The sequence below is a fragment of the Streptomyces barringtoniae genome, assembly GCF_020819595.1.
In the GTDB taxonomy this organism is placed as follows: Bacteria; Actinomycetota; Actinomycetes; order Streptomycetales; family Streptomycetaceae; genus Streptomyces; species Streptomyces barringtoniae.
Genome location: NZ_JAJHNP010000029.1, coordinates 57,385 through 112,394, shown reverse-complemented (window position 1 = coordinate 112,394; position 55,010 = coordinate 57,385). Strand labels below are relative to the sequence as shown.

36 protein-coding genes and 1 pseudogene (1 of these 37 running past the window's edge) are annotated in these 55,010 nt (G+C 71.0%); 29 read left to right on the top strand and 8 right to left on the bottom strand.

Annotated features, from left to right (window positions below; translation table 11 throughout):
• Positions 1 to 1,077 (top strand): putative Ig domain-containing protein (locus LMU33_RS37225; RefSeq protein WP_228625826.1); only part of this gene is annotated, 1,077 nt, incomplete at its 5' end.
• 93 nt (positions 1,078 to 1,170) lie between these two features.
• Here LMU33_RS37225 and rpsN read toward each other — a convergent pair.
• Positions 1,171 to 1,476: a 30S ribosomal protein S14 gene (gene rpsN, locus LMU33_RS37220; RefSeq protein ID WP_228625824.1), complete on the bottom strand. Its 306-nt coding sequence runs from the start codon at positions 1,474 to 1,476 to the stop codon at positions 1,171 to 1,173.
• A 480-nt stretch (positions 1,477 to 1,956) separates the two neighbouring features.
• Between rpsN and LMU33_RS37215 the strand changes: the two genes are divergently transcribed.
• The 3 genes from LMU33_RS37215 to LMU33_RS37205 all read left to right on the top strand — a co-directional run bounded on the left by LMU33_RS37215 (position 1,957) and on the right by LMU33_RS37205 (position 3,757).
• Positions 1,957 to 2,619 (top strand): hypothetical protein, encoded by a 663-nt coding sequence (locus tag LMU33_RS37215; protein WP_228625822.1) that lies wholly within the window; start codon positions 1,957 to 1,959, stop codon positions 2,617 to 2,619.
• A 179-nt stretch (positions 2,620 to 2,798) separates the two neighbouring features.
• Positions 2,799 to 3,416, top strand: coding sequence for a sigma-70 family RNA polymerase sigma factor (locus LMU33_RS37210; protein ID WP_228625820.1), 618 nt, complete (start codon positions 2,799 to 2,801; stop codon positions 3,414 to 3,416).
• Positions 3,417 to 3,610: 194 nt separating this feature from the next.
• A complete protein-coding gene (locus LMU33_RS37205) occupies positions 3,611 to 3,757 on the top strand; it encodes a hypothetical protein (protein ID WP_228625819.1) in 147 nt (48 codons plus the stop codon).
• On the opposite strand, the gene LMU33_RS37200 is transcribed toward LMU33_RS37205, so the two are convergent.
• Together LMU33_RS37200 and LMU33_RS37195 are read right to left on the bottom strand one after the other, a co-directional pair.
• Positions 3,744 to 4,646 carry an RNA repair domain-containing protein gene (locus tag LMU33_RS37200; protein ID WP_228625817.1) on the bottom strand — a complete coding sequence of 301 codons (903 nt, stop codon included), beginning with the start codon at positions 4,644 to 4,646 and terminating at the stop codon, positions 3,744 to 3,746. The genes LMU33_RS37205 and LMU33_RS37200 overlap by 14 nt on opposite strands.
• A 129-nt stretch (positions 4,647 to 4,775) precedes the next feature.
• Positions 4,776 to 5,663 (bottom strand): squalene/phytoene synthase family protein, encoded by an 888-nt coding sequence (locus tag LMU33_RS37195; RefSeq protein WP_228625815.1) that lies wholly within the window; start codon positions 5,661 to 5,663, stop codon positions 4,776 to 4,778.
• 960 nt (positions 5,664 to 6,623) lie between these two features.
• Between LMU33_RS37195 and LMU33_RS37190 the strand changes: the two genes are divergently transcribed.
• Together LMU33_RS37190 and LMU33_RS37185 are read left to right on the top strand one after the other, a co-directional pair.
• A complete protein-coding gene (locus LMU33_RS37190) occupies positions 6,624 to 7,280 on the top strand; it encodes a pyridoxamine 5'-phosphate oxidase family protein (RefSeq protein WP_372478130.1) in 657 nt (218 codons plus the stop codon).
• Positions 7,281 to 7,505: 225 nt separating this feature from the next.
• Positions 7,506 to 8,114 carry an SMI1/KNR4 family protein gene (locus tag LMU33_RS37185; protein ID WP_228625811.1) on the top strand — a complete coding sequence of 203 codons (609 nt, stop codon included), beginning with the start codon at positions 7,506 to 7,508 and terminating at the stop codon, positions 8,112 to 8,114.
• A gap of 74 nt (positions 8,115 to 8,188) precedes the next feature.
• Here the strand turns inward: LMU33_RS37185 and LMU33_RS37180 are convergent, their stop codons facing one another.
• Both LMU33_RS37180 and LMU33_RS42125 read right to left on the bottom strand, forming a co-directional pair.
• Positions 8,189 to 12,481 carry a golvesin C-terminal-like domain-containing protein gene (locus LMU33_RS37180; protein ID WP_228625809.1) on the bottom strand — a complete coding sequence of 1,431 codons (4,293 nt, stop codon included), beginning with the start codon at positions 12,479 to 12,481 and terminating at the stop codon, positions 8,189 to 8,191.
• 271 nt (positions 12,482 to 12,752) lie between these two features.
• Positions 12,753 to 12,995 (bottom strand): annotated as a pseudogene (locus LMU33_RS42125) (ABC transporter permease); the annotation flags it as partial.
• Positions 12,996 to 13,842: 847 nt separating this feature from the next.
• Between LMU33_RS42125 and LMU33_RS37170 the strand changes: the two are divergent.
• A complete protein-coding gene (locus LMU33_RS37170) occupies positions 13,843 to 14,652 on the top strand; it encodes a DUF427 domain-containing protein (RefSeq protein WP_228625807.1) in 810 nt (269 codons plus the stop codon).
• Between the two features lie 54 nt (positions 14,653 to 14,706).
• On the opposite strand, the gene LMU33_RS37165 is transcribed toward LMU33_RS37170, so the two are convergent.
• Positions 14,707 to 15,840, bottom strand: coding sequence for an FAD-dependent oxidoreductase (locus LMU33_RS37165; RefSeq protein WP_228625805.1), 1,134 nt, complete (start codon positions 15,838 to 15,840; stop codon positions 14,707 to 14,709).
• A 469-nt stretch (positions 15,841 to 16,309) separates the two neighbouring features.
• On the opposite strand from LMU33_RS37165, the gene LMU33_RS37160 reads away from it, so the two are divergent.
• From LMU33_RS37160 to LMU33_RS37145, 4 genes are all read left to right on the top strand, one after another.
• Complete coding sequence (locus tag LMU33_RS37160; RefSeq protein ID WP_228625803.1) at positions 16,310 to 18,610, top strand: YncE family protein; 2,301 nt, start codon at positions 16,310 to 16,312, stop codon at positions 18,608 to 18,610.
• An 893-nt stretch (positions 18,611 to 19,503) separates the two neighbouring features.
• On the top strand, positions 19,504 to 21,159 hold the full coding sequence (locus tag LMU33_RS41785) for a helix-turn-helix domain-containing protein (RefSeq protein ID WP_228625801.1): 1,656 nt from the start codon (positions 19,504 to 19,506) through the stop codon (positions 21,157 to 21,159).
• A 291-nt stretch (positions 21,160 to 21,450) separates the two neighbouring features.
• Positions 21,451 to 22,803: a type III PLP-dependent enzyme domain-containing protein gene (locus LMU33_RS37150; RefSeq protein ID WP_228625799.1), complete on the top strand. Its 1,353-nt coding sequence runs from the start codon at positions 21,451 to 21,453 to the stop codon at positions 22,801 to 22,803.
• 9 nt (positions 22,804 to 22,812) lie between these two features.
• The gene (locus LMU33_RS37145) at positions 22,813 to 23,019 is read left to right on the top strand and encodes a hypothetical protein (protein WP_228625797.1); all 207 of its coding nucleotides are present in this window, start codon (positions 22,813 to 22,815) and stop codon (positions 23,017 to 23,019) included.
• A gap of 31 nt (positions 23,020 to 23,050) precedes the next feature.
• On the opposite strand, the gene LMU33_RS37140 is transcribed toward LMU33_RS37145, so the two are convergent.
• Positions 23,051 to 25,366: a SpoIIE family protein phosphatase gene (locus tag LMU33_RS37140; protein WP_372478128.1), complete on the bottom strand. Its 2,316-nt coding sequence runs from the start codon at positions 25,364 to 25,366 to the stop codon at positions 23,051 to 23,053.
• A gap of 343 nt (positions 25,367 to 25,709) precedes the next feature.
• On the opposite strand from LMU33_RS37140, the gene LMU33_RS37135 reads away from it, so the two are divergent.
• The 7 genes from LMU33_RS37135 (at position 25,710) to LMU33_RS37105 (ending at position 36,570) form a co-directional block, all read left to right on the top strand.
• The gene (locus LMU33_RS37135) at positions 25,710 to 27,296 is read left to right on the top strand and encodes a Na+/H+ antiporter (protein ID WP_228625794.1); all 1,587 of its coding nucleotides are present in this window, start codon (positions 25,710 to 25,712) and stop codon (positions 27,294 to 27,296) included.
• A gap of 200 nt (positions 27,297 to 27,496) precedes the next feature.
• A complete protein-coding gene (locus LMU33_RS37130) occupies positions 27,497 to 28,483 on the top strand; it encodes a hypothetical protein (protein WP_228625792.1) in 987 nt (328 codons plus the stop codon).
• 50 nt (positions 28,484 to 28,533) lie between these two features.
• Positions 28,534 to 30,381: an HSP90 family protein gene (locus tag LMU33_RS37125; protein WP_228625790.1), complete on the top strand. Its 1,848-nt coding sequence runs from the start codon at positions 28,534 to 28,536 to the stop codon at positions 30,379 to 30,381.
• 2 nt (positions 30,382 to 30,383) lie between these two features.
• A complete protein-coding gene (locus tag LMU33_RS37120) occupies positions 30,384 to 33,317 on the top strand; it encodes a hypothetical protein (protein ID WP_228625788.1) in 2,934 nt (977 codons plus the stop codon).
• A 172-nt stretch (positions 33,318 to 33,489) separates the two neighbouring features.
• Positions 33,490 to 33,822 (top strand): hypothetical protein, encoded by a 333-nt coding sequence (locus tag LMU33_RS37115; protein WP_228625786.1) that lies wholly within the window; start codon positions 33,490 to 33,492, stop codon positions 33,820 to 33,822.
• Between the two features lies 1 nt (position 33,823).
• Positions 33,824 to 34,852 (top strand): caspase family protein, encoded by a 1,029-nt coding sequence (locus LMU33_RS37110; RefSeq protein ID WP_228625784.1) that lies wholly within the window; start codon positions 33,824 to 33,826, stop codon positions 34,850 to 34,852.
• On the top strand, positions 34,849 to 36,570 hold the full coding sequence (locus LMU33_RS37105; RefSeq protein WP_228625782.1) for a hypothetical protein: 1,722 nt from the start codon (positions 34,849 to 34,851) through the stop codon (positions 36,568 to 36,570). Before LMU33_RS37110 ends, LMU33_RS37105 begins: the two co-directional genes overlap by 4 nt.
• Here the strand turns inward: LMU33_RS37105 and LMU33_RS37100 are convergent.
• The gene (locus tag LMU33_RS37100; protein WP_228625780.1) at positions 36,551 to 38,257 is read right to left on the bottom strand and encodes an APC family permease; all 1,707 of its coding nucleotides are present in this window, start codon (positions 38,255 to 38,257) and stop codon (positions 36,551 to 36,553) included. The two genes, LMU33_RS37105 and LMU33_RS37100, sit on opposite strands and share 20 nt — an antisense overlap.
• Positions 38,258 to 38,642: 385 nt before the next feature.
• Between LMU33_RS37100 and LMU33_RS37095 the strand changes: the two genes are divergently transcribed.
• From LMU33_RS37095 to LMU33_RS37045, 11 genes are all read left to right on the top strand, one after another.
• Positions 38,643 to 40,415, top strand: a complete 1,773-nt coding sequence (locus LMU33_RS37095) for a peptidoglycan-binding protein (protein WP_228625778.1) — start codon at positions 38,643 to 38,645, stop codon at positions 40,413 to 40,415.
• A gap of 30 nt (positions 40,416 to 40,445) precedes the next feature.
• Positions 40,446 to 40,739 carry a hypothetical protein gene (locus tag LMU33_RS37090; RefSeq protein ID WP_228625776.1) on the top strand — a complete coding sequence of 98 codons (294 nt, stop codon included), beginning with the start codon at positions 40,446 to 40,448 and terminating at the stop codon, positions 40,737 to 40,739.
• 393 nt (positions 40,740 to 41,132) lie between these two features.
• A complete protein-coding gene (locus LMU33_RS37085; RefSeq protein ID WP_228625774.1) occupies positions 41,133 to 42,980 on the top strand; it encodes a phage tail sheath C-terminal domain-containing protein in 1,848 nt (615 codons plus the stop codon).
• A gap of 25 nt (positions 42,981 to 43,005) precedes the next feature.
• On the top strand, positions 43,006 to 43,530 hold the full coding sequence (locus LMU33_RS37080; protein WP_228625772.1) for a phage tail protein: 525 nt from the start codon (positions 43,006 to 43,008) through the stop codon (positions 43,528 to 43,530).
• Positions 43,531 to 43,590: 60 nt separating this feature from the next.
• A complete protein-coding gene (locus LMU33_RS37075; protein WP_228625771.1) occupies positions 43,591 to 44,295 on the top strand; it encodes a T4 family baseplate hub assembly chaperone in 705 nt (234 codons plus the stop codon).
• Complete coding sequence (locus tag LMU33_RS37070; RefSeq protein ID WP_228625769.1) at positions 44,288 to 45,073, top strand: hypothetical protein; 786 nt, start codon at positions 44,288 to 44,290, stop codon at positions 45,071 to 45,073. The genes LMU33_RS37075 and LMU33_RS37070 overlap by 8 nt, the downstream gene beginning before the upstream one ends.
• Entirely contained in the window at positions 45,070 to 45,687 is a 618-nt protein-coding gene (locus LMU33_RS37065; protein ID WP_228625767.1) for a Pvc16 family protein, read from the top strand. The genes LMU33_RS37070 and LMU33_RS37065 overlap by 4 nt, the downstream gene beginning before the upstream one ends.
• Before the next feature lie 20 nt (positions 45,688 to 45,707).
• Positions 45,708 to 47,726 (top strand): AAA family ATPase, encoded by a 2,019-nt coding sequence (locus tag LMU33_RS37060; protein ID WP_228625765.1) that lies wholly within the window; start codon positions 45,708 to 45,710, stop codon positions 47,724 to 47,726.
• A 41-nt stretch (positions 47,727 to 47,767) separates the two neighbouring features.
• On the top strand, positions 47,768 to 48,112 hold the full coding sequence (locus tag LMU33_RS37055) for a hypothetical protein (protein ID WP_228625763.1): 345 nt from the start codon (positions 47,768 to 47,770) through the stop codon (positions 48,110 to 48,112).
• Positions 48,109 to 54,828, top strand: a complete 6,720-nt coding sequence (locus LMU33_RS37050; RefSeq protein ID WP_228625761.1) for an eCIS core domain-containing protein — start codon at positions 48,109 to 48,111, stop codon at positions 54,826 to 54,828. Before LMU33_RS37055 ends, LMU33_RS37050 begins: the two co-directional genes overlap by 4 nt.
• Positions 54,829 to 54,979: 151 nt before the next feature.
• On the top strand, positions 54,980 to 55,010 hold the 5' portion of the coding sequence (locus tag LMU33_RS37045) for a hypothetical protein (RefSeq protein ID WP_228625760.1). It continues 416 nt past the right edge of the window; 31 of the gene's 447 nt are visible here — the first part of the coding sequence; the start codon lies at positions 54,980 to 54,982; its stop codon lies off the right edge, out of view.

The window sequence follows — 55,010 nt, the reverse complement described above, 5'->3', positions numbered from 1 at the left end:
TCCGGCTGCTCCAAGCGCATGGAGGCCGACGTCTCCGCGGTCGCCGACCCGGCCACCGGCGTGGCGGTCTACGACACCTACGGCGGCACCGGCTGGGCAGTCTACGGCGGCACCAGCGCCAGCTCGCCGATCATCGCCTCCGTCTACGCCCTCGCGGGCACTCCGGGCTCCAGCGACTACCCGGCGAAGTACCCGTACTCCCACACCGGCAACCTGTACGACGTGACCAGCGGCAACAACGGCAGCTGCTCCCCGTCGTACTTCTGCACCGCGGGCACCGGCTACGACGGCCCGACCGGCTGGGGCACCCCGAACGGCACGGCTGCCTTCACCGCCGGCAGTTCCAGCGGCAACACCGTGACCGTCACCAACCCCGGCAGCCAGTCGACCACCACCGGAAGCTCGGTCAGCCTGCAGATCAAGGCCACCGACAGCGCGGGCGCGGCCCTCACCTACAGTGCGAGCGGCCTGCCGACCGGGCTGTCCATCAACAGCTCCACCGGCCTGATCTCGGGTACGGCGTCCACCGCGGGCACCTACCAGGTCACGGTCACGGCGAAGGACTCCACCGGCGCCTCCGGCTCGACCTCCTTCACCTGGACCGTCGGCTCCGGCGGTGGCGGCTGCACCTCCGCCCAGCTGCTGGCCAACCCGGGCTTCGAGTCGGGCAGCACCGGCTGGACCGCGACCAGCGGAGTCATCACCAACGACACCGGTGAGGCGGCCCACGGCGGTTCGTACTACGCCTGGCTGGACGGCTACGGCTCCTCGCACACCGACACGCTGTCCCAGTCGGTGACGATCCCGGCCGGCTGCAAGGCCACGCTCACCTTCTACCTGCACATCGACACCTCGGAGACCACCAGCAGCACCGCGTACGACAAGCTGACGGTGACGGCCGGTTCGACCACCCTGGCGACCTACTCGAACCTCAACCACAACTCGGGGTATGCGCAGAAGACCTTCGACCTGTCCTCGCTGGCGGGCCAGACGGTCACCCTGAAGTTCAACGGCGTGGAGGACTCCTCCCTCCAGACCAGCTTCGTCGTGGACGACACCGCCCTGACGACCAGCTGATCCTCCGCACGGCCCCCGGTCCCGCACGCGGAAACCGTCCGCGTGCGGGACACGCCGTTACCCGTGCCCGTTGTGGGGCCCTCGGCGGGAAGGTCACCAACTGCTCTTGGGCACACCAGGAAGCTCGCCCGCGTGGGCCATCTCGCGCACCCGGATGCGGGACAGACTGAAGGCGCGCAGGTGGCCGCGGGGACGGCCGTCCCCGGAGTCGCGGCTGGGCAGGCGGGCGGCGCTTGCGTCGCGGGGCTGCCGGCGCAATCCCCGCTGGGCGGCGGCGCGCCCATCGCCGGATGCCCGGTGCGACGAGGTGATCGCCTTCAGCGCGTCGCGGCGCGCGGCGTAGCGGGCCACAGCGAGCCGCCGCTGTTCGTTCTTCGCGATCTTGCTCTTCTTTGCCATCAGACCTTCCCTCCCTGTGCGCGGATGCGTGCCACCGTGGCCTCGATGCCGATCGTGTCGACCGTCCAAGCCGGGCTGCCGGCCGGTGAGTCGGCAGCGGGCGGACATGGCTGTGTTCCTGGTGTGTCCATGGCCCGTGACGAACGGCTGACGCTGCGCCAGTACGACCCGCTCGCCGGCCGCCACGTCGACTTCCGTGAAGGGGCAGCGGCCGCCGGTGGCGATCGTCGGCGGGTTGCACGCCGACGCCCGCCGGGCAGCCGTAGAGGACGTCCTGCGTACGGCGCCGTAGGAGACCCCACACCGCTCGGCATGTATACGTCCGCAGACCCGTTCTCCTTCAGGGAGTCGGGTCGGACTACCGGCAGGTTCCCGCCTTTTCGCGTGGCCCGGATCACCATTCACGGGCTGAGTGCGGGCCGTGGTGGATTTCCGTACCCCCGCATGCCGACCGAAGCCCGGATGGGAGGATGAGGCGCCATGACAGCAGGGTGGTGTGCTCGCACGGTACGGGCCGCGGTGTTCGCGGCTTTCTGCGTGCTGCTCGCCGCCCTGGGCCACGTCCTGATGTCCGGGACCGACGTGCCCGCTTGGGCGCTGGCCGCAGGCGGGTCCGCGACCGGTGCCGTGGCCTGGTGTCTGGCCGGTCGTGAGCGCGGGCTGCCGTTGATCGTCACGGTGGTGGTGGCGGCCCAGGCCGTGCTGCACGAGGCGTTCGCCTACGCCCAGTCGGTATCCGGAGGTTCGGCCTCCGCGCACATGGGCGGCACGGACTCGATGGACATGGGCTCGATGCAGATGGGTTCCATGGACATGGGGCACATGGGCATGAGCCACATGGACCACGTGAGCCACTCCATGGGCAGCGGCTTGTCGTCGTTCGGCATGTTCGCCGCCCACCTGCTCGCCGCGGTGCTGTGCGGCCTGTGGCTGGCGTGTGGTGAGAAGGCCGCCTTCCGGATTCTGCGGGCGGTGGCCGGCCGGCTGGCGGCGCCGATACGGCTGCTGCTCGCCCTGCCCGTCACCCCGGACCGCCCGCGCGTCCGCGTCCGGCGCCGCCGCTCGGACCGGGCGCCGCGCCTCCTCCTTCTCGTCCACGCGATCACTTCCCGGGGGCCGCCCGTGGGAACGGCTGTCGTCTGAAGACAGCTGGTTTCCCGAGGCTGCCCGTCGGCGCTTCGGGCCACGGCCGTACGACCGCACAGGTGTTACGGGCTTTGTAGCGCCACGGCGGTGTAGGGCCGTCTCCCCACTTCACCGGACCGCACGCGGTGTCTCGCGTGCCCTGGTCCGGATCACGGTTGACCCGAGAAGGACACCAGGTGATTACCTCTACCCTGCCCACCTCGCGCGCCAAAAGCGACAAAACGGCAGCGCTCGACGACTCGATCACCGCATGGGCGCTGGCCGCCCGAGGCGGTGACGCGGACGCGGTCGAGCGGTTCGTGGGCGCCCTGCACCGGGACGTCCAGCGCTATGTCGCCCATCTCTGCGGCGATCCGCAGGCTGTGGACGATCTGGCGCAGGACACGTTCCTGCGGGCGCTCGGCAGCCTGCACCGGTTCGAGGGCCGGTCCTCGGCTCGCGCCTGGCTGCTGTCCATCGCCCGTCGCGCGGTGATCGACAACTACCGGTACGCCGCCGCCCGGCCGCGACTGTCCGACGTACCGGACTGGCAGCTGGCCGTCGAGCTGGCCCAGCCGTGCGACCTGCCCGGCTTCGACGACGGCATCGCCCTGCTGGACCTGCTGGCCTCGTTGCCCGATGACCGCCGGGAGGCGTTCATCCTCACGCAGCTGCTCGGCCTGCCCTACGCGGAGGCCGCCGAGGTGAGTGACTGCCCGATCGGCACTGTCCGCTCGCGCGTGGCCCGAGCACGCGCGACCTTGATGGACCTGCTGGACGAGGCGGAAAGGCCCGTAGCCCTGGCGGCGGCCTGACGACCGGGGAGGAGGGTGTCGGTGCCGACCGGAGAACCAGGCACCGACACCCTCCCCCCTCGACGCGCGCAGGCCAGGCAGCGGTGCCAGGCGCCGGTCCGGGAACTCGCGGGAACTCACGTGGTGTTCGCTCCGACTTCTGGACCGGGTGACGAAGGCTCGCCCGCGTACCGAGTGGATCCGGGAGTTGTTCGATGCGGTCTCGTGTGTGGGGCGGTACGGCGGCCGTCGTGCTCGGCGGCCTGCTGGCGGCGGGCTGCGGCGGCGAGAAGGACACCGGGGGCGCCGGGAAGAGCGCGGGGAAACCGGGAAGCTCCGTCTCGCGCCTCACCTGTCGGTGATCGTGGAGAGCCATGCCGTGTCCTCCGGGCCGGGCGCTTCGAGGCCGGGTGCGGTCAGTCGGCGGACCTCGCCCGTGCGCAGGGCGACGGTGGCCCGTGGCCGCATCGGCCCGTGACCCCTGCGCGAGAGCAGGACGAGTTCCCAGACCGTCGCCGTCATGGCGTCGAGCCGGGTGGCGCAGTCGGCGCTGACCCGCCGCGGGTCCCGGGTCCGGCCCAGGCACAGATGTGGGGTGAAGTTCTCGGTGAGCCCATGACAGCGTGGGAACCGCTGCTGCAGTTCGTGGTGCAGGTCCGCCCACGGCGCCTTGCCGGCCGCCGTCGGGTCGAGCCACACGGTGAAGTACTCCCTCTGCTGGAAGGTCCGCACCCCGTCCAGCCGGGCGGTGAAGACCGGCGTCTCGGCCGTCGCCGCGGCGAGCAGCGGGGCGGCCCGCTCGAAGTCGGACTCCGGCACGAAGCCGAAGAGGACATTGACGTGCGGCGGCCAGCGGTGGATCTGCGGATCGTAATCCCGGCGGATGTCCTGGATCGGCGGCCACAGCTCCGCCGGCGGGATCCAGGCCACCGCCGTGCGGGCCGTCGGGGACAGGCCGAGGACGCCGACGGGTTCTCCTCTGCCGAAGCCCGGGTCCGCGTGCGGACTCCGCACCCGGCCGGCCCCCGACGCGTCGACGCGGTCCACCCCCGTGGCCCGGTCCCAGACCACCTCGCCGTCCGCCTCGATGAACATCACCCGGTGCCACGGGATGTCGCCCCCGGGCACGAAGGAAGGCAGCGCGATGCGTTTGAAGGCGCCCCCGCGCTGGCTGATCCCCAGCACGAACCGGGCCGGGTCGAACCGCGTGTCCCAGCGGATCCGGTGGTAGATCTCGTCGCTGGTTCGCATCACGCCTCCACTCCCGCCGTCACACCTCCTCCTCCAGGGTGCGCCCACCCTGTCCTTCACGGTTGCTCCTCACTCATCGCGACCTGTCAGGTGCGGTCCGTGAGGGAGCCGGTGTGCGCGCGATACCGGTCAGTATGGGCGCGCGAGAACGCGTAGCGTCCTGCCCAGCGGCGGGTTCGCGGAACCGCGCAGTACCCCGGCGCCCCGTGCGAGCACGGCTTCCGCTGTGAGCAGTTCGATCTCCACCAGCGCACCTGCGAGCCGTCGTCCGTCGGCCAGGGTCACCGCCGGGAGCTCCCTTGCGGCCAGCAAGGCGGCGCGTGCGGTGGTGACCTGCTCGGCTATCAGCTCTTCCAGGGCCGAGCCGCCGGCACCGGCGGCCATGCCGTCCATGGTGACCCCGAACCGTTCCATCGTGTCGACCGGGATGCCCACGCGTCCTTCCCGCGCGTCCTCGGCGAGGTCGTTGACGAAGTCGAGCCGCTGACTGCCCTCGATGAAAGTCCGGCATGCGGCCCGGTAGCGCAGATCGTCGCCTTCCGGCGTGAGCAGTCCCGCGACGAGCATGAAGGCGGGGTACGAGTAGGCGTCCACGTACGCCTGGAAGTCGGCCTCGGTGGCGAAGCCCGCGAAATACAGTTCGGCCGTGGCGGTGTCCAGGTACGTCTCCACGATCTCGTGCAGCTGCGGATGGGCGGCCACGGTGTGCACGAGTGCACGGAGCAGCGGGTTGTCACTCGTCCCCGTCCGCAACGACTCACGCACCTGCCGCTCCCAGGTCGCCCACGCGGTCTCGCGCTGCGGCAGGGGTCCGGTGTCCAGGAGGTTGTCCCCGTGGTGCATCACGGCGGTTGCCGCCACCACGTGCGGCAGCAACGGCCGTGGCAGCAGCAGCCTGGCCGCCAGATACGCGGTGCGCCGGAAGCGTCGTACCAGCTGCCGCTGACGGTTGTAGTCCTCACGCAACCCCGGCTCCCGGACACCAGCGGCATCCAGGCTCTTCGTCCACCCTCGCATGGGCCGATCGTAGGGCGTGGACGCGTCACCTCGGCACCGTCCGAAGACCGCCTCGGACAGGTTGCGGAGCCGGCGAGCAGGGGCGCGCGGCTCGAAAGCGGCGGCGGCCGAGGCCGGGGACCGCAACGGTGTCGCGGTCCTCCCCTCCGGTACGGCGATTACGGCGATTCGTGACCGACCGTCGGGAATCATGATCTTCCCGGCTGCGGACAGTGCCGCATGAATCGGGGGTTTGCGGATGCGCCGGGGAGGGGCCCCTTGTGCAGCCATCCCCGCCGGGTATGGTCTGAGACCGGCTCGGCCAGGCGGCCGTGCGCCCGTTGAACCGTGAGGATGTGTCAGGCCGGGGCGGAAAGTCGGCCCGTGTGGCTCGGACTTCCGGCTGTCTGCCCGCGGAGGTGGCATGGAGCGACAGGCTGCTCACCGGGTGAGCCGGGGCCTCGACTCCCACACCGGCCGCTGTCGGCGGCCACGGCGGCGTCGGGACCCGCGGCGGTCTCCGACGGCTCCCTCCCGGCGGTCACAGTACGACTCCGTCGTAGGACTGGTCGCGGCCACGCCCGGCCACGGCACCAGCGTCCGAAGGAGACACAGAGGAACGTGGACGGTCACCTGAACCTGGACGGGCATCCCGGCCGGGACCGGAACGAGGACCCGGGCCGAGAGCCTGTCCCGAGCCCTGCCCCGGGGCGGCGTGGTGGGACGGAGTCAGGCCCCGAGTGGAGGGCTGCACCGCGCCCTGGCGTGGACACCGGGCCGCCGCAGGACGGGCAGTACGGGCAGGGCGGTGAAGGGGTGGCCGCGTCCGGGGCCGAGGGGGCCGGCCTGGTCCGTGACGGCGACGGCGACGGCGCTCCGATCCAGCACCAGCGGGTCCACGTACCAGACGCCCGCCGCGTCCGGCCCTCCCCCCACCCCGACCGCCCGGGCAGTGACGGCGAGCACCGGCTCCAGGAGCGCATGGGCACCACGGACCGTGCCGCCAAGTTCTACGACGAGCAGGTGCTCGACCGGCTCAACCCGCGGATGCGGGAGTTCGCGGCGCGGCAGGAGATGTTCTTCCTCGCCACCTCCGACCGCCACGGGGAGTGCGACAACACCTTCCGGGCCGGCCCTCCCGGCTTCGTCCAGGTCTTCGACGACAGGACGCTGGCCTACCCCGAGTACCGCGGCAACGGCGTCCTCGCCAGCCTCGGCAACATCCAGGAGAATCCACACGTCGGCATTCTCATGATCGACTTCCTTCGGGACCGGATCGGCCTCCACGTCAACGGCCGGGCCCGTGTCCTCTCCGACGAAGAGATGCGCCGCGAACGCCCGGACCTGCCGGTCGACCCCGCACCCGGCCGCCGGGCCCGGCTGTGGGTGGAGGTCACGGTGGAGGAGGCGTACATCCACTGCGCCAAGCACATCCCGCACCTTCGGAAGGTGCCGGCACGCGGGGACCGCGCATGGGGCACGGACGACTCCAAGCGCAAGGGCGGTGACTTCTTCGGCGCGGCGGCCGAGGCAGCCGACCGCGCTCCGGACGAGGGGGCGCGCCCCGAGGCCGGCGACCCCCCGGCAGGGGCATCGACCCCGCCTCACGCCGCCCGGCCGGCCGGAAGGGCCCGGTGACCGTCAGTCGCCCGTGCGCGAACACGACCGTGTCGTCGAATCCCCTCGGACACGGAGATGCCCAACGGCGCCCCGCTTCTCGGGCGTTGGAACGCCCGGCACTCCTCCGCTCGGACGGCAGGGGTCGTGGGCCCGGGCAGTCGCCGCTCACCGCCACAGGCCGACCGGTCACAGCATGGCTCCGATCGCGGCCGGTGCAGCGGTGCACGTGATATAGAGGCAATCATGGCGACCGATATACCTGGCCTTGCCCAACTGTGGCGCAGCTTCGAGAACTGGCTGGCCGAGCACGCTCCCGGAGACTATGGGTCCTTGCTGCCGGGTTGTTCGGAGGAAGACATCAAGCGCCTGGAAGACGGCCTTGGCTTCTCCGTCCACGAGGACGTGAGGACAACCCTCGAACTCCATAACGGCGTGACCGTGCGGAGCGCCAGTACCGAGCCGGGAGCGTTCCTTCTCGGCTACAGCCTCCTGGACGTCGACGGCATTCTGGCAGCCCACCGCGATCTCGTCTCGATGGTGGAGGATGCGCGCGAGGAGGGCGAAGAGGATCTGGTGGTCGGCCGCATCGCCGACCGCGAGTGGGTTCCTCTCGCTCAGAACATCTCCGGTGACCTGCTGTTCGTGGACCACCGGTATCACTGTGCGGGAGAGCTGGGGGAGATGTCGTTCGGTGATCCCGAGTACCGGATGTTGTGGCCGCGTATGGATCTCATGATGGCAGATCTGTGCAGATCGGTTGAGACCCGGACTCCGGTAACCGCCGTGCCCCGCGTCCCTTCTGTGCATGAAGGGCGAATGCTGGAGTGGCAGGTCCGATCGGCTCAGGGGTAACCCGTAGCGGGTATGGGGCGGCCCGCTGGAGGTGGAAGCATCCAGCGGGCCGCTCGTGTGAGTCGGTACTCAGGTCAGCCGATGTCGCAGATCTGGCTGAGATCGCAGGATTCGTAACCAGTGTTGACGTAGTACGCGTCGGCGTCCAGAAGTCTCACCCCTGTGGTGAACCGGCCGAGCTTTCCGCCGGCCGCCGTGTTCTGGGAGGTCGTGATCGCGGCCCGTCCGCAGATCTCGTTCCATGTCGGATAGGCGTAGTTCTCGTCGAGCTTCAGCGTGTAGGTGCCGTTGGTGTTTTTCACCGCGTACATCTGCACGCACGACTTGCCCGAGGCCAGCGTCATGCCGCCGCTCTCGCGTGACTTGGCAAAGGGGTACTCGTCGCAGCTTTTGCCGATTGCGTTCGGGTTCGGGTTCCACTCGGCGACCGCAAGCATGCACATCTTGTCGCGGTTGGCCTTTGCGGCCGCGTCATCCGCGAGGCGGTGAAGCGGCTTGTCGTACTTCTTGCTTCCCGGGTGGGATGCCAGCTTCTCCTGCATAATGTAGTAGTAAGCCGCGGCGGCCGGGTACTTGTCGCGCTCGAGGTACATGGTCGGGGCGACCTTGGGGAAGACACATCCGGTGTTTCCGCCGACCTTGTTGTCGCAACGGATGGAGAAGGCAGTGTCTTTCCACTCGTTGTTCGCTGTGGCGGAGGCCCCAGGGGCGCTCCAGCTGGTGTTCCAGTCCAGACCCAGCGTTGCCTCGCCTCCGGCGACCTTGTTCCAGCTGTAGGTGTCGGTCCGGGAGGCTGTGTGGGCGTCCCCTTGGGTCCAGGTGGTGCTGCCGCTCCAGGCGCCCGGCGGGGATGCGGTGCAGTCGCTCATGGCCCAGCAGTCCTCGAAGTACGTGTCCAGTGTGGCGGAGGGCACGCCGACCAGGTCCGGCAGGGAGAACTCCGTCCAGGTGGTGAACTGCTGCGAAGTCGGGTTGAGCAGGATCTCCTGGACGACCTTGACGTTTCCGCCGCCGATGACCTCGCCGTCACTGTTCGTGGCCTTGAGGGCGTAGCCGCCGCGCAGACAGCCTTGGGTGCGCGTGTACTGGAAGTCGGATCCGGGAGCGGTCTTGCACCAGGGAACCGGCTCAGAGCCTGCCGTGGGACTGTGGGTGGATTTCGGTGAGGCCTTTCCGGCCGGGCTCTTCGGCAGTTTGCTCCACGGCTGGTAGGGGCCTACGCAGAGCTTCACCCCGTGACTGCTCCTGGAGCAGGCGTTGGCGTCACCGCCTGCGCCGGTGGCCCGCCGGGTGTTACTGCCGGTGGCGGCGACCAGGCCTTCGGGTGTGGGGGCCGGGGCAGCTTCGGGTTTTTGAGCGGTGACGTCGTCGACGTCCGGGGCGTCCGGGTTCTCCGCCGGGAAGTTGATCTTTGGCATTCCGCTGAAGTCGCCGGGCACGAAGGCGACCGCTCCCCAGGCCACGTCCTTGTCGGCGGTGCCGTTCGCCGTGAAGTTGGACAGCTGCACCTCCGGCGCCTGGTCCTTGAAGTTGTAGGCGCCCAGAGACACCCACTGGTTCGACTCGTGGGCGCCTTGGTCGATGGTCTGGGTGACGGTGCCGAAGGGCGTGATGATCTTGTAGGTGGCGTTGGAGACCTGCGCCCCCGTGTCCGGAACGTGTGCGTAGACCTTGGCCCCGCCGCCGGAGATGGCCGAATTCAGCTTCCAGTCACCGAGGATGGTCATGCTTCCCTCGTCGCCGCCGAGATGGTCGCCGTCGCGGGCGTGGGCGTACCAGAAGTGACCGCCGTAGCCGCCACCGACCTGGTGCAGATCGGCCTTCGCGTTGAAGTGCGTGCCCATGGTGTCCGCGTAGAACGTGAACTGGAAGCTGCCGGAAGAGGTGGTCTGTCCGCAGTCGCTCCACGTCTCCGTCCCGTTCGGCACCGAGGCCACCACCTGTGCGCCGGTGGGTGCACCGGAGCAGACCGGGGTGCCGTTCTTCAGGCGGTAGCCACGCCCGGGCTCCGGGATCAGGCTCTGGTACTTGATCAGCTCGTGCCCGCACGCGGTGGCGCAGCTCGTCTTCCACGTGGCGTTCGGCTTGTTGAACCAGAACTGTGCGTAGCACTCTTCGGTGCCGCAGTTGGGCGGGGTGGCCGGGTCGCAGTTGTTGTCGCTGTTGCAGAAGGTGCTGAGCGGAGGTGAGACCTGGCTGCGCGCGGCCGTGGTGTTCCACCAGGCCGGCCGGAAGCCCGCCGAGGAGAATCCGGACTCACCGGGCCAGTCCTGGCGGCCGTCGGTGGCGTAGGAGTAGCCGGTGTCGATGGACCAGGCGGCCCATCCCATCACCTTCTCCTCGTACGGCCAGTCCTGCGGGTGCGCGGCGTCGTGGTTGGCTTCGGTGCCGTCCACGTCCGTGTCCATGAAGGGGTGGCCCCAGCTCTTCTTGTAGAGGGGGTTGGCGGGGTTGTTGTACCAGCCGAGCCCCCAGTGTCCGCCGTGTTTCGAGGCGTCGGAGGGCGGATTGAAGCCGAGGTTGTAGTTCCAGACCGCGGTGAACCAGTTCTCCACGTAGGAGGGGTCGTCGTCGTTGACGGTGATCTTCTGGCCGTCCGTGTGGACCTCGTTCCACTTGTCGGCGAGGATCTTCAGGGAGGCGGCGATGTTGGTCGCGTAGTCGATGGCGACGGCCTTCTGCAGGGCGGGTGACAGGCTCGTCTCCCCGGGCTTCTCGTGGCCCTTGAGGCGCATGCCGTCGGTGACCTGACCGACGCCGTAGCCGCAGTCGGACTTGTCCCAGTTGATGTTCCAGTACGAGTCGGGGTTCCCCGGGTCGATCTGATGCCCGTAGTAGCCGTCGACGGCCGCGAGCGGGTTGCCCATCTGGCCGGGGATGGAGCCGGACTCGGCCTGCCACAGGTTGGATTCCTGGGCCATGATGCCGAGCATCACGTTGGCCGGGATCCGCGCGTCCTTCGGGCCGGTCAGGGTGGGCACCTTGAACAGGCCCTGCGGGTCGATCGTGCTCATCCCGGTCTGGTTGCGGTAGCCGCCCTGGCGGAGGTAACTGGCGTGCAGATCACCGCGTATGGCCATGTCGACGGCCCACTCGACCTGGTTGGGAGTGGGCTGCAGCGCCTGGGCGCCGACGTCGTTGCGGGACACGGAGCACCAGCGGTCCGGATCGGTCGGGTCGTGCGACACGATGGCCGCCGCGGTCCGCGCCGGCTGCGGGTGCCTGCCCGAGCCGGCACCGGCCGCCGCACGCGCCTTGTGGACCGAGGCGAGGGCGGGAGACAGACCGTTCCCGGCGGTGGCCGGCAGCGCGGGCGTGACCTGCTGGCTGAGCTTCTCGCCGGTGCCTGTGGCGGTGGAGGTCACCGTCATGGGCGGGGTCGCTTTCAGCATGCCCGGTGCTGCCGTTGTGTGCTGCGATGCGGGCTCGGTTTTCGTGAAGCCCTTTCCGGCGTTCTCGATCCGGTCGACGCCCGCGCGCAGCCCCGGGGTGAGGACCGGGTTGACGGCGAGCCGGCCCAGGCTGGAGACGTCCGTGTCCACCGGCGCGTTGATCCGGGTGATGCCGCTGCCCTGCGTTTGTGCGGCGCCGTACGGGTGCCCGACGAGGAACACCTGCGCCGAACCGCCGCGCGCCAGGTCGAGGTCACCCAGCTTGCCGCCGGCGACGACAGCGGCCTTGCCGTTCGCGCTCCACAGCCGGGCACGCGCACGCTTGCTGCCGTCGCGCTCGACGAAGGCGACCTTGCCGCCCTTGACCGGGTGGATGTCGAACGGCACGCCACCGGCCGTGAGCAGGTCCTCGACCTTGCCCTGACGGTCGAGGCGGACGAGATGACGGCCGAGGGCGCCGATCGCACCGTCCTTGACGGGTACGGCGCTGGTGACCTCGCCCTTGGTGGCCGACTTCCTCAGCGTCTTGCCGGCGGTGTTCACGGTCACGACGCGGGTCCGGGTCGCGGACGGGTCGTTCATGTCGCGGAACGCGGTGAACGCGGCCGTGTGCGTCTCAGGGTTGCAGGACGGGTCGAAGTACGCCAGCGATGCCGTGAACGGCAGCTTGGTCACCTGGCCGGAGGTCAGGTTCACGATCGCCGTGAACGCGCCACCCTGCATCAGGTCCGGCTTGTTCGTGAAGGTACGCGGTGCGTAGACGACAGCGGCGTGGTCGTGGTCGATCACGCACTGGTTGCCGATCCACGAGTCCGCGGGCATGCCCGGCTCGCTCAGGCTCGCGACCGTCTTCCAGTCGTACGCCTTGGCGCTGTCGGCGACGAGGATTCTCAGCCCGTCGCTGTCCGCGGCTGCCGTAACAGCGCGGTCCTTGCTGGTGTTCCAGCCCTTCCCGAGCTTCTTGTCCGGGTCCACGACCCGTCCGGACGGTGCTGGTCTGCCGTGGCCCTGTGCGGGCCTGGCGTGCGGCGCCGCGAGGGCTGGAGTGGATTGTATGAGGCTGCCGGTCAGCGCGGCGCAGGTCACCAGGGCGGCCCAGTGCGCGCGTGTCCGTATTCTGGGTCTCAAGAGAGGTTCTTCCCGTTTCTCGTTGAGGTTCCCGTGCCCTTTTGGGCACGACTCGGCCCGTCCGTGGCAGTCACGAGGCTGTGAACGCCCGGGCGGAAGCTTTCTTCGGGCAGGTTCGGCCGGTGGCGTCGAGGAACTGGGCGAGGATGTGCCGGGACCGTGCGCCCAGGACGTTGGCGCGGTCCTGTCTCGCCGGTGCGTTCCATGACGGCCACGAGGTGCTGTTGGCGATACCGACGGCGCCGACGACCGGGCAGACGGCGGCGAGCAGCAGGAACAGCTGACCGAGATCCCGGTTCACGCCCATACGCAGGCCTTTCTGCTCGGGCGGGGGCACGGCCTGCAGGTCTGCGGGGTGATCGTGATCGCTGGACAGGGAATTGGTGAGCATGCCGTCCTGCTGGCAACCGCCCTCAGGGATCTTCTTGCCCTGACGGTTCGACGGCGCCTTCTCCGCCCTGGGATGCACTGCCTTACGGCCCGTCAGTACGGCGATCCCAGCCGGCGACAGGTCCGGGCCGCGCGGACGCTCCGCGGTGTCCGGAGGCAGTTCGTACCCGTACTCGGCAGCAGCCACAGGGTCGCTGGGCCCATACCGGCGCCGACCGGCACGCTCGATCCCCACCGAGTTCTGGTAGGTCTGCGTGTACTGCTGCAGTGGCAGCGCAAGCCGGCGCGGGCGCCTGCCGCTACAGGTAGTGAGAGGACGCATTCTTCAGCGTCGCGTCCGGGTTGTGGCTGGACGAGCGGCCGGAGCCGCAGCGGCAACCCCGATGCTTCTCACGCGCGTGAGGCCCCCCTCGTCCTGATGCAAGCCAGACGGGGGCCAACGCACAGTGAGGTGCAGGCGTGCTGGGTGTATCCCCCGTTGATGGTCAGGCGTCCGCGGAGGGTGGAGTGGTCTGGTCCATCCCGCCGACGCGAGGTCACTCTAGTCACGGCATGCGCACGACAGGCAAGCCTTTACCGGTGGGCTGGCCTGTTTTCGACGGCCACTGTGATCCTCGGCCCGAGGAGCAGGAGGTATTCGTGATCCCGCTTGGCGTTGGCGCGCGGTTCGAGCATGGCGCCGTCGGTGTCGTCGTGCCTCAGTCGGCACTGTGCCTGTCGGACGCCGGCAGCGGTGGCCGTTCGCGCGTCTGCCGGAGAAGGTGGACGTGGAGAAGGTGGACGTACGGAAGCGGCCGAGCGGACTGAGGTGATGCCCGATGGCGGACGAGAGTGTGGACTATCCGGGTCTCATCGTCCCGGTCGGGCATGTCGAGCCGGTGCCGCGGCGCATCCGTGCGCAGGTCGGCGGCCGGTGGGTATGCGACACCCGGCGCGCCTTGTACGTGTGGGAGTGGCCCGGCTACCCGCAGTACAGCATTCCGCTGCGGGACCTGGCCGAGGGCGTCCTGACCGACGACGGCCGCGCCGGCCGGCTGAGCCCCGGCCCCGCACGGCGGCACTCGCTGCACGTCGGCTCCGAGGTCCGTGAGGGTGCGGCATGGGTCTGGGGCGAGGGAGCCCCGGAGGAACTCATCGGCAGCGCCCGTTTCCGGTGGGACGCGATCGACGCGTGGTACGAGGAGGACGAGCAGGTCTTCGTGCACCCGAGGAGCCCTTACACCCGGGTGGACGCGCTGCGCTCGTCCAGCAGCGTGCGCGTCGAGGTGGACGGCACCGTCCTGGCGGACGCGCCGTCCACGGTGAAGCTCTTCGAAACCGGCCTCCCGACCCGCTACTACGTGGAGCGTGCCTATGTCGACTGGACCCGGCTGCGTTCCTCGGAGACGGTGACGGCGTGCCCGTACAAGGGAAGGACCAGCGGGTACTGGTCGTTCGTGAACGGGGCCGCCGTCCATGACGATCTCGCCTGGGCGTACGACTTCCCGACGGTGTCGTGCGCCGCAGTCGCGGGGATGGTCGCCTTCTACAACGAGCATGTCGACCTGTACGTGGATGGCGTCCTGCGCCCGCGGCCCACCGCCCTCTCGCGTGCTCAGTGGGACAAGCAGCAGCGGGCACGTTCCTGAGCCGCTCGCCGGCGCCCACGGATCAGGGTGGACGGCATGTCCGTGGTGGAAGTCCTATTGCGGCTGATCATGTCGGGTGAACGCTTCGATCAGGCCGTGGGCTGTGTTGTTGTCGGAGTCGGCCCCGTGCATCTCGGTACCTTCGAATGCAGCCTCGGCGCTGCGGGGGAACATGGCCCGCTCGTACTCGGTGAGCGCGGCCTCGATGTCGTCGGGGTACGCGGCGAGGGCCTTGCCGAGTTCGGCGCCGTCGAGCATGGCCAGGTTGGCGCCTTCGCCGTTCGGGGCCGCGAGGTGGGCGGCGTCACCGAGCAGGGTCACCCCCGGCACCCGGTCCCACCGGTGCCCGGTCGGCAGGGCGTACAGGGGGCGCAGGACCGGCTCGGTGTCGCTGTCGGTGATCAGCGCGGTGAGCTCCGGCGCCCAGTCGTCGAACTCCGCCGCGATCCGCGCGGTGGCCGCGGCGGCATCGGTGAAATCGATGGCGGCGAACCAGTCCTGAGGCTCGGACAGCCCCACGTAGGCGTGCAGGGTGTCGCCCTTTTCCCGGTGCGCGAAGATCTCCCTGCCCGGCGTCGGCGCGATCATCGACCCGCCGCCGACCGCCTTCGCGGCGGCTGGGTGCCGGGTGTCGGCGTCGAACAGGTAGGTCTCGACCACCGACTTGCCGACGTACTCGGGTGTGGCGGTGGAGAGCAGCGGCCGTACCCGTGACCACGCGCCGTCCGCGCCGACCAGCAGGCCGGTGACGACGGTGGCACCGCCTGCGAACGTCACCTCGTGGCGGCCGTCGCCGAGGGTACGGGTGCCGCCGGCCTTGTACCCCCACTTGACGGAGTCGGCCGGGAGCGAGTCGAGCAGGAGCTGTCGCAGCTCGCCGCGTTGCACCTCAGGGCGTCCGCCCGTGCCGTCATCGGCCTTGTCGAACAGGACGGTCCCGTCCGGATCGAGGACCCGCATCGCCTGACGGCCCTCCAGGATGAGGCCCCTGAACTCGTCCATCAAGTCAGCTGTTTCGAGGGCGAGTTGACCGTTGTAATCGTGGATGTCGAGCATCCCGCCCTGCGAACGCGCGGCCGGGGAGGGCTCCGCCTCGTAGACCGTCGCCGGTATTCCGTGGACGTGCAGGACACGGGCGAGCGTGAGGCCGCCGAGCCCGGCGCCGATGATCGTGACGTCAGTGGTCATAAGGCTTCCTTCCTGATCGCGGACCGCTGGGCGGGCCCCGGCAGGTCACGCCTGGAGCGTCGTTCCAGTGGTTCGGGACGATGAGATGTCGGTGGCCGGTGCCGTTGTTGTTCGGCGCCGACCAGCTCCAAGGTCCCGGCAGCCACCGACAGATCACCGACAGATCACCGACCACCTCCGACAGCCGGCCGACACAGGCCCGGTCCCGATGTACGGCTGGGCCTCACCCTTCCGCGCCGGGCCGACCGCACCAGCAGGTCCCGTTCGGCTCGCTCCCGCTCGCCGGGACAGCCGGGCTTGGTGCCGGCCAGCCTGGGTTCACGCCGCTGCGGAACACGGCGGCCGGCCCGGGAAGCGACGGCACTTGTGCCGCGAACCGGCCCCTGATCCGCCCCACCCGCTGTCGTGGCCCGACCTTCCCCGTGCTAGGTTGCGGCCCTTGATCGTGAAGGTTATGTGGGGGCCTTTCATGAAGCTGGCGCGATTCTCGTCGCCGACCGCCGCAGCGCTGCTCGTGGGACTGACGACTGTCATCGGTCCCGGCGCGGTCGACTCGTACGCGGCGTCGGACATACCGCTGCCGATCGCGCACTTCTCGCACATGGTCGTGGACGAGCCGCACGGACACCTGTTCATCAGCGGCGGCGCCGGCACCGACGGCATTCTCGTCACCGACCTCGACGGCGGGAACCCGGCGGTGATCAGTGGTGAGCCGGGTGCCACCGGTCTCGCCCTCTCCGACGACGGATCGGCGCTGTACGCGGCTCTCCCGGACCAGGACGCGATCGCGGTGATCAGTACGGAGAAGCTGACCGAGTCCGCTCGTTACGGCACCGGCGCGGGTACCCGTCCGGACTCGCTGGCCGTCGCCGGGGGCACCCTCTGGTTCGGCTACGGCACAGCAGGCGTCGGCGGCATCGGATCCGTCGACGGAGCCGGCGCGGTCACTTTGCGGCAGGATTCCGGCAGTTGGGCAGCACCGCCCACGCTGGCGACGACCCCGACGCCCTCCGGCGTACTCGCGGCCGCCGTGCAGACGGGCGACACCTCCGCCTTCGTCACGTACCGGGCCGAGGGCGGTGCACTGACCCGGCAGGCCGCGAAGGCGCTGCCCGTCCCCGACCTGAGCGACTTCGCGGTCACGGCGGACGGGCTGCATCTGGCGGTCCCGTCATTGCAGGGCGCGACCGCCAATCGGTACCGCACCTCGGATCTGGCGGTCGACGGGCAGTTCGCCATGGCGGTGTGGGGCAAGGCTGTCGCCGTGGCCCCGGACGGGACCATGGCCAGTGGCGGCCGCGGAGTCGTGACGTTTCCGGAAACGGGCGAGGGCCTCTACACCGAGTACTACTACGCCCGGGAGCTGAACCCCACCGCACACGGTTTCGCCTGGGCACCGGACGAGAGCCGGGTCTACGGCGTGGCCGTCGACGCCTCCGGGGGAACACCGACGCTCCACATCTCTCGCGACCCGGAAACCGCGCCGGTCACCCTCCACGGAAGCTGGACCACTCCGCTCGCCCCCGGCGAGGCCTACTCGTTCGTGGTGTCGCCCGATTCGACCCTCAGCCTCAGCGCCGGACAATCCCTGCTTCCCGGCACCGTGCGCATCACGCGCCACGACGACGCCGATCCGGACGGCGTGCTCGTCCCGGACCCGACAGCCACCCCGGCAAGGAGCCCGGTCAGCTTCTTCGGCTCCTACCGCGTCGACGGCACGGCACCCCTCACCGGTCAACTGGGCTTCCGCGTCGACTACTCCGGTAGCGGCCACTACGGACCGGCCGGACGGTCCTTCGACATCCCGGTCGCCAAGTACGCACCCGCCATGGCGCTGACCGCTCCCTCCTCCGCAGATCGTGCCGCACCGTTCACCGTCACCGGTCACCTCACCTGGCCGCATGCGCATGTGCCCACCGGCGCGGTCCACGTCGTCAAGACCGACCTGGCGCACCCCTCCGGCTACTCGGTGGGCACCGTGCCCGTCGCCGCCGACGGCAGCTTCGCCTTCCACGACACCCCGCAGGCCGGCGGCGCGAACACGTACGCCTTCACCTACGACGGTGGTACCTCCTACCTCCCGGTCACGGCGTCGGCGAAGGTGCAGGTGTCCCGGGCCACTCCGACCCTGAGTGTCGCGACCGACGCGAAGTCGTACCACTCCGGCGCGACCGTCAAGGTCACCGCGCATCTGGGGACCACGTACAACTCCCGCTACGTGACGCTGTACGACCAGCCCGCGGGCACGTCGCGGACGCAGCTCAAGAGCGGCAAGGTCGACGCGCACGGGAACCTTGTTGCGTATGACAAGATCACCCGCAACACCGTCTTCAGCGCGGCCTTCGCGGGGGACTACCGTTACGCGCCGCGCACGGTGACCACCAGTGCGACCCTCACGCCGACCGTCCGGACGGAGATGCAGTGGCCGCTCTCGACCACCCGCATCGGATCCACCACCTACCAGGTCTTCTACAAGTCCGAAGTCAACATGGGCTTCAACCTTCAGGTCACTCCCCATCAGTCCGGTGGCTGTGTGTCGGTGTACGTCGAGCACTACTACTCGGGGGCCTGGCACCAGGCCACCTCGCAGAGTTGCGTGCCCGTGGACTCCGACGGCTGGTCCGGCTACGGCCGGGCTCTGAAGTTCTTCGCGAGCAACGACCACTACCGCATCCGCGGCCACTACACGCCGCCGGCCAAGGGCGCACAGACAGGCAGTGTGTGGAGCCAGTGGACCTACCTCACCGTCCGCCCCGGCAGCCCCTCATGAGGCCGGGCAGTCCGGGGACGGTTGGCGGCCGGCTCCGGTCCATGGCACCCGAGTAAAGGCAGCGCTTGTGGTTGTGCTCCGGTGCCACGACTGGCTGCTGTGTGTTGCCGCCGTCCGGGGTCGTTGATGTCAGCGACGGGTGTCAGCGGCACAGTTCCGGCACGGGGCAGACCTCCAAAGGCTCGTCCGGCCGGTCGGCCCAGCGCCACCACACATGCCGACCGGAACACCGCCATAGCGTCCGGCAGGTCCGCCGGCCATCGTCCTCCCGCTGAGAGAGGACGAAGCCGCCGAACTTCATGGGCTGGCTGCACTCGGGACAGGCCGGGGGGTCGTCGGTCATGCCGCGCACCCTAACGGAGTGACCGTTTCGTCCCGAAGCAACTTGGGTGGAGGGGCTGCCTTGGGCTCGTGTGCCCGTACCTGCGCTGAGGGTCTGCAGGCGTCAGCGCTCGTCCGCTGTCGTACGCCGGCGTTGTTACGCGGTTGGACACTCGCACAGAAGGGCGGCCAGACGCTTCCATGCCCGAAAGGGCCGCATTCCCGGATCGGGACTCTTTCCCTTCCGAACCCTGCTCCGCTCCCACCACCGGCTGCTGGGACTCATGAGGACCAGGACGCACCCTATCGCCACCACGGACCAGTCCATGAACCGCAGCATCACAACTCCTTTATCAGAGGAGGATCCTCCTCCCGGGGATATTCGCGGTCAAGGGGCCGGCCGGCCGGCGGGTGCGGGTGCCCGCGAGCCACGCACCGGTCCGAGGTGGCGGCGGCCCGTTCCCTGGCCCGTGGCCGCGTGCGCCATTGAGCGCACGCGTGGTGTGTGGTGTCGTACCTCCCGACAGCGCGGGCCGGGTTGTGGGCGGACGCGCGCGGGAGAGGGGGGTACCGTGCCGGATCTTCGGGCGTCCTCGGGGTGGAGTGCCGCCGCCGAGGCCCGGGTGACCTTGGAGCAGTTGCTGTCCGTCGTCGGCACCGGGGCCGTGGAACTGGACACGGCACCCGGCGGTCTCGCGGTGGCCGTCACGGGTGTCGCCGTACTTGACGCGCTGGACCCCGGTGTCCGGCCGCGCGAACTGCTGCTCGCCGTCGGTGTGGACGCGGGCTCGGCCCACGCGGTGGACGTGCTGCGCCGGGCCGGTGAGGCGGGCGCCGCGGGTGTGGTGTTCGGGTCGGACCGACGCGGCGGGGCCGCGGAGGCGCTGCGCTCGGCCGCCCGGGAGACCGGTACGGCGGTGCTGTTCCGCACCCCCTGGTGCTCCTGGGCCCAGCTGGTCGGTGTGCTGCGGGCCGGGCTCGCCTCGGCCGGGGTGCCGCCGCTGCCCGCCGCCCCGGACCTCGCCCCCGGTGACCTCAACGGACTGGCCGACGCGGTGGCCGCCCTCGTCGGTGGCGCGGTGACCGTCGAGGACACCGAGTCGCGCGTGCTGGCGTACTCCTCGACCGAGGAGGACGTGGACGACATCCGACGGCTGACCATCCTCGGCCGCCGCGTGCCGCCCTGGCGCGTCTCGGCGATGCGGGAGGCGGGGTTCTTCGCCGCCCTGTGGGGGACGGACGACGTCCTGTACCGGCGGGCCCAGGGGGAGGACCCCGAGCGCCTGGTGTGCGCCGTGCGGGCGGGCGGTGAGGTCCTGGGGTCCTTGTGGGTGGCCGCGGTCACGGGCCGGCCCCTGGCCCCGGACGCGTCCGAGGTGCTGCGCGCGGCTGCCCGGACTGCCGCCGCGCACCTGCTTCACCATCGCACCCGCGGTGCGGACAGCCGTTTGGCGGAGGACGCGGCGCGCGCCCTGCTGGAGGGCCGCGGTTCGCCCGAGGTGCTGGCGGAGCGGGCCGCGCTGCAGGTCCAGGCGCCGTGCGCCGCCCTGGCCGTGGCCGCCGCGGCCGCGGACGGCGACCCCTCCCGGTGGCACGCGCTGCTGGGGCTGCACTGCGCCGCGTTCGGGCACCGGGCCGTGGTGGTGCCGGCGGGCGGCCGGCTGCTGGTGCTGGTCAGCTCGCTCGACCCCGACCCGGAGCGGGCCGACGGCGAGGTGGAGCGGCTGGGTACGTCGCTGGTCGCGCGGGCCTCGGCGGCCACGGGCACGCAACTGCGCGTGGGGCTCGGCGAGGTGGTGCCGGGGCTGGCGCTGGCGGCCGAGTCCCGCCGGTCGGCCGAGCTGGCCCTGCGGGCCCTGACGTACGCCGGGGGGTCGCGCGCCGTCGGCCGGACCGCGGACGTCGCGGACACGGTCGGCGTCATGCAGGTCGTGGAGGCGCTGCGGGACGTGCCGTTGGCGCGGGGGACGTCGGTGGCGCGGCTGGCCGCGCACGACGCGGAGAGCGGCGGGCGGCTGGTGGAGACGCTGCGCGCCTACCTGGACCACTTCGGTGACGTGGCCGCCGCCTCGCGTGCGCTCGCGATCCATCCCAACAGCCTGCGCTACCGGCTGCGCCGGATCACCCAGGTCTGCGGGCTCGATCTGGACAGCGCGGACGCACGTCTGCTGGCGCAGCTGGAGTTACGGCTGTTACGGCTGCGGGAGCGCGGTGCTGGGAAGGAGTGAAGGCGGCCGGCCCCTCGCCGGCACCCGTGCGCGCCGCATCACGGCGGTAGCCGCTTTCGTGTGCGCGCACCGCGGCGGACGCCGCCTTCGTGCGCGCGCACCAACGTGGGGCGCCGCTTTCGTGAGCGCGCACAACGGCGCGGCCCGGAGTGTGCGATCGCCCGGCCCGGCCGCCGTGGCGGCGGCCCTGTTCCTGCCGACGCGACGAAGACACGGCCGGTGCGCGACGAGCAGCCTGGACATCAGCCGGGACCTGGCCCGGACTCCGTAACCGACTCCGGAAGGCTCGTCATGACCACTGTGTCCCCCGCCGCACGGCGCGAACGCATCCTCCAGCAGGCCGTGGAACAGGGGCTGTTGGACCCGGAGGCGTCCCGGCTCGTCGCGTTCGTCGACCTCGACGGTGTCGCCGCGACCGTTTCGGACCTGTACGACGCCTTCGCCGACTCGCCCGGCGCCCTGCACGCGTTCGCCGCGAAGGCCAACTGCCTGGTGCCGGTGCTGAGGGAGCTGAACGGCCTCGGTATGGGCTGCGAGGTCGCCACCGCCGGGGAGCTGGCCCGGGCGCTGGCGGCCGGATTCCGGCCCGAGCGGATCGTGTTCGACTCGCCGGCCAAGACGAACGACGAGCTTCGGCGGGCGCTGGCACTGGGGGTGGCCGTCAACGTGGACAGCTTCCAGGAACTGGAGCGGATCGACCGGATCCTCGAACACCGCCCTTCCCGCTCGCAGATCGGGGTACGGGTGAACCCGCAGGTGGGTGGTGGCAGCATCGCCGCGATGAGCACCGCCACCAGCACCTCCAAGTTCGGTGTGCCGCTGGCGGACCCGGGCAGCCGCGAGCGGCTGGTGCGGGCGTTCGGCGAGCACCCGTGGCTGACCTGGGTGCACGCGCACACAGGATCGCAGGGCTGCCCGCTCCCCCTGATCGCGGAGGGGGTGGCGCAGGCGGTCGGGTTCGCCGAGCAGGTGGACGCGGTGTACGGAGCCGGCCGGATCGTCGGCATCGACATCGGCGGCGGGCTCCCGGTGAACTTCGCCGGCGACGAGGTCACGCCGTCGTTCGCCGCGTACGTCGGACATCTGAAGAAGTCCGCGCCGCAGCTCTTCACGGACCGCCGCTACCGCATCGTCACGGAGTTCGGGCGGTCCGTGCTGGCGAAGAACGGGTTCATGGCCGCGTACGTCGAGTACACCAAGACCTCCGGTGACCGGCCGATCGCCGTCACCCACGCCGGTGTCCAGGTCGCCACCCGGACCGTGTTCGCGCCGGACGCCTGGCCACTGCGGATCGAGGCGCATGACGCGTCCGGCGGAGCCAAGCGGGGGCCGCTCGTGCGCCAGGACGTCGCGGGTCCCGCCTGCTTCGCCGGGGACCTGCTGGCCGGCGACCGTGCGCTGCCGCTGCTCGAGCCCGGCGACCTCGTCGTCGTACCGGACACCGGCGCCTACTACTTCTCGACGCCGTTCCACTACAACAGCCTTCCCGAACCCGCGGTGCACGGCGTCCGGGTGGACGCGGACGGCCGGATCCGGTTCACGCTCCTGCGTCCCGCCGAGGATCCGTGGGACGTGCCCGGGCACGACGGCGTGGCCGTGGCGGACCTCGAACCGGTGGCCGTGCCGGCCCGCGGCGCCCGGTAGGGGGCGGGCGTGAGCCGGAGCGAACGCGAGCGGCCCGAGGGGGACGGGCCGCTCCTGACCCAGCGTGCGGCGATCGTGTTCCTGCTGGCCGCGCTGGCCGGTGTCGGCGCCACCGTGCTGGCGGCCCTGGCCGGCGACGCGTGGCCGGTCGCCGTGAGCGTCGGCTGCGGCACCGCGGCCACGGCCGTGCTGTTCTTCAAGGAGATCATCGGCTAGGGGGACGCGCGCAGGAAGGGGGGGGACGGGCTCACAGCTTGAGCCCGAACCATGTCGTCTTCCCCTCGTCCGTGGGGCGGACGCCCCAGGCGTCGGCGAGGGCGCGGACGAGGAGCAGGCCGCGGCCGCACTCGTCGTCCTCGGCCGCGACACGCGGCTGGGGCAGGTGGGGGCTGCGGTCGCTGATCTCCACGGTGAGGTCGGTGTCCGTGCGGCACAGGTGCAGGGTGATCGGACCCTCCGCGTGCTGGACGGAGTTGGTGAGGATCTCGGAGAGCAGGAGGCGTGCGTTGTCCATGCGGTTCGTGCAGCCCCAGGCACTGAGCGTCTTGTCGAGGAAGTCGCGGCCCGCCGGAACGGACTCCGGCACCGAGGGCAGGCCCGTCGCGGCCGTGGCCAGCGGAGCCTCGGGCAGCCGGGTCAGCAGGAGCGTGACGTCGTCGTGGCCGTCGGCGTCCGGGAGCATGGTTGACAGGACGTGGTCGGCGGCGGCTTCCAGGTCGGGAGGTGTGGCCGCGAGTTTGTCCAGGGTGGCCACCAAGTGGATGAGCTGGTCCTCGATGTCGGTGCCCGGGGTCTCGATCAGACCGTCCGTGTAGAGCACGAGGGTGGCGCCGCGGGCGATCGTCGTGCAGCACTGTTCGTAGATCACGCCGCCGACGCCGAGGGGCGCGTTCACCGGCGCGGGAAGCGTCCGGGTACTTTCACCGGGAACGGTGACGAGAACCGGCAAGTGCCCGGCCGAGCATATGGTCACCTCGCCCGCGTCGGCGGCGATGGTCAGATAGCAGCAGGTGACCAGTTGGTCGGGGACGTCGAGGTCGGCGACCACGGCCTCCATGGCCTGCATCAGCTGCCGGGGCTGCAACCCGGTCTTTGCCAATGCGTGTGCGGCGGACCGGAGTTGGCCCATGACGGCTGCGGCCTCCAGTCCCCGGCCCATCACGTCGCCGATCAGCACACCGACCCGGCCGGCGCCCAGCGGGATCAGGTCGAACCAGTCACCACCGACACCGGCGCCCTGTGTCGCCGGCCGGTAGCGGCTGGCGGTGGTGAGGCCCGGGATGGCGGGCGGGGTGCCCATCAGACTGCGCTGCAGCGTGAGGGCGATGTGCCGCTGCTGCTCGTACAACTCCGTCAACTCCGCCTCGGCACGTTTCCGGTCGCTGATGTCCCGGACGATCGCGCAGGCTCCGACGACCGCCCCGTTGTGAGCGCGGGTCGGCCACAACGTGACGTCGACGTCGAGCAGCGTGCCGGCTTTGGTGAGGCGCAGTGTCTCGAAGTGCTCGACCTTCTCGCCCTTGCGCAACCGTTCCAGGAGTGCGGTGACCTCGTGGTCCCGCTCGGACGGTGCCAGCATGGACACGTGCCGCCCCAGCACCTCGGACGCCGTGAACCCGTACAGCCGCTGGGCCGCGGCGTTCCAGTACGTGATGTGTCCGTCGAGGGTCTTGGCGAGGATGGCGTCCTGCGAGGACTCCACGAGCGCGGCGAGTTCGTTGATGCGCGCTTCGGCGGCTTTGCGTTCGCTGACGTCGCGTACGGCGGCGGAGACGAGGAGGCCGTCGGCGGTCTCGAGGGGGCTGAGGCTGATCTCGACGGGGAACTCGGTGCCGTCCTTGCGCAGTCCGTACAGTTCGAGGCCGGCGCCCATGGGGCGGACCTGTTGGTTGCGGGCGTAGGCGTTGCGGTGTTCGGTGTGGTGGGGGCGGAAGCGGCCGGGGACGAGGAGTTCGACGGGGCGGCCGAGGAGTTCTTCGCGGCGGTAGCCGAAGAGTGCTTCGGTCTGGGCGTTGACGAGCCGGATCGCTCCGGCGTCGTCGACGATGACCATCGCGTCCGGCGCAGCCTCCAGCAGGCCGCGGAACCTCTCCTCCGCGGCTTTGCGTTCGCTGACGTCGCGTACGGCGGCGGAGACGAGGAGGCCGTCGGCGGTCTCGAGGGGGCTGAGGCTGATCTCGACGGGGAACTCGGTGCCGTCCTTGCGCAGTCCGTACAGTTCGAGGCCCGCGCCCATGGGGCGGACCTGTTGGTTGCGGGCGTAGGCGTTGCGGTGTTCGGTGTGGTGGGGGCGGAAGCGGCCGGGGACGAGGAGTTCGACGGGGCGGCCGAGGAGTTCTTCGCGGCGGTAGCCGAAGAGTGCTTCGGTCTGGGCGTTGACGAGCCGGATCGCTCCGGCGTCGTCGACGATGACCATCGCGTCCGGCGCAGCCTCCAGCAGGCCGCGGAATTTCTCCTCCGCGGCTCCCGGTGCACCTGTCCGGCTCTCGGCGCCGCACGGACACTTCTGCTGTCCCACCACGCCGGCGGGATCGGGTGGAAATGCACCGGCCAAGCCACTCATTTTCGTCCTCGCCCCGGGCTCACGATGAGAACGGTCATCTCATCGGAACAACAACGGCTCCGCGGCCGTATGTCGCTTAGTGGCTGCACAACGGTCGAACGTGTCCGCCGAAGGCGAACCGGTGACCGCTCCAAGGCGGCGTCCGCCCGGTCGCACAGGAGCGTGTCGGGCGTCTCGGGTGCGGCACGTTCGACCTGGCCGTCGGCCGGCGTGGTTCAGGGCAGGGCCGGGGCACCGGGCGGTCGCTGCTCCCGGTCGGCTGCGTCACCGCCGTACGTCGGTTACGTTGGTAAAGCACCTGGCCAGAGGGGGGTAACAAGCCGTAACCCACCGAGGACGCTCCATGACCGGCGTGATCGTCGTGCTGCTGTTGGTGGTCCTGGCCACCGCTGTGGCGACCGGTGCCCGGCGCTGGAGCCTGCCCGCCCCCTCGCTCCTCGTGGTCGCGGGTCTGGTCGTGGGGCTGATGCCCTGGGTTCCCGAGGTCCGCCTGCCGCCTCACGTGATCAACGTGCTGGTGCTGCCACCGCTGCTCTACGCCTCGGCCGGGGAAATCTCCCTCCGCGACCTGCGCACCGTGTGGCGGCCCGTGACGGGCCTGGTCTTCGGCCTGGTCCTCGCCTCGGCCCTCGCCGTCGGGTACGTGGCCCATGCGATCACGCCGCTCACCGCCGCGACCGCGTTCATCCTCGGCTCCGTCCTGGCCAGCACCGACCCCGTGGCCGTGACCGCGCTCGGCCGGCGCCTGTCACTCCCACCGGGCGTGCAGGCCATGGTGCAGGCGGAAAGCCTGTTCAACGACGCCACCTCACTGGTCCTGTACAAGGTCGCCGTGGCCACCGTGGTGTCCGGCAGCACCATCAGCGTGCCCGGGACCGCCCTGCAGTTCCTGATCCTTGCAGGCGGAGGAGCCCTCATCGGGGCGGCGGTCGCCGCAGTGGTGACCCTGATCCGCAGACGGACCGACGACCCCATGCTGGAGACCGTCATCGCGTTGGTCACGCCCTACGCCTCCTACGTCATCGCGGAGCAGTCGCACACCTCCGGCGTGACCGCAGTCATCGTGTCCGGGGTCGTCCTCGGCAGCACCGGCCACAAGCTCGGCGACGCCCCCGTCCGCCTCCAGGTCCGCGCCGTCTACGACACCGTGACCTTCCTGCTGGAGAGTGTCGTCTTCGCCCTGATCGGGCTCGAGCTGCCTTCGGCCGTCCGTCATCTCGCGCGCGACGAGCACGGCTGGCCGCTGTGGGTGCCGGTGATCGCCTTCACTCTGCTGGCGATCCGCCTGTTGTGGATCTTCCCGCTGTCCGCCCTGATCCACCACCGGCACAGGGAGGGCGACAACCGCCTCTCCTGGCGGGTTCCGGCGGTCCTGTCCTGGGCGGGGACCCGAGGCGTCATGCCGCTGGCGGCCGCGCTCTCCATCCCCCTGGTCACCCACACAGGGGCGCCGCTGCCGCACCGGGCGCTCATTCTCACGCTCACCACCGGGACCGTCGCGCTCACTCTCGTCTTCCAGGGTTTCACCCTGGCCCCCGTCGTCCGCCGCTCCGGCATCGCTCTGGAACCGGAGCACACCGCCCGCGAGGAGGCCCGGACCCGCCGGCGCATCGCCCGCGCCGCTCTCGAGGAGCTCAAGCTGCTCGGCGATCCGGATCAGCTCGCCGACCTGGGTGCCGCCGCCGAGGCCGCCCTGAAACAGGCCCGCCACCATCTGGAAACGCGCATCCACCAGGTGGAAGACGCCCATTACAGCGACCCGGACGCCCGCCCCGCCGACGCCTACCGCGAGATACGCCGGACACTCATCGCCATCGAGGCGGCCGAACTCCATCGCCTCTACGAAGCCAACAAGATCAGCGACGCCACCCGGCGCCGGATCCAGCACGAACTCGACCTCGAAGAAGCCAGCCTCCGCCCCCGCGACTGACGGCCGGCTTCAGCGCCCCGCTCATACGCCGATGGGGCGCTCGACAAGACCGCGGCGGCGGTACGAATCGAGTTCAGTGGTCCAGGCGGAGCCGGCCGTGCCGAACCCGTGAACCACCCGCGGAAACCCTGTGGAAGCGGTGTCGGTGGTCCCGCTTATGCTGCACCCGAAGATCACGCGGAACCTGGGGAGGGCGCGGCATGTTCGACAAGCTGTTCGGCAGGAGCGGGGGGAGACCGGCAGCGGATCCGTACGCCCTTCCCGTCCCGCGAAGGCAGAAGAACGGGATGTACACGCTGCGTGCGCTGGGAGACGCGCGGGTGCTCGCGCTGGTGGAGGCGGCCGGCGCGGGTGACTGGGCGGCGGTCAGGGCGGCGCTGGACCCCTTCGATCCCGGCCGCGACCATCAAGTCCTCGGTGAGCTGGCCGACCTGGACGGTGTGCAGGACTGGATCGGCCGGGCCGTCGAGGAGGACAAGGAGCACCGGGCGACGGCCCTGCTGATATCCGGGGCGCGCCACATCAACTGGGGCTGGGAGGCACGCACCCGCGCGCTTGCCGTGGACGTCACGCCGGAACAGTGGCGGGTCTTCCACCAGCGGCTCCACATCGCCGAGGAGCAGCTGTTCGAGGCCGCCGAGTTGCGGCCGGAATGGGTCACGCCGTGGCGCTGTCTCCTCACCTCCGGCCGCGGCATGTCGCTGGGCCCCGCGGTCAACGAGACCCGGCGCGACGCCGCCCTGCGCCGCGACCCGCTGGACCTGGACACCCACGTCGAGTGGGTGTCGCAGTTGCAGCCCCGGTGGGGCGGCGAGCCGGGCCAGGCCCTGGCGTTCGCCCGGGAGGCGTTCGCCGGGGCCCCCGAGGGCCATCGCCTCGGCTGTGTGATCGCCATCGCGCACATCGAGGACTGGGTCGAGTCCGACCGTGACAACTGCCTCATCACCCCCGAGATCCAGGACGAGTTGCTGGACGCGGCCGAGCGCAGCATCCTCCACCCCGCCTACGTGCGTCGCCCGGGCTGGCAACAGGACTTCAACATGTTCGCCATGGCCCTGTCCCTGGCCGCCGAGCGCATCGCGTTGCCGCGCGTCTTCCACGAGCTGCAGGGTGCCTACACCTCGTGGCCGTGGAGGTACATGGCGAAGCCGGAAGAGATGTACGCCCGCGCCCGGCGCAACGCCTGAACCCGCCACCCCACCCGCCGCCTGTCGCTCACCTCACCCCGGACTGCCCGATGACTCTGCCCGAAACCCCGTTGAGCCCGGCCGGCGCCGACCGCACCTTCCAGGTGGATCTGCGCGGCCTCGTCGACCTCCTCTCCCACCACCTCTACTCCAGCCCCCGCGTCTACCTGCGCGAACTCCTGCAGAACGCGGTGGACGCGCTGACCGCACGGCACGGCCTCGAACCGGCCGCCCCCGCCGACGCGTTCGGCATCCGCCTGTACGCCGACGGTTCGGTGGTCCGGGTCGAGGACGACGGTGTCGGCCTCACCGAGGCCGACGTGCACACCTTCCTCGCCACGATCGGCCGCAGCAGCAAGCGCGCCGACGGGATCGCCGAGCAACGCGCCGACTTCATCGGCCAGTTCGGCATCGGCCTGCTCTCCTGCTTCCTGGTCGCGGACGAGATCCACGTCCTGAGCCGTTCCGCCCGCACCCCGGGCGCCCCCGCCGTGGAGTGGCGGGGCCGCGGCGACGGCAGCTACACCGTCCGCACCCTGCCCGCCTCCGCCCGCCCCCAGCCCGGCACCACCGTCACGCTGACGCCCCGCGCCGACGCGGGCGAATGGACCCGGCCGCTCCAGGTGCAGGCGCTCGCCCGGCACTTCGGCTCCCTGCTGCGCCACCCGGTGAGCTTCGACGGCGGCACGGGCGGCCCGGGCTCGGCCGTCAATCCCGAGCCCGCCCCCTGGGCGCGCACGTACCCCACGCCGGGAGCCCGCTCCCGCGCGCTCGCCGCGTACGGCGAAGACGTCTTCGGGTTCACGCCGCTGGACACCATCGAGCTGGACCTGCCGGCCGTGGGCCTGAAGGGCATCGCGTGCGTGCTGCCCGAGGCGGTGCCGGCCGGGCGCCGCCACGGCCACCGCGTGCACGTCAAGGGCATGCTGCTGTCCGAGCAGGCCCAGGAGATCCTGCCCGAGTGGGCGTTCTTCGTCCGCTGCGTCGTCGACGCCGAGAGCCTGCGCCCGACGGCGTCCCGCGAGTCCCTGTACGAGGACGACACCCTCGCCGCGGTCCGTGACGCCCTCGCCGAACGGCTGCGCGCGTGGATCGCCCGGACCGCCGCCAGCGACCCGGAGCTCCTCGGCCGCTTCCTCCAGGCCCACCACCTGGCCGTGAAGTCGCTGGCGGTGCACGACGACGAGATCCTGCGGATGCTGCTGCCGTGGCTGCCGTTCGAGACCACCGACGGACACGCCACGCTGGACGAGTTCGCGCGCACCCACCGCACCGTGCTCGTGACGTCCAGCGTGGAGGAGTTCCGGCAGGTCGCGGCGATCGCCTCGGCCGCCGGGCTCGGCGTCGTCAACGGCGGCTACACCTACGACCGTGAACTGGTCCACCGGCTGCCGGAGATCAGGCCGGAGGTCAGCGTCGCCGACCTCGATCCGGCGACGCTCACCGCCCACCTCGACCCCGTCGACCGGGAGACGGAACTGGCCGCCGCGGCCTACCTCGCCCTGGCCCGCGACGCCCTCTCCGTCTTCGACTGCGACGTCGCGCTGCGCACCTTCCAGCCCGCCTCCGCCCCGGCCCTCCTCCTCGACAGCCGCGAGGCCCGGCACGAGCGCACCCGTTCCCAGCTCGCCCGCGAGCAGCAGGGCGGCCTGTGGGGTGACATCCTCGGCCACCTGCGTCAGGAGGCCCCGCGGGCCCAGCTGATCCTCAACCAGCTCAATCCGCTGGTCCGTACGGCCGTCACCATCGACGAACCCGAACTGGCCCGCACCAGCGCCGAAGCCCTCTACGGGCAGGCCGCGATGCTGTCCCGGCGCCCGCTCCGGCCCGCCGAATCGAGCCTCATCAACCGCTCCTTCCTCGACCTTCTCGCCCACGCCCTCCGCAAGGACAGCTGACGATGCCGACCGCACCCCAGACCACCGACGAGCTGTACCGGGCGCTCCAGGAGAACGACCGGCGCCCCTACGGCCGTACCCGCACCGTCACGGCCGAGGAACTGGTCGACGCAGCCGAGCAGTTCACGGAGCCCGTCCCGCTCGTCGACGCGCTCCTCGCACTCCAGAAGGCGTACAACTACGGCTCCGAACCCAGGAAGTCACCCGTCGTCTTCGCCCGCCTGCTCACCCTCTTCGACGAGCAGCCCGACGTCTTCGACGAGCGCCTGCGCCACCTGCTGTTCTGGCGGTTCAAATGGGTGGCCCACGCCCTGCGCCAGCTGCCCGAGATACCGCTGGCCAGCCTGCGCCAATGGCTGACGGAGATGCGCGACCGGTACGAGAAGGCCGGCCTCGAACTCCAGCCCTACTACGGACAGGCGTACCAGCTCGCCGCCCACGTCGGCGAGGACACCACTCTCGCCTACGAGCTGTGGGCGGGCCGTACCCGCACCAGGCTCAGCGACTGCGAGGCCTGCGAGATCTGCGAGCGCGCTCTGTACCACCTCGCGGCCGGCGACGACGAGAGGGCGCTGCGCACCTGGGAGCCCGTGCTGGCCGGGAAGGAATCCTGCCAGGAGGAGCCCGCCCGCTCCGTCTCGTACGCGCTGCTTCCCCTGCTGCGCACCGGCAGCACCGACCGGGCCCGCGAGCTGCACCTGGCCGGTTACCGCGGGTGCCGCCGCAATCCGTCGATGTCCGGGGAGGTCGGCCGGCACCTGGAGTTCTGCGCGCTGACCGGCAACGAGGCACGCGGCCTGGAACTGCTCGCCGAGAACCGGAGCCTGTTCGACGACGTCGACTCGCCGCTGGACCTGCTCGACTTCCTCACCGGAGTGGAGGTCCTCCTCCAGCGCGTCGAATTCCTCGGCCACGGCGAGCTGCCGGCCGCCGGATACGCGGGCCGCACCTGGACGGTGGCCGGACTCCGCGCCGAGGTGCGTGGCCGCGCCGACGACCTCGCCGCCCGCTTCGACGCCCGCAACGGAACCACGGCCCACACCGACCGGCGCAGCACCCGCCTGGACCGTGCCCCACTCCTGGACGCACTGGAACTGACCCTGCGCGCCCGCGGCCTCGACGACGTGGCCCCGGCCGCCCCGGCTGCCGCGCCCGCCGCCCGCACGGCCGCCACCGTCCCCGAGCCGCTGCCCGAACTCATCGCCCGCGCCCGGACGTTGGACGAGCAGGGGCATCCGGACGCGGCGGCCTGCTGGGCACGGCTGCGCACGCTCGTCGCCGCCCCCGACTACGCCCACCCCGACGACCCGGCCGTGGGACCGCTCGTACGGCTGCGCGCGGACCTGCTGGCCGACCAGGCGAGCCGGGCGGGGGAGAAGGACGGGGCCGACGAAGCCGCCGCCCTGTACGAGGAGGCCGCGAGCCTGTACGACGAGGCCGGAGCGCCCGGTCATGCGGCGCTCGCCCGCGCCTGCGTCCTGCTCCCCGCGGGCGGGATCCCCGCCGAGGGTGCCGACGGAGCCGAGGCGAAGGCCGCCGCGCTGACCGCCGCCCACGCCGCCCTCGTCCGACTGCACGAGGAGACGCCCGGCCTCGCCCCGTACCAGGAGGCCCGCATGCTACGGCTGCGGGCGACCGCGCTCGGCCTGCGTCTGCAGACGTCGGGCGACGAGGAGCATCTCGCGCCGGTCCTCGCCGAGGTGGACCTGCTGCTCGCCTTCGCCACCCGGCACGACATCGCCGGACAGGTATCCGGCGCCCTGATGCTGCGGGCGAGTACGTACGCCCTTTCCGGCGATCTGCCCACCGCGGTCACGGAGACCGACGCCCTCCTGGACCGGCTGAGGGCGCACGGCCCCGCCTGGCACCTGCCCCGCACGCTCGGCCTGCGCGCCCGGATCCGGCTCGGCCTCGGGGACGCGCAGGCCGCGCACGCGGACCTGACCGAGAGCCTGCGCCTGGCCGCCGACTGGCCGACCGCCACGGTCGACACCGCCCGCCTCCACGGTGATCTGGCCGAGACCTGCATGCACCTGGGCCGCCCCCACGAGGCACTGCGGCACCTGACGCGCTCCGCGGAGCTGGAACTGCGCCACGGCAGCCGGACGGACGCGTTCTGCTCCTACAGCAACGCCGCCCAGCTCAGCCTCGACCTGGGCCGCGTCGAGGACTGCATCGCTCTGCTCGACTCCCTCCTGGCCGAACCGGACGTCGCCGCCGGAGAGCTGGACGACCGGCTCGTCGCCCAGCTGCGCCTGACCCGCGCCCGCGCGCTGCACGCGGGCGCGGACCTCAAGGCCGCCACGGCGGAGTTCGCCGCCCTCGCGGCCGAGTCGGCCGGCTGGGACGACGACCCCGGGAGCCACGCCATGATCGCCGCGGAGACCGCCGTACTCCTCGCCGAATCCGGCCAGTTCGGCCGGGCCCGCGAGGCCGCGAACCAGGCCCTCGCCGCCCACGTCCGGGCCCCGCGCCACGAGCAGCTCAGCAGCTGCCTGCGTGAACTCGCCCGCCTCCAGGCCCAGCAGCAGGGTTCCGACGGCCTCGCCGACGCCCTCGCCTTCCTCGCCGACGCGGGCAGGATCGCCGACGAGGCCCGCGCCGCGGGGTACGAGGTCCGCGGCCGCGCCCTGGACCCTGCCCTGGCCTACGAACACGGACGGGTCAACGCCTACGCCCGTGAGTACGAGACCGCCCTGGCCGCCCTGGACAAGGCCCTCACCCTGCTCGGCGAACCGGGACCCGACGCGGACCACGCCGGCGAGTGGGCCGAGTGCGTCCGTCTCGCGGGCGCCGTGGAGGGCATCTACCTGGAACGCCCCGCCCCCGCCCGCAGCCGCCTCGACGCGGCGGTCTCCCGCCTCACCGCCCTGGGCCACACCGAGGAGACCGAGCCGCTGACCTCCCTGGCGGCCCGGCTGCGCGAGAAGGACTGATGCGGCGGGTGCCTTCCCGATGCCGCTGCCGCCGGGCCGGGGCCGGGGCAGGCTCATCACGCCGGGGCGGCTTGCCCTGGTGGGTACGCTGGTACGGGCGTTGACGCGGGGCACTGCGCAACCGGCTTCGGCGTCCTGGTGGTGGACCTGAGCTCGAGGCGGGGGCATTGGCATGGCTACGAGGATCTCGGTGACCGTCAAGGGGCTGACCGGTCTGGACGATCTGGACCGGATGCTTGAAGAGCTGGCGGCGGAGACCGGTCTGCCGTGGCGCTCGTCGGCCGTCGACCAGGGCAAGGTGCTGACCGGCGGCATCGTCGAGATCGTCCTCGTGGCCGCGGTCGGCAAGGCGACCGAGATGACCGTGTCGGCCGCGGTGGACGCCGTGAAACGGGTTGTCGAGCGATGGCGCGGTGAGCGGCTGGATCCGCCCGAGACCTCGATCGGCACCGAGTCCGTGCCCGACTCCGCTGCCCAGCCGACGGCGGAAGGGCTGGACGGCTGAGATGGCGTCCCGTGCGGTGGTCATAGGACCGGCGGGGTACGCCGTCGGTTCGGGTTTGGACAGCCATCCGCCGATCGGCGAGAGCGCGCGCATGTACGGCGAGGTTCTCGCGGGCGACGAGATGTGGGGTGCCGACTGCTGCCGGGTCCTGACCGAGGACGAGGTCCAGACGGCTGACGGCGTGATGAGGGCGTTGCAGGAGGCCGCGGACGAGACGGGTCCCGACGACATCTTCCTGGTGGTGTATGTCGGCCACGGTCAGTACTGGAGTGACGTTCCCGGCGCGCAGGTCCATTTCTCCCTGGGCTCGTCCTACCGGGACAAGCCCTGGACATGGCTCTCCAGTTGGTATGTCTACCGCGTCATGCGCAAGGCCAGGGCGAGGCTGAAGGTCCTGATCGCCGACTGCTGTTACTCGAACCTGCTGCCCCAGCTGGGGGAGGAGGCCGTTCTTCCCGGAGTCCTGGGCGCGCTGGACGAGGGCACCTGTGTGTTCACGGCCGTCAAGAACGCCAGTTTCGCACCTGCTGAGGGTTGCTCGGCCCTGCCGGGGAATCTCGCCAAGTGCACACCGTTCAGCGGGCATCTGCTGCACATACTGCAGGATGGCACGAGGGACCACAATCACCAGCTCACCATCGGCCTCCTGCGGGAGGCGGTGAAGAAGGAGATGGAGAACTGCACAGGTGCCCAGCACCAGGTACCGAGGATGTCGCTGAACGACGCCCGTGACGGCACTCCGCTCTTCACCAACCAGATGGAGCTCAAGAAGCGCGATCCGGTCCCGCAACTCCCGGTCGACCCCGAGGACTGGGTCAGGACGTTGATGATGGACCGGGACTCCCGCCTGGATGAACTGCTGAAGGACGAGCGGAAGACCGGCGACGTGGTGGCACTGCTCAGCTCCAGGCCGGACGAGGCCAGCCGGCACCTCGCGCGGCACATCGACGTCAGGGCAAACCAGGCGTTCAGCTCGCCCCATGCCTTTGCCCGCTACTGGAACCAGGTGGAGAAGGCACTGCGCGTATGACGGAGGGCCAGACACCCGTGGGCTCTCCCGTGGCCAGGAGTTCCGAGGGTGACGGTACGGCGGAGCCGTGGGGCTTCGGCTACGAATGGGTGACCAAGTGCTCGGTCGCCGCCTTCAAGGAGCGCATGCAGGCCATGCGGGAGGGCGAGCGGCCCGTCACCGAGAGCAGCGAGAAACCCCGGCCCGCCAACGCGATCAGGGCCCTGCACGCGTTCGCCATGCTCAGCACCATCGACCGGCTCATCGAGTGCGCGGTGAGTTTCGACTACCGGGACGCCGTCAACATGGTGGCCACGGCGGCGCTGAGCCGGAACATCATTCATGCCGCGGAACTCGCCATCCGGCAATGGGATGCCGAGCGTGCCAGTGCGGGCGGGCACCCACGGCTGACGGACGGCGTCATCCACGACATCGCCTGCCAGCGCACGGTGCTCGACGTCGCCGTCTTCGTCCGGGAGTGCCGTCGCGCCGGGAAGAGCGAGCTGGTGGACAGGACGCTGCGCGTGTTCACCACACCGAGTTCGGGGCGGACCAACCTCGACAAGGCCCTCCTCTACATCGCGCTCCGAGACGAGAAGTGCGCGGAAGAAGCCGCCGAGCTGCTCCGTCAGACCCTCGTCGCGATCACCGAGCACGCACATGTGCCGTTGCAGGCCTCATACACCATTCCCAGGGAGTTCCAGGACCTCGCCGGCGCGCTGCACCAGCTCAGTCCCTCCGAGCGGATCCTGGAGGAGTGGGTCGACGCACAGTTGCGGATTCCGGATCACGTACCCGAGACGAGACGGATCGTCGCCCATCTGGTCGCCACCCGGACCGACAGTCCCGACACTCTGGTGGAGCATGTCGGCACCCGGCTGTCCCAGCACGACATCGCGGAAATCTGCGGCCAGCTGGCCAGGCAGGGGTCCGCCGAGAAGTGCGTGCTGATCCGGGAGCACGCCGCGTCGCGCGACAACGTGGAGCACCTGGCGGAGATCGTCATCGCCTGGCACCGCTCAGAGGCCCTCACCAGGACGACCAAGGACCTGCTCGCCGACATCGTGGCCAGGGGGACGGCGCGAGCGGCCGGGCCGCGCTCGCCGGTGGAACTCGACTACCTGGACACGGTACTGGGCAACTTCAACGCCCAGCCGGAATGCAGGAGGCTGCTTCGCATCGCCGCCGCGGTGCACACCGACGGCCGCTCCGGAGCCGATCTGGCCGGTCTGCTGGTCAGGATCGAGCGGCCGAGGGACCGCAACCGTGCGGCCCAGACGATCGCCCAGCGACTTGCCGCGCGCGTCCTCGAAAAGGGCGCCGACGCCGGACTCTTCGTCGAGTACGTCACAGGGCTGCGGGGCCACGGCCGCGCCGAGGCCGTAGATCTGGCCTGCAAGGAACTGGCGGACCCCTCCGACCCCGTCGGCGTGATCCGGGGTTCGGGTGCGGTCATCGCCGAGATCGCCGCCTGCCTGTACGGCGCGGCGCTGCCCCGCGACGGCTGGGACCTGCTGGAACGATGCCTGGAGAACGAGCAGCGTGTCACCCCTCAGGACGTGGCGCTGGTCGTCGACCGGCTGCGCACCAGCACCATGGAGGAAGAGGACAGGCATTTCCTGCTCCGTGCCACGGTGGGCCGCTGGTCCGATGCGAACCGCCGGGAGGAGGCGGTCCGGGAGCTGCGCGGCAGGGGATTCGAGGCGGAGGCCACGGAAGTCATTCGTTCGCTGCGCTAGCGGCCGCGGCGGGTCGGCCGGTGCCCGGCGTCGGCAGCATGGGCGCCACTTCGGCCATGTGGCGTCTGGACGCGTCGACCAGGCCCTCGAAGGCAGCGAGCGCAGCGGCAACGGCCAGGAACCCCCCGAGGAGCTTGGGGAGCACACCGACCGAGGAATCGCCCAGCAGCGTCAGCAGCGTCAGCACCGCGAGGTGGCCGATCAGCCAGAGCGCGGCCTGGGCGGCGGGGCTGGTGCGCCAGTGCCGAAACAGCGTCACGTGCACCTTCGCGTCGTACATCCGGCCGAAGGCGGGCAGCCGGCGGGCGAGGAACGGCAGGCACAGCAGCAGGGCGCAGCCCACCGTGAGGGTCGCCATGCCCCGCCACAGGGGGGCCCAGCCCGCCCCGTAGAGGATCAGTGCGATCAGCGCGAAACCGGCCCGCGCCAGGACCTCGCGGACGCCACGGCGCAGGGGGGACCAGCCGGTCAGGTGGTCGCGGAGCGACACGAGGACGACGCCCGGGACGGCGTAGACGACCAGTGTCAGCACTCCGGTGATCGCGACGAGGGAGCTCCAGCTGCCGCCGACCCCCAGCAACGCGATGCTCGCGACGAAGAAGTCGACCACCAGAACCAGCCAGTACACGTCGTACCGCCGCCTCAGGGACGCCTTGCGGGCGGTCTGCAGCCCGCGGTGCGTGAGATGGGCCCGGCTGAGCGCTGCCACTTCGCGGGTGAGCGCATGGGCGAAGACGAGCCCCGCGCCCATGGGTGAGATCACGGCGCCGATCCTGAGCAGCCACCAGAGCCACCACAGGGAGAGGGCGTAGGCGAACTGGGCATAGGGCGACGGCTCGGTGCCGGCCGGATTCCAGTAGGACGCCTGATACTTCGTGAAGACGACCTGAAGCGATATGTACAGGACCATGGCCCCGGTGATCGTTCCGAAGACCGCCCTGCGGAGCCGGGCCGCCTCACCGATTCCCCGTCCCCACCGCTTGATGTTCCCGGCGAAGTCCAGCGGTCCCTGGAAGCCGACGTAGGCGAAGATCACGCCGCTGCCGACGACCGCTGCCAAGGCGGCGCCCGCACCCTTTCCGGTGCCGCCGTCACCCGCGTGGGGACTGCGGTGGTCGAAGCCGGCAGCGATCAGCAGCGCGACGGTCAGGACGGGGATGACGACCTTCACCACCGTCAGCCAGGAGTTGATCCTGAAGAAGATCCGCGGGGCCACCAGATTCACCGCGGAGATCGCCGCCATGAACACCAGGGCGTAGCCCCAGCCCTTGAGGGTGAGCGCCTGGGAAGAGTCCAGGAGCCCGTGGACCTTCCAGGACAGGCCCCTGGTCATCGCGACGGCCTCACTGGAGAGGTTGATCGCGTAGAAGATCCACAGGCCGGCCGCGACCACGGTCGCCACCAGCGCCCCGCTGCTCTGCAGCGGCAGGAATATCAACCCGCCGGTCTTGGGGGCGACGGTGCCCAACTCGACCATGACCGCGGCGATCAGCAGCATGAGCAGGCCGCCGAACACCCAGGCCAGGTAGGCGTCCGAACCGGCCCGGCGGAACGCGTCGTCCGCGCCCAGCAGCCAGCCGGAACCGATCATGCCCCCGGCCGCCAGCCCGACGAGGTGGAACACCGACAGCCGCCGCTGCTCGTCCTCGTCCTCGGCGCGAACCGGCGGTCGGCCCTGAGGTCTCACTTCCCGGACACTCATCCGTCCTGTTCCCCCGCGTAGCGTCGGCAGATCCTCACGCACAGTGGCGAACAGGGTACTGGTCGGTGCGGGCCGGGGACACGGCGTTCCGGCCCGCACCCACCTGTTCCGTCGGAAAGGACTCCGGCGCCGAACTCGCCTCCCGCAGGGCACAGTTGTGCCATGTGTCGGTGCCGGAGGCCACCGGGACCCGGCCGTGTCCTCGCCCTCGTGGAAGAGATGTGAAGACCGCCCGGGAGGACACATGAAACCGATGAAAGTCCTGAGGGCCGCGTGGCGTTGGGGCCGGGGTGCGGCTTTACTGGGAGTTACCCGTGGACCATCGCCAGGCAGAGGCATGGTGGGGATCCGGGTAACGGGAGGACTGTCGATGGCTTACGCCAAGGGGTATGACGTGTCCGACTTCCAGTCGGGCATTCCGGGGGACGCGGGCTTCGTCTTCATCAAGGCGACCGAGGGAGCGCATACCGAACAGAGCGGCTACAAGCGGAAGTTGGCGGACGCGCGCCGCCGCGGCCTGGTCGTCGGGCACTACCACTTCCTGCACGCGGAGAACGCGGTGGCGGACGAGGTGGACCACTTCTGCCGGGTGGTCGGCCATGTGCCGCAGGGCGAGCTGCTGGTGCTGGACTTCGAGCCGTACGGCCAGAACGTGAGTGACGCGCACGCGACCCAGGTGAAGAACCAGTGGCTGGCAGCGGTGAAGCGGCACTACCCGGACAACCGGGTCGGCCTCTACGCCAACCGGGACTACTGGTTCCGGACAGATGACAACGCGGGTGACTTCCTCTGGATAGCGGACTACGTCACACCGGGCGCACCCAGGATCCGGGCCCCGTGGACGTTCCATCAGTACACCGAACGGCCGATGGACATCGATGTGTACCACGGCACCATGCAGCAGCTGAGGGAGTGGGCGGGCGCCACGGCGTCGAAGCCGGGCCCCGCGCCACGGCCGCAGCCGAAGCCCACACCGCCCCCCAAACCCCAACAGCCCTGGCACGGACTGCAGTTGGTGCGGCGCGCCGAATGGGGTGCCCGACCGTGGCGGGAGCCGAACGGGTCGATCCCGTACCACGAGCCGCGCAAGGGCGTGAAGGTCCACTACCTGGGCACGGCCTACACCTTCGGCCCGCACTCCACCTGTGCGGCCTATGTGCGACGCATCCAGAACGGGCACATGGACTTCGACAAGTGGTCCGACATCGGCTACAGCTTCGTGGTCTGCGAGCACGGCGTGGTCTTCGAAGGCCGGGGGCTGGAGCGACGCAACAGCGCCAACGGGAACGTGCCGCTCAACGAGGCGCACTACGCGGTCTGCGCGCTGGTCGGATCCTCCGGGTCCACCACGCCCACCTGGGACCAGCTCAACGGCCTGCGGGACGCGATCGAGTACTGTCAGAAGCACGGCCCGGCCGGCCCGGAGATCAAGGGCCACCGGGACGGGTATGCCACCGCCTGCCCCGGGCCGACGCTCTACGCGTGGGTGCGCGAGGGGGCGCCGCGGCCGGCGGGCTCGGGCACCAGCCCCAAGCCGGAGCCGGAGCCGAAACCGGAGCCGAAACCGCAGCCCAAGCCACAGCCGAAGCCTGAACAGCCGACGCGCCGTCAAGTCACCCTCGGCGGGCTGCATTACGGCTTCGGCGCCAAGGGCATGCATGTCACAGCGGTCGGCCGCGCGCTGGTCGGCGCCGGGTTCGGCAAGCACTACCACGAGGGCCCCGGCCCCGAGTGGACGGATGCCGACACCCTCAACTACGCGGACTACCAGCGCAGTCAGGGCTACTCAGGCGCCGACGCCGACGGCGTCCCCGGCGAGCGTTCGCTGCGTGCCCTGCTGCACGGGGCGATCCCGCTGGCCACGGTCGTGCACGGCAAGGTGGTCGACTCGGCTCGGCGCGACCCGGGCGCCCCGCAGGGCGCGACCAGCAATCCGGACCACGTCCTCACCGTCGAACTCGCCCTGGCGGAAGAGGAGTTGCTCGACCGCAGATGGGTCGACGGCTCCTTCGGAACCAAGTCCGTCGCCGCCTACTCGGAGCTCCAGAAGCGCTACGGCTACACCGGGATGATGGCCGACGGCATCCCCGGCAAGGACTCGCTGACCAGGCTCGGCCACGCGCACGGCTTCGCCGTCGAGTGACTTCTGCCGCGAGAGACTGAGGAAACCGTCATGTATCAGATAGCCCTGTCCCTCTGGCGTACCTTCGTGCCCTACCTGGTGGCCTTCGTCGTGCTGCAGGCCGCCCGGCTGGGCATCCACCTGAACAACGCCACCGTGAACTCCGCGCTGACCACCGGCTTCGGCACGGTCTACTACGCGGTCTTCCGCGTGCTCGAGCAGCGCTACGGCGCCCGCTGGGGCTGGTTCCTCGGAGCGGCCAGGCCGCCGTCCTACGCGCCCGCGGGTGCTGCCGCCTCCGGCAGCCGCGCGATCGACTACACCAAGCTCCCGGAAGGGGGCTGACGTTCAATCAACTAGCTCTGGTTCAAGGATAGTTGTGAAGAAGGTTGGGTCGAGGCGTGCAGATATCAGTTCCCGGTCGGAAATGAGCAGGACTGGCCGGATGGAGTCCTTGACCGGTGCGCAATCGGACCGTGAGACTCGTTCTGCACTCAGGCACCAGGGACTTCATGCACAACCAGCGCAACGCCTCTGCGGTACAGGTGCCGTGGAGGCTGCGACGGGGGAATCAGTAACGGCCGCACTGGGCCTCTTCCAGTGCTCGTGTACATGTCGTGACTCCGCGCTCGTTCGGCGGCGGCCACAGCGCACCGCGCACCGACCGTCGGTTCGCGCGCGTCTTCCTCCTTCTTTCTTCTTCGTGTCCCCGGGTGCGACAAGGGAATGGAGGGGGAATTGACGACGACACCGACCTATCCCGGCGTCTACATCGAGGAACTGCCGAGCAGCGTCCGCACGATCGGCACCGTGACCACCTCGGTCACCGCCTTCGTGGGCCGCACCCGGCGGGGACCCGTGGACAGGCCCGTGACCATCACCAGCTTCGCCGACTACGAGCGGCAGTTCGGCGGCCTCGACCCGCAGAGCCCGGTCAGCTACGCCGTGCAGCAGTTCTTCGTCAACGGCGGCACGGTCGCCGTCATCGTTCGCGCGGTGGCGGCCGGCACGGGCAAGTCGGCGACCGTGACGCTGCACTCGACCGAGAGCAGTACCGAGACCCCGGTCCTGGAGGTCACCGCCGAGCAGCCCGGCGCCTGGGGCGCGGGCCTCAGGCTCCTCGTGGACTACGACACCACCGCTCCGGACAGCACCTTCAACCTGCGGGTCTTCGACATCGCCGGCGGTGTCAACGAGTTCTTCCCCGGGCTGTCGGTCAAGGCCGGCGACTCCAACTTCGCCGAGACCGTGGTCAACGACGGCTCCGACGCCATCAGGGTGAAGGTGCTCGCCGAGCAGCGCCCGGACCCGGTGGGCACCGTCTCCAAGCCCTTCGCCGCCACCCTGCCCGACCTCACGCAGCAGATCGAGGTCAAGATCGGGGACGTCCGGCGCACCTTCCGCATCTACGACGCCGAGCAGGACGGCAAGGCCCCGGTCACCGTCACCGACCTCGCCCTGCTCCTGGAGCGCAAGCTGCGCGCGCTGCCGGACGCCCCCGGCAAGCGCGTCTTCACGGGGACCACCGTCACCGCCGTCGGCAAGCGCCTGCAGATCGTGGCCGGTTCCACCGACCCCGCCGACACCGTGCGCTTCGTCGGCGAGGCCGCCAACAACCTCGGCCTGGAGGGCGGCGTCAACCCGCCGGTCTTCGCGCTGGCCGGCGGCGAGGACGGCGGAGCGCCCGGCCCGACCGACCTCATCGGCAGCGAGCCGGAGAAGAGCGGCATGCAGGCGCTGCGCGACGTCCAGGACGTCAACCTTCTGGTGCTGCCCGAGATTTCGGCCTACCCGGACATCGAGGATCAGCTCACCGTGCTCTCGGCGGCGCAGGCGCTGGCCGAGGAGAAACGGCTCTTCGTCATCGCCGACGCCCCGCAGACCTGGTCGAGCGTGGACGCGGCGCGGGCCGGTCTGTCCGCCTTCGACCCGGTGCGCAGCGACCACTCGGCGCTCTACTTCCCGCAGGTGGAGCTGATCGACCCGCTCACCGGCCGGCTGCGCTCCTTCCCGCCGTCCGGCAGCGTCGCCGGGGTCTACGCCCGCACCGACGCCGCGCGCGGGGTGTGGAAGGCGCCGGCCGGGACGGAGACCCCGCTCTCCGGGGTGCGGGCGCTGGGCGTCAAGCTCACCGACAAGGAGAACGGGCTGCTCAACCCGCTGGGGCTGAACTGCGCGCGGAGCTTCCCGGTCGTGGGCCCCGTGGTGTGGGGCGCGCGGACGCTGGCGGGTTCGGACGTACTGCAGTCCGAGTGGAAGTACGTCCCGGTGCGGCGGCTGGCGCTGTTCATCGAGGAGAGCCTCTACCGCGGGCTGCGGTGGGTGGTCTTCGAGCCGAACGACGAGCGGCTGTGGTCGCAGATCCGGCTCAACGTCGAGGCCTTCCTGCAGAAGCTCTTCCAGCAGGGGGCGTTCCAGGGGACGACTCCGCGCACGTCGTACTTCGTCAGGTGCGACAGCTCGACCACCACACAGGCGGACATCGACCGCGGAGTGGTCAATGTGCTGGTCGGCTTCGCGCCGGTGAAGCCCGCGGAGTTCGTGGTCGTCCAGATCGAGCAGATGGCCGGGCAGTTCGAGGCATAGGTTCAGGGGTTAGGAAGCAGCTTTCATGGCCGAGTTCACCGTCAATCCGCAGCGATTCGACCCCTACAAGAACTTCAAGTTCCTGGTGGTCTGGGACGGCCGGGTGGTCGCCGGCATCAGCAAGATCAGCCCGATGAAGCGGACCACCGAGGTGGTCAAGCACCGCAACGGCGGCGACCCCAGTTCGCCGCGGAAGTCCCCGGGACGCACCGAGTTCGAGGCGATAACCCTGGAGCGCGGGGTCACCCACGACCCGGAGTTCGACCGCTGGGCCAACAAGGTCTGGCAGGTCGGCGCCGGTCCGGGCTCCGAGGTCTCGCTCGCCGACTTCCGCAAGGACCTGGTCATCCAGGTGCTCAACGAGGCCGGACAGGTGGCCGTCGCACACAAGGTGTTCCGGGCCTGGCCGAGCGAGTACCAGGTGCTCGGCGAGATGGACGCCAACGCCAACGCGGTCGCCATCCAGAGCCTCAAGCTGGAGTGCGAGGGCTGGGACCGGGACTGGTCGGTCCCGGAGCCGCAGGAACCCACGTACACCAACCCGGCGTAGCCGACTGTGCTTTCGGAACGTTCGGCCGGCGCATCCGTCGACGCGGCCACCCTGTTGGCCGTGTGGGAGGCGGGGGTGGCCGCGGGGTACGCCAAACGCGCCCTGCTGCTGCACTCCGCAGCCCGGCCGGCGGCGGACAGCGAGGAACTGCTGTCGGTCCCGGTCGGGCGCCGCGACGCCGATCTGTTCGCGCTGCGACGCGAACTCTTCGGGGAACGGCTGGAGGTGCGCGTGACGTGCCGTGAGTGCGGTGAGGAGATGGAGTTCGCGCTCGGGGTACAGGACGTCATCGGTGCCGGTACGGCCGAGGTCGCGGACGGACCGCTGGCCGTCGAGGCCGACGGCTGGACGGTGCGGTTCCGGCTGCCGACGGCCGGGGACCTGGCCGTCGTGGAGGCATCGCCTTCCGCGGATGCCGGTGCCGATCTGGTCGCCCGGTGCGTGCTGCACGCCGAACGTTCCGGAACCGAGGTGGCGGCCGACACGCTGCCCGAGCACGTGCGGCAGCGCGTCGCCCGGGCCGCGGCCGAGGCCGACCCGGGGGCCGACGTCCGGCTCAACCTGGCCTGCCCGGCCTGCGCTCACCCGGCCACCGCCGAACTGGACATCGCCTCGTACCTGTGGGCCGAACTGGACGCCTGGGCGCGGGGCACCCTGCAGGACGTCCATCTGCTCGCCGGCCACTACGGCTGGAGCGAGTCCGAGATCCTGGCGCTCAGCCCGCTGCGGCGCCGCTACTACCTGGAGCTGTGTGCGGATGCCTGACCACTTCGACCGCCTGGTGGGGCGGACCGCTCCCGCGGCCGCGGCCTCCGGCGGCGCGGACGGCGCGGCGGACACCGGTGTGGTGCGGGTGCGCCCGCGCCTGCCGGGCCCGTTCGAGCGCATGGACGCCTTCGGAGCGCGTGTCAACCCGTTCGGACCGGACCTCGAGGAGCGCGAGCCGGCTGAGCCCGCGCGACGGACCGAATCAACGACCGTGCGTCATACGGCGGTCGAGGCAGCGCCGCGCCACGACCTGGCACCCGTCCGGCCCGCGGTCCGGCAGCTGCCGTCGGTGCTTCGCGAGCAGACCGCTCCGCAGCACGGAGTGCTGATGCCCGCCGCCGTACCGCAGCCCGTCCCCGAACCGTCCGCCGGCCCCGCCCGGCGGTCCGCCGCGGAGGACGGGCGCGGCGACCCGTCGCGGCGAGCGACGGACTCCGGGCGGCCGACCGCGGAGACGACGGTCCGTCGCGAGTCCTTCGCGGCCCGGCAGGACACCGCCCAACGCCCCGTCGCCGCCGTTCCCGCCCAGACCGCCCGCCCCGCGGCCCGCCCGGCCGCCCCCGCCGCCGGACGCCAGTCCGCCCGCGACACCACCGGGCGGCGCACGCCCGAGCGGACCGTGCACATCAGCATCGCCCGACTGGAGGTCCGCGCCGCCTCACGGGGTGGCGCGGTCGCAGCTCCGCGCCCGTCCGAGCGCGCGCAGCGAGCCGGTCGTCCGTCGCCCGTGCTGAGCCTGGAGAAGTATCTGTCCCGCGGGGAGGCCCAGCGATGAGCAACACCCTCGCCGTGGCCACGGTCACCGAGGCCCTGCGCCAGCAGATCGCGCAGTCGCTGGCGCCCGACATCCCGTTCGCCGTCGACGTCGGCGCACGCAAGCCGCCGACGGACCCGCCGGCCGAGCCGACGATCACCATCTTCCTGTACCAGGTGACGCCGAACGCCTCGCTGCGCAACATGGACGCGCCCACCCGAGCGGCCGACGGCACCGTGCTCACCCGGCCCTCGGCCGCCCTCGACCTGCACTACCTGATCAGCTTCTACGGCGACGAGGCCGAACTGGTCCCGCAACGCCTGCTGGGCTGCGTGGTGCGCGCCCTGCACGAGAACCCGGTGCTGTCCAAGGCGATGATCGAGGCCGCCGCCGAGCAGCCCCACCTCCAGGGCACCGACCTGGCCGACTCCCCGCAGCGGGTGCGCTTCACACCCACCGCGCTGGACATCGACGACACCTCCAAGCTCTGGGGGATGCTCTACCAGAACAACACCCCCTACGCCCTCTCCCTCATCTACCAGGGCATCGCCGTGATGATCGACGGCCGGGCGACACCGGTCGAGCCCAAGCCCGTCAAGACCCGCACCGTGCACGCCGTGCCGGAAGTCGGCTGAGCGGGAGCGGAGTCACGGCCATGGGAGGGGAGAAGGCGAAGGTGCCCGGCGGCGGCGATCTGCACCACAAGGCGCTGTCCGTGGCGGTGGAGGCGGTACTGGCCCGCCTGGACGCGCACGCGTCCGGGCGCGAGGGCGGCGGCACCGCCCGGTCCGAGCTGCCGGCCTGCCCCGAGCCGGAGCCCGGCAGCGCCCTGGACACCCTCTGCTCCTGCTTCGGCCTGAGCCCCTTCGAGCGCGACGTCCTCGTCCTGGCCGCCGCAGCCGAGCTGGACTCCACCACCGCGAGCCGGTGCGCCGCATCCGGCGGTGAACCGGCGCGGCCGTACCCGACCTTCTCCCTCGCCCTGGCCGCCCTGGACGACGCCCACTGGAGTGCGCTCGCCCCGGTCGGCCCGCTGCGCCGCTGGCGGTTGCTCGAACTGGACGACCGGGACGGGTCCGTGGCCCTCACCGCCTCGCGGCTCCGGATCGACGAGCGGATCCTGCACTTCCTCGTCGGCGTGGACTACCTGGACGTCCGCCTGCACGGGCTGCTGAGCCGGATCGCCACGCCGACGGCGGCCCTGCCGCCCGCGCACGAGGGCACCGCACGTGAGGTGTCCGCGAGTTGGGCCGCAGCCGAGCTGGACGCGCTGCCGCACGTCGAGCTGGTCGGGGCCGACCGGCAGACCCGTTGGGAGATCGCCGCCGCCGCGGCCCGCGAGTCCGGGCTCACCCTGTACGCGGTCTCCGCCGAGGACCTCCCGACCGATCCCGGCGACCGCGACCAACTCGCCCGGCTGTGGCAGCGGGAGGCGGTGCTGCTGCCCGCGGCGCTGCTGGTGGAGTCGCACGACGGTGCGTCGGTCTCGCTGGGCGAGGCGCCGTCCGGGCTGTCCGCCCGGGACACCTCGGCCGCCGTCGACGCCCTGACCGCCGGGCTCGCCGTACCGCTGGTGCTCTCCGCCGACGACCCGCGTCCGGCGACCGCTCGCGCCCGCGCCGAGCGGGTGACCGTTCCCGCGCTCAGCGCGGAGGAGCAACTGGACGTCTGGACGGCTGCGTTGGGCGATCTGCCGGACGTCACCGAGATCGGACTGCGCGGGCTGGTCGCCCAGTTCTCGCTGCCCGCGCACGTCATCCGCTCGGCGGCCACCTCGGTACGGCGTTCGCCGGACGACGGCGAAGGCGGCAGCGATCCGACCCAACTGGCGTGGCGCGCAGGTCTGGTGGAGGCCCGCATGGCCCTCGACGAGCTCGGCCGCCGGGTCGAGCCGCGCGCCGGCTGGGACGATCTGGTGGTCGCCGAACGACAGCGGGCGATCCTCCGCGAGATCGTCGCCCACGTGCGCCGCCGGGGCACCGTCCACCAGGAGTGGGGCTTCGAGAGCGTGCTGCGCCGCGGACTCGGCGTCACCGCGCTCTTCGCGGGCGGATCCGGCACCGGGAAGACGCTGGCCGCCGAGGTGATGGCGGGCGAGCTTGGCGTCGACCTCTTCGTCATCGACCTCTCGCAGGTGGTCAGCAAGTACATCGGTGAGACGGAGAAGAACCTCCGCCGGGTCTTCGACGCGGCCGAGCGCGGCGGCGCCCTGCTGCTCTTCGACGAGGCCGACTCGCTCTTCGGCAAGCGCAGCGAGGTCAAGGACAGCCACGACCGGTACGCCAACCTGGAGGTCAGCTACCTCCTGATGCGCATGGAGGCGTACCGCGGCCTTGCCGTCCTCACCACCAACATGAAGAAGGCCCTGGACAACGCCTTCATGCGGCGGATCCGCTTCGTCGTCGACTTCCCCTTCCCGTCCGTGCCGGAGCGCGCCGAGATCTGGCGCCGCGTCATCCCGGACCGGACACCGACGGAGGGCCTGGACCCCGTGCGGCTCGCCCAGCTCACCGTCGCCGGCGGTTCGATCCGCAACATCGCACTGGCCGGTGCCTTCCTCGCGGCCGAGGAGGGCAGCCCGGTGCGCATGCGGCACATGCTCGCCGCGGCGCGCACCGAGTACCTCAAACTCGAACGCTCCCTGACGCCTTCGGAGGTGGACGGGTGGGTCTGAACGGCGCACATGACGTACACGGCATACATGGGGTACCGGACGTGCACCGCGTACCTGCGGACAGGCGGCAGGCGCTCCTCCCCGCCGCGCCGACGGCGATCCGCATCGACATCGGTGAACTCGCCTTCGACGGCTTCGCCTTGACCACGCGTGACGCCGAGCGCGTCCGCGAGGCGTTCCACGGCGAGCTGGACCGGCTGGTCCGCGAGCGCGGAGTCCCGGCCGCCCTGCTCGCCGACGGGGACCGCGCACTCGACCTCCTCTCCGGGCTGCCCGAGCTGCCCGCCACCGGCAACCCACGCCGCCTGGGCGAGGCCCTTGCCCGCGCCATCCACGCCGGCCTGTCCGGTGCCGGTGCCGCGAACGACCGCAGGGGGCGCCGTTGAGCAGCACCCACGCGCCCGCGCAGAGCCGGCAGAGCAGCAGCGGCAGTAACAAGCAGAAGGCCCGCAAGCCGCAGCGCTCCGCCCGCACGCCCGAGCCCAAGGAGATCATCAGCGGGGCCGGCCACCCCCTCGACCCGGGCGTCCGCAGGGAGCTGGAGGCGCGGCTCGGCCACGACTTCAGTCGCGTCCGCGTGCACACCGACGAGGACTCCGCCGCGCTGGCCGACCTGGTCGGCGCCGACGCCGTCACCGTCGGCCAGGAGATCTTCTTCCGCAAGGGTGCCTTCCGCCCCGGCACCGAGGACGGCCGCCGCCTGCTCTCCCACGAGCTGCTGCACACCGTCCAGGTGCCCGACCAGCCGGGGCGGCTGCGCGCAGGCCGCGACTTCGGCGGCGTCAGCCTGCCGACCGACGCCGTCGAGCAGCAGGCCGAACAGGGCGCGCGCGGCACGGACACCGGAACGCCCGAGGTGACCCGCGATGCCTCCGCCACCCCCGGCTGGCTTCGCTACGCCCGCGTCGACGCCGACCGGCTGCGCAGCGAACGGCTGGACCCGGCGACCCTGGTGGACCGGCTGACCGCCGGCATCCTCCGCTCCCTGCGCGGCGACCCCACCGACTCCTCCGGCCGCGTCCGCAGACAACTCGTCCGGTTCGCCCCCGAGTTGGAGCAGGCGGTGCTCGCCAGGCTCGAACTCCGCCTGCCGTCCTCCGACTACCAGCGCGTCCTCGCCCTCGCCGAGCAGACCTCGCACCTGCCGGAGGGGGTGGACACCCCGCTCGCCCCGGTCCCGGTCACGGACACGGTCGACCGGACCGAGGCCGAGCACGACCAGGACGACGTACGGGAACGCGATCACCGCGAGACCGAGCAGGAGGAGCGCGAGGACGCGGCCGAGGGGCGTCGCCGCGAGCACCGGCGCCCGGACGGTTCCTCCCGGCAGCCGGAGGAGGGCCGGGGCCGGCAGCGGCCCGAGCAGGAGCAGCACGAGGAAGAGCGCCCGCAGCAGCGCGACCACCAGGAGGAGCTGAACAAGCGCAAGCCCTCCAGGCAGCGCAGGCGCGCAAGGCAGGACTCCCAGCAGCAGGGCGGGACTTCCTCCTCGTCCGGCACCGGGGCCGACGCCTCGGCATCCGCCGAGTCCTCGGCACCCTATGGGGCCACCGCCGGCCAGCCCGCCTCCGCCCGGCCCGGCGCCGCCACCGGGGCCCAGGCGCAGGCAGCCCAGCCGGGTCAGGACCAGGCACAGGGCGCAACCGCCGCCCAGCAGCAGGCCGACGGCCAAGGCGCCCAGGACAGCAACCGCAAGGACCAGCAGGACCGGCAGGACCGGCAGGACCGGCAGGACGACAAGGACCAGCAGGCCGAGCAGCAGAAGACCGACGAGAACAAGGACCCCAAGGACAAGCCCGCCGCCGCGAAGGCCGAGGGCTCGCCGGAGCACGAGCGGAACTCCGCGGCCAAGCAGCCCGTCGCCGGCAGCAAGCCGCACAACCCGGACCACCTGCCCACCCCGCAGCCCGGTCCCGTGCGCCCGGAGGAGGTCGACAGGACCGCCGAGGACCGCGACGGCTCACTCGCCCGCCACGGCGTCCTCGAGGACGACGAGGAGCACGGCGAACATCCCGAGCAGGAGCAGCCCGAGGGCCTGGAGCCGGGCGCCGACGGCGAGGTCGACGGTCCGCACGGCGGCGAGAGGCCGGGCGCCGCCGGCGAGGCGGAGACGGAGCTCAAGCCGGAGGACTTCGTCCCCTCCGCCGACCTCGACGTCTCCGCCGTCCCGACGGCCGACCGGATCCACCTGCCCGCCGACGGTTCCGCCGCGGCCCGCGCCGAGGTCCCCGGCTTCCCGGCGCCGCCCCCGACCAAGGCGGAGAAGGTCCAGGCGGCGCGCGAGAGCGAGCGCGAGGACGACGAGCCCGCCGAGCCCCCCACGGCGACGGCCCCGCCCGCTCCGGGCCGCCGTACTCCGCAGTCGGCCCCGCAGCCGGGCCCCGTCGCGGAGAACGAGGCCGGGGACCGTACCGAGCACGACCTCCAGACCGACAAGCCGGCCGAACAGGAGGTCGGCCCGGACCCCGAGCACGCCCAACCCGCCGCCGACGCCTCCCCGGCCGCGAAGCCGGAGGCCGAGGCGGACCGACCTGCGGACGGTACGTCAGCACAGGGTGTCCAGAGCGAGGAGGGCGCCGCCCCCACCCCCGCCCAGCAGGAGAGCGCCACCGAGCACAACGAGCGCCAGGAGGCCGAGCACGCCCCGGCCCCCGCGACCCCGCCCTCCGCCCGCGCCTCCGCGCGGCCCGCCGCGGCGCTGCACTCGCCCCAACCGGCGGGCGCCCCACAGGGATCGGGCCACACGGGTCCGACCCCGGGCCGCGCACCTGCCCCCGTCGCTGCCGCCGCCGGCCCGGCCGGCGCACCCGAGCCGTCGGCCGCGGTCGCGGGACCGGGAGCCGGGCCCGGCGCGGCCGCTCCGGCCCGCGTCGCCGCGAAGTCCCCCGTCCTCGGACCCGCCGACCAGCAGTCCGACGCCCCGGGTGCCCTCGGCGCCCAGCCCGCTCCCGGCGCCTCGCTCGAACCGGGTGGCGGCGCCTGCGCGGGTTCCCCGCAGCCCAGCACCGAGGCCGACAAGCCCGAAGGCAGCGGCGGCGGTTGCGGAGGCGGAGGCGGCGGCGCCCAGGAGCAGAAGAGCCCGGCCCCGCCCAACGTCTCCGACCAGGACCCGCAGGCCGCTCTGGGTACGGCCGCGAGCGTGCCGCCGGACCAGACGGTCACCGTCCTCGACGGCGCCGACGGAGCGGTCGACCACTCCATCGGCCGGCAGCAGGACCAGCTCAAGGCCGCCCCACCGACCGCGCAGCGCCCTTCCGGCGCGCCCCAGACCCTGTCCGGCAACCCGCCGGAGGAGGCCGTGGCCCCGCAGGTGTCGGGCCAGCTGGAGCGGGTGGCCCCGCCCGGACAGGGCGAGCAGCAGAAGGCCGACGGCCGGCAGGTCGAGGGCCAGAACCCGGCCCAGCAGGTCCAGACCCCCAACGTCCCGGACACCGACGCGGGCCACGCCGACGCGCACGACGTCCAGAACATGCAGGACGCGGTCGACGACGTCCCCTCCACCGACCCCGGGCTGAACGTCACCGTGGGCCCGGCCCCGCAGGTGCAGCTGACCGGCGACGCCGACCCGAAGCTGACGGACCAGCAGGCCGGCAAGTACAACGACAAGACGTCCGAGATCCAGGACACCGGCCGCCAGGACGCGGCCAAGCCGCTGGGCGAGGACCAGATCTACCCGGACGTCCCCCAGGAGACCCTGAAGGGCAACGTCCCCGGGGGCGCCGGCGGCCAGGGCGGTGGTGGCCAGGGCAAGGCCGGTGCGCAGCTGAAGCCCGGCGAGGCGACCGTCGTCCAGCAGCAGCGCGGCCCGCAGATCAAGCAGGCGATCGGCCAGGGCCAGGGCCAGGTGGGCAGTGCCCAGGCCAAGAACAAGCAGCAGCAGGCCGACGCGCGCAAGCAGAACCAGTCGGACATCGACAAGGCGACCGAGGACAACGCCAGGAGGCAGACCGACAAGCGCGGTGAGGTGGGCGTCCAGGCCAGGCAGGCGCGCGACGACTGGCGCTCCGAGCAGGACAAGAAGATCGCCGACTCCGACAAGCAGGCGGATCAGTCGCACTCGGAGAACCACCAGAAGATCCTCTCCAAGCGCGACGACAGCAACAAGCAGGTCAAGGACCGGCAGACCAGCGACAACAAGAAGATCCAGGACAACCGTGAACAGGCGCAGCAGAAGGCCCGGGACGAGAAGGAGAAGAAGAAGCACGAGTCATCGGGCTGGTTCGGCTGGATCACGTCCAAGATCAAGGATGCCTTCAACGCCCTGCTGTCCGCGGTAACCAAGATCTTCGACTTCTTCCGCAAGCTGGTCAACGACATCATCGACGGCTTCAAGAAGTTCGCGGACTCGGTCATCGACACCTGCCGCAAGCTCGCCGTGGCACTGATCAAGGTCGTCGCCGATGCGCTGATCAAGATCTGCGACGTCCTGCTCGCCGCGTTCCCGGCGTTGCGTGACAAGTTCCGCAAGGCCATCGAGGCCCTGCGCGACGCCGCCATCGCGGCGGTCAACGCCCTGGCGGACGCGCTCAAGGCAGCGGTCAACGCGCTCCTCGACGCGCTGGGCGCCGCACTCAACGCGCTGCTGAAGCTGGCCGAGGCCACCCTCAAGGCCATCATCAACCAGGTCCGGGCGGCGGTCGAGGCCGCGATCAACTTCGTCAAGGCGGCCATCGCCGCGCTCGGCCAACTCGCGGCGCTGATCGCGGACATCGCCCCGGACCCGGGCGGCTGGCTGCACAAGATGGGCGCCGCCGCGATGGACGGCATCCAGCATCACCTCTGGGGCGCGATCAAGACGGCGGTGAAGGCCTGGTTCGACCAGAAGGTCGAGTCCGTCGTCGGCTTGACGTCCACCCTCCTGAACATCCTCGTCAAGGGCTGCATCTCCCTCAAGAAGATCGGCCAGATGGCCTGGAAGGCGATCATCTCCGCCCTTCCGATGATGCTCGCGCAGATCATCATCGAAAAGGTCATCTCGATGATCGTGCCTGCGGCCGGGGCGATCCTGACGATCATTCAGGGCCTCATGGCCGCCTGGGGTACCGTCAGCAAGATCATCGCCGCCTTCGGCAAGTTCTTCGCCTTCCTGAAGGCGGTGAAGGCGGGCCCGGCCGCCTGCCTCTTTGCCGAGGCGGTCGCCGCAGGTGTCGTCGCCCTGCTCGAGTTCGTCTCCCAATACCTCCTCTCCAAGCTCAAGGCCGCCGGAAAGGCGGTCGGCTCCAAGCTCAAGTCCCTGGCCCAGAAGATCATGAAGGCCCTCGCGAAGGCGGGCAAGGGCGCCAGGAAGGCCGTCGGCACCGCGGTCAACCGCGCCCGCACGGGCCTCCGCAACGCGATGTCCTCGCTCCGCGAACGCTTCCCGTCCCGCCGCCGCCCCGCCGAGTCCCCCCTCGGCGAGCACCCCCACGAGCGTCCGGGCGAGCCCGGTGCGACGGCCCGTCATGGGGAGGAGGAGCGTCCTCGGACGCACCACCCCGAGGAGCGGCCGACCCACGCCGGGCAACCTGCCGAGCACCAGGACCACAAGTCCGCCAAGCCGCACGAGCCCGAGGAGCCGAAGAAGGCGCACGAGCCCGAAAAGCCGAAGGAGCCCGCCCGCCCCAAGGACCCGGTCTCCCGCGCAGGCCGCACCCTCAACCGCGCCAAGGGCGCCGTCAGGGGTGCCCTGGCCAAGGCCCGCAACGCCGCTCGCGCCCTGGGCCGCAAGCTCAAGAACAGCAAACTGGGCCGCGCCATCCGCAACGGTGCCCACAAGGTCTACAACGCGTACAAGCGCAAGCGCGACCAGCTGCGCGACTGGTGGAACAAGCACAAGGAGCAGCGCAAGCAGAACCGCGACAACCGCCATAAGAAGGAGAACTCGCCGCAAGCCAAGGAGCAGCGTTTGGAGCGTGCGGTCGCCAGGATCAGACCGCGCGCCGAGGCCCTGCTGCGACATGGTGTCCCGGAACCGATCCTGCGGGCATTCCTGGCGGCCGCGAGGATCTGGTATCGCCTCACCGACCTCTCCATGGTCGGGGGTGAGAGCTTCAGCTTCAAGGCGACCATCAACCCCGACATGACGTTCTCCAACGGGGCTACCGTCGACCGTGACAGGTTGCTTCGATTCCTGCGTCAGGTGGGGCGAGAGGTCGTCTACTCGAACACCAGCCGCCATCAAGCCGACACCGGAATTACGGGCGGTGTGCAACCCCGCGGGAAAAAGCCGAAGGATCGGACGGTTCTTTCCGTCGACGAGGGCGTGGGATTCGGAGGTGTTCAGAATTACTCACGTCGCATGGCTGCCCGGCCTCCCCTCACTCATGAGGACGTCGACTTCCAGCGGGACGACGGTCAGCCGCCGCTGACGGCGACGCGGTATCAGGGGTACCCGCCCAGGGGAGTGCCGAGGAGTCAGGTGCAGAAGCATGTCATCGTTCGAAACAAGGTGACGCGGGTGAACTTCCCTCCGGCCGGCCCGGCGGCGGCTCCCGTTCCGGGGCTTGAGAACGCCAAAGAGTCGTACAAGAAGCTGATCCACAACGTTTCTCAGCCTGGCGTCGGGGTGGTGATGGCACCCCAGATGCTGTCCCTCCTGGGAGGCGGACGGCCGACGGGGAATCTGGCGGACACATCCGCGGCGCTCACGGATGTGATGGCCAATGACGAGGGGATGCGCAGCATAGCGGCAACCACCACCACCGCGATGCTGATCGAGGCCGCGAATGCCAGGGAGGGGGCACCCGACCTGGCCAAGTTCCAGATGATCGCCGGCGGCGCCCAGGCCGACGCGACCGAGCTCAACTCCTTTGTCGAATCCGGCAGTCGACGCGGCGCACTATCGGAGGACCTCAGTGCGGGGGCGCAGCGGATGATGGAGGCCGAACTTGGTATTGTGGAGGAATGGATAAAGGCCCTGGACATCAAGGTCGATCGCTCCTCCAAAACGAGCACGGAAGATCAGCTCTGCGGCCAAATACGACGCCACGTTGAAGCCATCTACGCCATAAAGAAGAAAGACATCGAAGCATTCCAGCTGAGGAGTGAATCGAGGCAGGGCGGGATGGACATGCAGACTTTCCAGCGTCTCTGGAGGGCGCGGAACGGGAGTGGAAATGACTAGCGGCCGTTACCGGTCCCGTAACCTGATCTGTCAGGCCGGTCCGACCGAAGCAGAGGATCAGGCAGAACGCTGCGCAGAGTCACTGGGCTGGCCGTGTCGGGGTGAGATCCCGGCCGATCCTGACCGGGGTGTCCCCTACGAGGTGCAGTGGATGGCTGGACCCGGACTCATCCTGCACTTCC

Excerpts from the sequence above, each read along its gene's own strand:
- rpsN (WP_228625824.1), bottom strand. The coding sequence starts at position 1,476 with ATGGCAAAGAAGAGCAAGATCGCGAAGAACGAACAGCGGCGGCTCGCT.
- LMU33_RS37215 (WP_228625822.1), top strand. The coding sequence starts at position 1,957 with ATGACAGCAGGGTGGTGTGCTCGCACGGTACGGGCCGCGGTGTTCGCG.
- LMU33_RS37205 (WP_228625819.1), top strand. The coding sequence starts at position 3,611 with ATGCGGTCTCGTGTGTGGGGCGGTACGGCGGCCGTCGTGCTCGGCGGC.
- LMU33_RS37200 (WP_228625817.1), bottom strand. The coding sequence starts at position 4,646 with ATGCGAACCAGCGACGAGATCTACCACCGGATCCGCTGGGACACGCGG.
- LMU33_RS37195 (WP_228625815.1), bottom strand. The coding sequence starts at position 5,663 with ATGCGAGGGTGGACGAAGAGCCTGGATGCCGCTGGTGTCCGGGAGCCG.
- LMU33_RS37190 (WP_372478130.1), top strand. The coding sequence starts at position 6,624 with ATGGGCACCACGGACCGTGCCGCCAAGTTCTACGACGAGCAGGTGCTC.
- LMU33_RS37185 (WP_228625811.1), top strand. The coding sequence starts at position 7,506 with ATGGCGACCGATATACCTGGCCTTGCCCAACTGTGGCGCAGCTTCGAG.
- LMU33_RS37170 (WP_228625807.1), top strand. The coding sequence starts at position 13,843 with ATGGCGGACGAGAGTGTGGACTATCCGGGTCTCATCGTCCCGGTCGGG.
- LMU33_RS37165 (WP_228625805.1), bottom strand. The coding sequence starts at position 15,840 with ATGACCACTGACGTCACGATCATCGGCGCCGGGCTCGGCGGCCTCACG.
- LMU33_RS37160 (WP_228625803.1), top strand. The coding sequence starts at position 16,310 with ATGAAGCTGGCGCGATTCTCGTCGCCGACCGCCGCAGCGCTGCTCGTG.
- LMU33_RS37150 (WP_228625799.1), top strand. The coding sequence starts at position 21,451 with ATGACCACTGTGTCCCCCGCCGCACGGCGCGAACGCATCCTCCAGCAG.
- LMU33_RS37140 (WP_372478128.1), bottom strand. The coding sequence starts at position 25,366 with ATGAGTGGCTTGGCCGGTGCATTTCCACCCGATCCCGCCGGCGTGGTG.
- LMU33_RS37135 (WP_228625794.1), top strand. The coding sequence starts at position 25,710 with ATGACCGGCGTGATCGTCGTGCTGCTGTTGGTGGTCCTGGCCACCGCT.
- LMU33_RS37130 (WP_228625792.1), top strand. The coding sequence starts at position 27,497 with ATGTTCGACAAGCTGTTCGGCAGGAGCGGGGGGAGACCGGCAGCGGAT.
- LMU33_RS37125 (WP_228625790.1), top strand. The coding sequence starts at position 28,534 with ATGACTCTGCCCGAAACCCCGTTGAGCCCGGCCGGCGCCGACCGCACC.
- LMU33_RS37120 (WP_228625788.1), top strand. The coding sequence starts at position 30,384 with ATGCCGACCGCACCCCAGACCACCGACGAGCTGTACCGGGCGCTCCAG.
- LMU33_RS37115 (WP_228625786.1), top strand. The coding sequence starts at position 33,490 with ATGGCTACGAGGATCTCGGTGACCGTCAAGGGGCTGACCGGTCTGGAC.
- LMU33_RS37110 (WP_228625784.1), top strand. The coding sequence starts at position 33,824 with ATGGCGTCCCGTGCGGTGGTCATAGGACCGGCGGGGTACGCCGTCGGT.
- LMU33_RS37105 (WP_228625782.1), top strand. The coding sequence starts at position 34,849 with ATGACGGAGGGCCAGACACCCGTGGGCTCTCCCGTGGCCAGGAGTTCC.
- LMU33_RS37095 (WP_228625778.1), top strand. The coding sequence starts at position 38,643 with ATGGCTTACGCCAAGGGGTATGACGTGTCCGACTTCCAGTCGGGCATT.
- LMU33_RS37090 (WP_228625776.1), top strand. The coding sequence starts at position 40,446 with ATGTATCAGATAGCCCTGTCCCTCTGGCGTACCTTCGTGCCCTACCTG.
- LMU33_RS37080 (WP_228625772.1), top strand. The coding sequence starts at position 43,006 with ATGGCCGAGTTCACCGTCAATCCGCAGCGATTCGACCCCTACAAGAAC.
- LMU33_RS37070 (WP_228625769.1), top strand. The coding sequence starts at position 44,288 with ATGCCTGACCACTTCGACCGCCTGGTGGGGCGGACCGCTCCCGCGGCC.
- LMU33_RS37065 (WP_228625767.1), top strand. The coding sequence starts at position 45,070 with ATGAGCAACACCCTCGCCGTGGCCACGGTCACCGAGGCCCTGCGCCAG.
- LMU33_RS37060 (WP_228625765.1), top strand. The coding sequence starts at position 45,708 with ATGGGAGGGGAGAAGGCGAAGGTGCCCGGCGGCGGCGATCTGCACCAC.